Raw genomic sequence first — 57671 nt, 5'->3', positions numbered from 1 at the left:
GGTTTGGCACCTCGATGTCGGCTCGTCGCATCCTGGGGCTGTAGTCGGTCCCAAGGGTTGGGCTGTTCGCCCATTAAAGCGGTACGCGAGCTGGGTTTAGAACGTCGTGAGACAGTTCGGTCCCTATCCGCTGCGTGCGTAGGAAATTTGAGAAGGGCTGTCCTTAGTACGAGAGGACCGGGACGGACGAACCTCTGGTGTGCCAGTTGTACCGCCAGGTGCATGGCTGGTTGGCTACGTTCGGAAAGGATAACCGCTGAAAGCATCTAAGCGGGAAGCCTGCTTCAAGATGAGATTTCCATTGAGGCGCCCTACAGACTATGGGGTTGATAGGCCAGATGTGGAAGCGCAGCAATGCGTGGAGCTGACTGGTACTAATACGCCGATCACTCACCCACCACCCTTTTCCGGGTGTGTTCGGGTCGGGTAACACAAGCACACACAACACCGTGTTTGAATCCTTTTATGAGAGCACACTCCAACCGTCGGGTTGGTGAGTATGCTTCGCGTCCACTAGAACAATGACCATCCCGGCCGGCAGCGGTCCTGGGTGGTTCCGCAGAAACCGGACACGTGCGAGCGTGTTCGTCCCATGGTTTTGCGGTGGTCATAGCGGCAGGGAAACGCCCGGTCCCATTCCGAACCCGGAAGCTAAGCCTGCCAGCGCTGATGGTACTGCACTCGACAGGGTGTGGGAGAGTAAGTCACCGCCGCAATATTCTTCAACGAATGGCACACCCCGAACGGGGTGTGCCTTTCGTCATTCACCCACGAAGCACCGCCCACCGATAAGAGACCCCGAGCTCGGGGGCCTTGCCTCAGGCACACCCACGCCCGGGTGTGCCTTCTCTCATTCAATGGGGCCCTCGGGCTTCGCCCGCATCCTGCGCTGCACGCCTGGGCAGCGACCCTGGACTCGGGCGACAATGGAGACATGAGCACTCAACCGTTGATCACGTTCCTCACCGGCGCCGGGATCAGCACCGGAGCCGGCATTCCCGACTTCCGCGGGCCCCAGGGGGTGTGGACCAGGGACTCCGAGGCCGAGAAGACCTCCACTCTCTCCTGGTACCTGCGCGACCCGGAGATCCGGAAGCGCGCCTGGCAGCTGCGTGCCGCCTCGGCCGTCTGGGACGTCGAACCCACCCCGGCACACCGTGCGATCGCCGAGCTCGAGGGTTCCGGGCAGATCTCCGGCATCATCACGCAGAACATCGACGGCCTCCATCAGGCCGCCGGCTCGAGCCCCGAACTCGTCCACGAGGTCCACGGCAACGTGCGCCGGTGGCGCTGTGAGTACTGCCGGGCGGCCGGTCCGATGGCAGAGATGATCGATCGGGTCCGTGCGGGGGAGGAGGATCCGCCGTGCCCGATGTGCGGCGGCATCATCCGCGCCACGACGATCCTGTTCGAGGAGATGCTCGACGCAGACGTCATCGACGCCGCCACCTCCGCCGCGGAATCCTGCGACATCATGATCGCCGTCGGCACCAGCCTGTTCGTGCAACCGGTCGCTTCCCTGTTCCCGCTCGCACTCGAGTTCGGCGCCGCCGGAGTCATCGTCAACGCGGAGCCGACCCCGTTCGACTCCGCCGCCGACGAAGTCATCCGCGGCGACATCCAGGACGCACTCCCCGCCTACCTCGAAGGACTCCGCTCATGACATTCCGCCTCACCGACCTCACCCACCCGATCATCCAGGCGCCGATGGCCGGCGGACCCTCGACCCCGGCGCTCGTCGCCGCGGTGAGCCGCGCCGGCGGACTCGGTTCGCTCGCCGCCGGCTACCGCACCGCAGCGGACATGGTCGACGAGATCGCCGCGGTCCGCCGTCTCACTGACCGCCCCTTCGCGATGAACGTCTTCGTGCCGGAGGTGCACCCGTCTGCCCCGGGCGACCTCGACGCCTACGCCCGCGCGCTCCGCCCTTTCGCCGCAGAGCTCGGAGTCCCGGCCCCCGAGGTCCGACCCGCCGGCGACGACGAGTACGGCGCGAAGCTCGAGGAGCTCCTCGCCGACCCCGTCCCCGTCGTGTCCTTCACCTTCGGACTCCCCACCGCGGAGCACGTCCACGCGCTGCAGGAGGCCGGGAGTGCGGTCGTGCTCAACGCGACGACCGTCGCCGAGGCTCAGGCGGCCCTCGCGCTCGACCCCGACGCTCTCGTGCTCCAGGGACCGCTGGCCGGTGGGCACCGCGCCCAGCACGACCAGCGGGCCGAACCCTCCGAGCTGCCACTCGAGGCACTCTTCGATGCCGTGCGCGGTCTCACGTCCGTGCCGCTCATCGCCGCCGGAGGACTCGCGACGCGCGCTGACGTGGCTCGCGTGCTCGAGGCCGGCGCGCATGCGGCGCAGGCGGGCACCGCGTTCCTCCTCGCCGCGGAGGCCGGCACCAGACCGCTCCACCGGCAGGCGCTCGAAGCTGGGCGCTCCACCGAGACCGTCGTCACCCGGGTGTTCTCCGGCCGCCCGGCCCGCGGACTGCGCAACGCCTTCATCGAGCGGATGACCCGGCACTCCGTTATCGGTTACCCCGAGGTCCACTTCCTCACCAGCCCACTTCGGGCGGCGGCAACCGACCCCGACGGCATCAACGCCTGGGCGGGGACGGGATACGCGCACTGCAGGCGCGCCTCGGCCGCGGAGATCCTCGCCGACCTCGCTCCCTGAACCCGCGCGCCGCCCCCTCTTCCCATCCGATCGGGGAGGCAATGCTCCGCTCGGGCGGGCCGCGACCGTGCGGAGAACGGCGGATCCAGTGTCGGAAACCTGCTGGAATCGAGTGCTCACAGGTATTGCTAACAGTGTTAGCCGCACGCTAAGGTAACAGTGTTAGCTGCATTCGCATCCAGCCCAGGGGGCATCATGAATCCCGGACAGATCATTACCGTCATCGTCGCCACCATCGTCTGCATCGTCGCCGGGTCGTTCGTTCACGGGGCCCTGCGCCCCGTACGCGTCACCGCGACCACGGACCTCGCGGCATCTCCGGCAGAGGTGTGGGCCGTGCTCGCCGACACCTCTGCCTACCACGAGTGGAACCCTTCGATCATCGAGAGCAGCGGCACCGTCGCGGAGGGGGAGCGCCTCGACAACACCGTGGTGTTCGGTGACGGCACCATGCGCTTCACGCCGCGCGTCCTCGTCGCCGATCCCGGCCGCGAGCTCACGTGGCGCGGCAGCACGGCGGTCCCCGGGCTCGCCGACGGCACCCACTCCTTCGTCCTCTCACCGCTCCCCGACGGCGGCACCCGTCTGACGCAGGAGGAGACCTTCGTCGGCGCCCTCGTGCCGTGGACCACCGGCATGCTCAGGGCGATGGAGCCGGAGTTCGTCGCGGTCAACACCGCGATCGGCGAACGTGCCGCGCAGCTGCAGCAGTCCCGGCCGTGACCATGGATCCAGAGGAGGCCACCACGTCGGACGCTCCGGCCCCGTCCTCCGATCCGCCGGTCATTCCGGAGCGGACCGCGCGCGTCGATGCGATCGTCGCCCGCGCCCGGGTCCTCGTCGAGGACGCCGGGTGGGAGGCGCTGTCGACGCGCATCCTCGCCGACGACCTCGGGATCCGCGCGCCCTCGCTCTACAAGCATCTCTCCGGCAAGGAGGAGCTGCGCACCCTCCTCCTCACCGACGCCTTCATCGAGATCGGCACGCGCTGCTGGGAGGCGGTGCGCAGCGCCGCCGTGGAAGGCGAGGAGTCGGCGGTCGGTGCCCTGCTCACCGAGTACCGGAGCAGTGCGAGCGGCTCCGCCGAGCTCTACCGACTCGCCACCACCGGTCCGCTCGACCGCTCAGCACTCCCGCCCGGGCTCGAGGAGTGGGCGGGCACACCATTCTTCGAGGCCACGGGGGACCCGGTGCGGGCGCAGGCGCTGTGGGCGGCGGCCCACGGGCTCGCGATCCTCGAGGTCGACGGCCGGTTCCCGCCCGGCAGCGACCTCGACGCCGCCTGGCAAGCCCTCGCCCACGCCTTCGACGCCGGCTGACTGCAGGACCACACCCGACTGCGCGGTATCCCGAACCGAGCGCACAATTGCGCGCTCGGTTTCGGATACCGCGCAGTTCGCTGGAGGCGGTGCGCTCCTCGCCCCGTGCCCCGCTCTCAGGAACCTTCGGAAATCGAGGTCTGGGTCAGGAACGGGCGCGGCGGGTGAGCCAGACGGCTGCGGCGCCGATGGCTGCGAGGAGAGCGCCGATCCCGGCGAGGATCGCCGCGTCCGTGCCGGTGCGCGGCAGCGGTCCGCCGCCTGCCCGATCGTCGGAGTCGTCATCGGAACCGCCGTCGGGACCCGGAGCCGGGGCCTGCGTGCTCGTCGGCGTCGCAGTCGGCTCCGCGCCGTCCGTCGGGGAACCGGTCGGAGCCGGGTCGTCCGTCGGAGTAGGTCCGGTGCTCGGCTGCTCGGTCCCGGGGGCGCTCGGGTCGTCGCCGGGCCGATCCTCGGCGAGGTCGCTCTTCACGTGGTAGAAGGTCGTCGTGCCCGTCACCTCGTTGCCGATGACGAGCATGCCGGCCACGCCCTCGGCGGGGGTCTCCATCTGGGCGGCCGGGACGAAGACGATGCTCTCCGGCCCGGAATCGCCGGCCGCGTCGAGGTCGGCACCGAGGTCCTCAACCCCGAAGTTCCGGTTGTTGAAGTAGGTGACGAACTCCGCATCGTCGGGCCGGGTGATGTCGTAGACCATGACCCCGCCCACCCGCTCGAGACCGATGAAGGCGAAGGTCTTCTCACCGATGGACCCGACCTCGATCGCCTCGGGCTCGGGGCCCTTGTCGTCGGAGCGGTCGTCGAAGCTCGATTCGGTGTTGTCGGAGTTGAAGAAGTCCGGAACGGCCTCCGCGGTGATCTTCTCGAACTCGTCCCGGGAGTCGAACACCACGGCACCGTCGGTGTCGAGGATCGAGAACGAGCGGCCGCCGAAGCCGTGGATCTGCTCGTAGCACGAGCCGTCGGCGCTGAGCCCGTTCGCCGCGGTCGCCTTGAGCCGTCCGAGGTCCTCGTCCCGCTGGAGCTCCTCGATGCTCATCCCGGCCTCCGCCGCGACGGACTCGCACAGCGGGGCGACGCCGTCCGTGCCGAAATCCTTGACCCGGATCTCCTCGGAGTAGCCGTCCCAGTCGCGGGAATCGCCCTCGTTCGCGGTGAGCAGGTAGTCGCTGCCGCCGATCGACACCGACTTGAGCGTGTCGGGCATCATGAATGTCTGCACCGGCCAGGTGTCGAACCCGATCCCGCCGTCCCGATCGGAGACATCGGTGTCGACCGCGGAGAGGTCCTGGGTGCCGAGCGGGAGGAGACGCTCGACCGAGGCCGAGGCGAGGTCGACGACCGCGAGTGCGTTCGCCTCCTGCAGGGAGACGTAGGCGCGCTCACCGATCACCGTCGCGTACTCGGGCTCGAGGTTCTCCGCCACCGGGAACTCCGGGGTGCCGGTGCCGGCGTCCTCGCGACCGCCGAAGATCCGCACGCCCTCGGGCAGGGCATCGCCCTCGAACGCGCGGAACCCGGCGAGCCGCACATCGTCCTGCTCCGGGGCCGCGACGGAATCCGGCAGGGCGATGACGCCGACCGAGCCCTCCGGGTCGACGGAGTAATCCTCCGCCGGCTCGCCCTCGTTCGCCACCACGGCGAAGTCCCCGGCGGGGGAGAAGGTGATCGAATCGGGCAGGGCGCCGGTGCGCACCGCGCCGAGCGCCGCCGGCTTCGCACCGGAGAGGTCGAAGAAGGAGATCCACCCGGCCTCGGTCTTCGTCGGGTGCTCGACGGCGATCGCCGCGAGGCCGTCCTCGCGGACCGCAACCGAGTTCGCCACGCCGCCGGCCGGCACCGTCGAACCGTCGGCGGCGGCGATGCCGGCCGAATCGAGCTCGAACAGCTGCTGGGGATCGGCCGGGTCGCTCGAATCGAGGACGTTCACGGTGCCGGCCGCGGCGTTGACGACGAGAGTCTGCTGCTGGGCGGCGTAGTGGACGACGATCTCCGCGGCGCTCTCCTCGAACAGTCCGGTGCGGTGCACGCCGACCGGATCGAGGGTGAGTGCGGGATCCGCCGCCGAGTGCTCGATCGCGCCGGCGGCCCGAGCGGTTGCGGCATGGGCCGTCACGGCCGGGGCGAGGGCGGTGATGCCGACGAGAGCGGTGGTGAGCAGTCCGGAGACGAGAGCGCGGGGCATGGAGGCCTTTCGGTGGGTCGGTGCGGCCGGCGGCGGTGCGCGGGCCCGCCTCCGTGCCGGAGGCGACTCGTCCGAGATTAGGAAGGAGAGGCGGGTGTGAGGCGAGCGTCACGTGGACGGCTGGTGAATTCTCCGGCTGTCCGAGCACGGGTCTAGAATGGGGGTCGACAATCCCACCCCATATCCGCATAGGGAGAACCGTGCCGCATCCTGACGACAGCTCATACCGTTCCGAGCGCCGAGGCGCCGACGGGGACAAGGGAGGTCGCGGGGATCATCGAGGACGCGACTTCCGGCGGGACGAGCGAGGCGGGCAGCGCGGCGACGACCGGGGCGAGCAGCGCCCGCGCGGCGGTGACCGCGGGCGGGACTTCCGCGGCGACGGCCGCATGCAGCGCGGTGACGACCGTCGCCCCCGCCGCGATGGTGAGGGCCGGGACTTCCGGAAGGACGACCGGGGCGATTCCCGCGGCGGGTACCGCGGCGACGACCGCCGCCCCCGCCGTGACGGCGAGGGCAGGGACTTCCGTCGCGAAGACCGCGGTCGTGATTTCCGCCGCGACGACCGGGGTGACCGACGTCCCCGCCGTGACGGGGACGCGCGCGACTTCCGCGGCGGCGAGCGCCGCGACTTCCGGCGCGATGACCGCCGAGGCGACCGCCGGGACGGGCAGGGCCGCGACTTCCGACAGGACGACCGGGGTCCCCGCCGTGACGCCGGAGCCCGTGATCACCGGCGCGACGATCGCCGTGATGTCCGGAGGGACGACCGCCGAGGCGAGCGCCGGGACGCGCAGGGCCGGGACTTCCGCCGCGACGACCGCCGGGACGCGCAGGGCCGGGACTTCCGCCGCGACGACCGCCGGGACGGCCGCTCGGGCGGCTCCCGCCGCGATGACCGCTCCGGCGGCTACCGCGGCGGCGACCGCGACGACCGGCGTCCCCGCCGTGACGGCGACTCCCGCGACTTCCGCCGCGACGATCGCCGCGATGACCATCGTGACGACCGCCGGGGTGACCGGCGCGACGGGCCCCGCCGGAACGATCGCCGCGATGACCGCGGCCGCGACTTCCGGCGCGATGACCAGCGCGGCGGACCCCGGCACGGCGGACCGCGCCGCGATGACCGGCGTGATGATCGCCGTGACGACCGGCGTCCCCGCCGGGACGCCGAGCGTGACTTCCCGCGCCGCGAACGCATCCCGGAGCCCGCGCTGCCCGAGAACATCACCGGCCGCGAGCTCGCCGGCCCCGTCAGGTCCCAGCTGCGACCGCTCGAGAAGGACAACGCCGAGTCGGTGTCGAAGCACCTCGTCGCCGCCGGTCGGCTCCTCGACGTGGACCCCGAGGCCGCCTACCAGCACGCGAAGTTCGCGCTCAACCGAGCCGGCCGGATCGGTGCGGTCCGCGAGGCGATGGGACTCGTCGCCTACCAGCTCGAGAAGTACGACGAAGCCGTGCGCGAGCTGCGCACCCACCGCCGGATCACCGGCTCGACGGACAACCTCGCGCTCCTCGCCGACGCCGAGCGCGGCCGCGGCAAGCCGGACAAGGCCCTCGAGCTCATCGACGAGGTGGACCCGACCACGGTGGCGCCGGAGCTCTACACCGAGCTCATGATTGTCGCCGCGGGGGCCCACACCGACAAGGGACACGTCCGGGCGGCCCGTGCGCTGCTCGAGAAGCAGAGCTTCACCGGTAACGCCTCCGGAGCGACGGTCCGGCTCATGTCCGCCTACGCCGACATCCTGCGCATCGACGGCGACCCCGAGACCGCCGACAAGTACGAGGAGCTCGCCCGCCGCACCGCGAAGGCGACGAACACGTTCTTCGGCGACGAGGAGCCCGACCCGAACGCCGACGTCGAGATCTTCACCATCGAGGAGATCGAGGACGAGCCCGTGGTCCCCGACACCGCCGAGAGCACGGTCGCCGCTGAGAGCACGGACACCGCTGTGGACTCCGGGACCGCTGCGGATTCCGACACCGGCGCTGGTGCCGGCACCGCACAGATCACGGACCCGGACACCGAACCCGGCGCTGCCGCGGACACAGCCGAGTCCGCCACCGCGGCGACCGGGGACATCCCGGCGACCGGTGCCGTGCCATCGGTCGAGCCGACTGCGGAGGCCGTCGATCCCGAGCTCCCGAGCGGTGAGTTCGACCCGGACTCCGCACCGCGCAGCTTCCAGGAGGAGATCGAGGCCGAGATCGACGAGATCCTCGCCGAGGCCGGATTCGACGACGACGCAGCACCCGCCGGGACGGAGCCGATTCCCGCCGACAGCGAGGCCGAGGCACTCGCCGAGGACTCCGCACCGCACGAGACCGCGCCCGAGGCGCCTGCCGAGGTCGCTGTCGAAACCGCCGCGGGTTCCACCGACACCGGCACCGACACCGACACCGGCGCCTCCGCCTCCGCCGACGCTGTCAGCGAGAAGGACACTGACACCGTCACCCCCGCCGACACCGACAGCGAGAAGGACACCGACGGTGAGACAGACACCGACGAGGACCGTCGCCGCCGCACCGACGACGATGAAGAAATGACCGCGCCGCTGTTCGATCTCTGATGCCGATGGACCCCCGCGCCCTGTCCTTCGACTCCGTGCTCCTCGACCTCGACGGCGTCGTGTACGCCGGACCCCACGCGGTCCCCGGCGCGGTCGAGGCGCTCGCGGAGCTCGAATCCCGCGGCATCCCGTTCGGCTACGTTACGAACAACGCCTCCCGGGCCGCCGCGGAGATCGCCGATCACCTCCTCGAGCTCGGCCTGCCGGCCCGGCCCGAGGTCGTCACCACCTCCGCCGGGGTCGCCGCCCGGGCGATGGCGGACGAGCTCGGCGCCGGGTCCCGGGTGCTCGTCATCGGCAGCACCGCGCTCACCGAGCTCGTCCGCGAAGCCGGCTTCACCGTGGTCGAGTCCGCCGACGACGAGCCCGACGCCCTCGTCCAGGGCTTCTTCCGCGACATCACCTGGCACGACATCGCCGAGGCCTGCGTCGCCGTGGCCGCCGGCGTCGACTGGTGGGCGACGAACCGCGACCTCACGATGCCGACCGAGCGCGGACTGCTGCCCGGCAACGGCGCCTTCGTCCGCATCGTCGCCGACACCACCGGGCGCGAACCCCGCGTCACCGGCAAGCCGGCTGCGCTCATGCTGCAGACGGCCGCCGCGACGATCGGCGGCACCCACCCGATCATGGTCGGCGACCGGCTCGACACCGACATCGCCGGCGGGCGGGCGGCCGGGTACACCTCCGCACTCGTCCTCACCGGGATCCACGACATCCACGACGCGCTCACCGCACCCGCCGAGCACCGCCCCGACCGCATCATCGCCACCCTCGGTGATCTCCTCGCGCCCGCCCCCGCAGCGACGGTCGAGGCGCACACCGCACGCTGCGGGGACGCCGTCGTCACCCTGTCTGGCGGAGTGTTGAGCTCGACCGGCCCGGCGCTCGACGCGGCGGCCGCCGCCCTCGCACTGCTCGCCGAGCAGCCGGCGGACACCGCATGGGAGATCGACCCCGCATTCCCGCGGAGGGCCGATGGCTGACGATCCCCGCCCCGCTGGGTCGGATTCCCCCGCCCCGCTGGGTCGGATTCCCCCGCCCCGCTGGGTCGGATTCCCCCGCCCCACGGTGTCGGATTCCCCCGCCCCACCCCGGCGAGCGTCGCCGGTCGGCGTGACACCGCGGCCTGGGAAGCCGAGCTCACCCGCCTCCGCGCGCTCGACCCGGCCGAGTCCCTCGCCGCAGCCGAGGCACTGCTCAGCGACCTCGACGAGGGGCTGCGTTCCCAGTGAGCAGCCGCCCGCCCGGCGCGGATCCCGGCCCGCCCCGGCCGGATCCCGGCCAGTCGGATGCGGAAACCGGCAGGCCGACCCGCCTCGACCGCGCGCTCGTCGCCCGCGGCCTCGTCCGCTCCCGCACCCGCGCCGCCCGGGAGATCGCCGCCGGCCGCGTGTTCGTCGACGACCGGGCGGTGACCCGAGCATCCCACCCCACGCACCCGGGCTCCCGCCTCGAGGTCCGGGCCGCGGACCCCTGGGTCGCCCGGAGCGCCCACAAGCTCCTCGGCGCACTGACCGACCTCGACTGCGAGGACGCCCCGCGCGCGGCGGTGTGCCTCGACGCCGGGGCCTCGACCGGCGGTTTCACCCAGGTGCTGCTCGACCGCGGGGCCCGGCGCGTCCATGCCGTCGACGTCGGCCACGCGCAGCTCGACCCCGCACTCCGCTCCGACCCCCGCGTGCACTCCCTCGAGGGCCACAACCTCCGTGAGCTCGAGCCGTCCTGGCTCGCCCCCGACACCGCCGTCGACCTCGTCGTCGCCGACGTGTCCTTCATCTCCCTCACCCTCCTCCTCGACCGACTGCTCGCCGTCACCCGCCCCGGCGGGCTGCTCCTCCTCATGGTCAAGCCCCAGTTCGAGCTCAGCCGCGCCGCCCTCGACAAGCACGGGGTCGCCCACCGCGCGGACGACCGTGCAGCCGCCGTCGTCCGGGTCGTCGACGCGGCGACCCGCCTGGGCGGCGCGGTGCTCGGCTGGGCGCCCTCCCGCCTGCCCGGCCCCACCGGCAACCGGGAGTACTTCGTGTGTGTTCGCGCGCCCCGGTCGGTAGGATCGTCCTCAGTGCCGCCGGAGCCCCAGGTCACGGCGGCCGACATCAGCCGCCGGATCAGCGAGGAGGACACATGAGCCGCACCATCGTCGTCGTCCTCCACCCGCACCGCGGCGACGCCCGGTCCGCCGCCCTCGAGGTGTGCCGGACGCTCGACAGCGACGGCATCCGCCCGGTCATGCTCGAGACCGAGTACCGCGCGCTCGTCGCCTACACCGGGGTGCCCGACACGGAGATCCAGGTCGTCCCCGACGCCGAGCTCGACTGCCTCGCCGAAGGCTGCGAGCTCGTCATGGTGCTCGGCGGCGACGGCACCATCCTCAAGGCCGCCGAACGCTTCCACCGCTCCGGCGTGCCGATCATGGGGGTCAACCTCGGCCACGTCGGGTTCCTCGCCGAGAGCGAGCGGGAGGACCTCGCCGAGGCCGTCCACCGCGCCTCGGCCCGCGACTACATCGTCGAGGAGCGGATGGCCCTCGACATCACCGTCTACGACCGCGACGCCGTCATCCACCGCACCTGGGCGCTCAACGAGGCCACGATCGAGAAGAGCGAGGACTGCCGGATGATCGACCTCGTCCTCGGGGTCGACTCGCGCCCGGTGTCGAGCTTCGGCTGCGACGGCGTCATCCTCGCCACCCCCACCGGCTCCACCGCCTACGGCTTCTCCGCCGGTGGCCCCATCGTGTGGCCCGACGTCGAGGCCCTCCTCATGGTGCCGATCAGCGCCCACGCGCTCTTCGCCAAGCCGCTCGTCGTCTCACCGGCGGCGCGCCTCGGCGTCGAGTTCCTGCCCTCGGCCCCCGGGGTGGGCGCCGTGCTGTGGTGCGACGGTCGACGTGAGATCGACGTCCCGCCCGGCGCCCGCATCGAAGCCGCCCGCGCCCGCACCCCGGTCGCGCTCGCCCGTCTCAACACGAGTCCCTTCACCGACCGCCTGGTGGCGAAGTTCCACCTGCCCGTCACCGGCTGGAGGGGACCGGCGAGGAACCCGCAGTGATCGTCGCGCTCCAGCTGGAGAACCTCGGCGTCATCCCCGCCGCCCGCCTCGAGCTGTCCCCGGGGCTCACCGTCGTCTCCGGTGAGACCGGGGCCGGCAAGACGATGTTCGTCACCGCGCTCGACCTGCTCACCGGCGCCCGCGCGGAGTCCCACGTGGTGCGCGCCGGGGCCGAGCGCGCAGTCGTCGAGGGCGTGTTCGACCTCAACGGCGCCGACCCGTCGGTCGCCGAGCGGATCGTCGAGGCCGGGGGAGAGGCCGAGGACGAGGCGATCATCGCCCGCATCATCCCGCGTGCCGGCCGGGCCCGGGCCACCGCCGGTGGGCGCACCGTGCCGCTCGGCGTCCTCAAGGACGCCGGCCACGGACTGGTGAGCATGCACGGCCAGTCCGAGCAGATGACCCTGCGGCAGGCCGCCACCCAGCGCGAGCTCCTCGACACTGCCGGGGGAGAGCCGGTGGCCCGGGCGCTCGCGGACTACCGGGAGGTCTACACCCGCTGGCGCACGCTCTCCGCCGAGCACGAGCGCCTCCACGCCACCGCGGCCGAGCGCGCCGAGAGGATCGGCTACCTCACCGCGAGCCTCGAGACGATCGATCGGATCCGCCCGCAGGCCGGGGAGGACGTCGAGCTCACCGCGCTCGCCGCCCGCCTGGGCGCGGCGGAGGACCTCAAGTCCGCGGTGTCCGGCGCCCACGACCTGCTCGTCGGCAGCGACTGGGAGGAGACCGCGAACGCCGCCGACCTCATCAACCGCGCTGCCGCCGAGGTGTCCCGCGCCGCCGCGACGGACGACACCCTGAGCCCGCTCGCCGCCGCCGTCACCGACGCCGCCCTCCGCCTCGCCGACACCGCCGCCGAGCTCTCCGGCTACCTCCAGGAGTTCGACGACCTCGGTGCGATGTCGCTCGAGGACGCCGAGGCCCGCCGCGCCGAGCTCGGCTCGCTCGCCGCGTTCGGCCCCGACGTCGAGTCCGTCCTGGCGTTCGAGCAGCGCGCCGGGGCCGAGCTCCTCGAGCTGCAGAACTCCGAGAGCTCGCTCGGCGACATGGATGCCCGCGTCGAGGCCGCCGCCGCGGCGGTCGAGGCCGCCGGGGACACGCTGCGCACCGCGCGCGAGCACGCCGCCGCGGAGTTCGCCGCCGCCGTCGGCGCCGAGCTCGCCGCCCTGTCGATGCCGCGCGCCCGGCTGAGCTTCGAGATCGCCCCGGCCGCCCCGCACGCGCTCGGCGCCGACACCGTGCGGATGCTCTTCACCGCCCACGATGCCGTAGCCCCCGGCGACATCGGCAAGCTCGCCTCCGGCGGCGAGCTGTCCCGGGTGATGCTCGCGATCGAGGTCGTCAAGGCCGGGCACAGCGCATTCCCCACCTTCGTGTTCGACGAGGTCGACGCCGGGGTGGGCGGCCGCGCCGCGATCGAGATCGGCCGCCGCCTGGCGATCCTCGCCCAGCACTCGCAGGTCATCGTCGTCACCCACCTCGCGCAGGTCGCCGCCTGGGCCGACCAGCACCTGACGATCGTCAAGGACGACGCCGCCGACGGCGCGGTGTCCGGGGTCCGCTCGCTCGATCGTGAGGGACGCCTCACTGAGCTCGCCCGCATGCTCGGGGGGATGGCCGATTCCGAGAACGCCCTCGCCCACGCCGCCGAGCTGCTCGACACCTCGACCGCGGAGAAAGCCGGGTTCGCCGAGGACGGCGTGACAGAATGAGGGCACCATGAGACTGCGCAAGGGCCGAGAGACCATTCCCACCGACACCCTCGTCGGACCGGCCGTCGTGCGCGCAGACCCGCGCACCAAGGACCTCACCAAGCGCCTCCAGGCCGGGGAGATCGCCGTCATCGGCCACGCCGACATCGACCGGGTGTCCGCCGAGGCGCTCGTCGCCTGCCGGCCCGCCGCCGTCGTCAACGCCGCCCGCTCGATCTCCGGGCGGTACCCGAACATCGGGCCCCGGATCATCGTCGAGGCTGGCATCCCGCTCGTCGACGGGGTCGGCGAGGAGGTGCTCGCCGCGGTCGCCGAGGGCGAGGAGCTCACCCTCCACGACGGCGAGCTGCTCCGCGGTGAGGAGGTCGTCGCCGCCGGCCAGGTGCAGACGCTCAGCCGCATCGAGACCTCCATGCGGGAGGCCGAGGCGGGGATGAACACCGTGCTCGTCGACTTCGTCGAGAACACCATCGAATACATCCGCAAAGACTCGGACCTGCTCGACGAGGAGATCGTCGTCCCGCACGTCCGCACCGACTTCACCGACCGGCAGGCCCTCATCGTGGTGCGCGGCTACCACTACAAGGAGGATCTCGCGATGCTCCGGCCCTACATCCGCGAGTACCGCCCGGTGCTCATCGGGGTGGACGGCGGGGCCGACGCGATCCTCGAGGCCGGTCATACCCCGGACATGATCGTCGGCGACATGGACTCGGTGTCCGACGCCGCCCTGACCTCCGGCGCGGAGCTCGTCGTCCACGCCTACCGCGACGGCCGCGCGCCGGGCGTCGAACGGCTCCAGGAGCTCGATCTCGAGTGCGTGCTCTTCCCGGCCTCCGGCACGAGCGAGGACATTGCGATGCTCCTCGCCGACGACAAGGGCGCCCCGCTCATCGTCGCCGTCGGCACCCACGACACCGTCATCGAGTTCCTCGACAAGGGCCGCCGCGGCATGGCCTCGACGTTCCTCACCCGCCTCCGCGTGGGCTCGAAGCTCGTCGACGCGAAGGGCGTGTCGCTGCTCTACCGGCAGCGGATCTCCAACACCCAGCTGTGGGTGCTCGCCCTCGCCGGCCTGCTCGCGGTGTTCGTCGCGCTCTCCGCGACCGCCGCGGGGCAGACGGTGTTCGGGCTCATCGCCGCCCAGTTCGACGGCATCGCACGCTGGTTCCAGAGCCTGTTCGGACTGGGCTCGGCGACCGCGGACGTCGCGGCCGCCGGCCTCGCCCCCCTCATCCCAGGAAGACTCCCGCTGTGATCGATTTCCGCTACCACCTCGTCTCGCTGATCTCGATGTTCCTCGCGCTCGCGGTGGGCATCGTGCTCGGTGCCGGGCCCCTCAAGGAGCCGATCGGCGATTCCCTGCAGAGCCAGGTGGACGCACTGCGCACCGACCGGGACAACCTCCGCTCCGAGCTCGACGCGGAGCGTGCCTCCGCCGAGGAGCTCGACCAGTTCGTCGTCGCCTCCGCCCCGGAGCTGCTTGCCGACTCCCTCACCGACGCCGAGGTCGCGCTCGTCGGCTCCCCGGGGGCGGATGCCGACGCGCTCACCGCGCTCGACGAGCGGCTCACCGAGGCCGGCGCCGAGGTCGTCATGCAGGTGTCGCTCGCCGAGACCGCGCTCGACCCCGAGGGGGCCGGGGACCTCATCGAGACGCTGCGCGGCATCGACCCGAGCCTGCCGGACGGCGCGGCCGAGGCGCTCACCACCGCCCTGGCCCGTGCGCTCACCGCCGGTGCCGGGACGGCGGGCGGCAACGGCGAGGAACCCGCGGACGCGGCGCAGCCCGGATCCGGCACCGCGCCGCGCGGCGCGGAGCCCACCGCGGCGCCCGAGGACGCCGGGCCCACCGTCTACACCGCCGACCAGGCCGCCCAGGTCGTCACCGCGTTCTCCGACGACGGTCGGCTCACCGGCTCGGACTACGCCGCCGCGACCGCCGTGATGTTCGTCGCCCCGCCGGCCGCGGAGACCTCCGCGGAGGCCGAGGCGGCCGAGTCGACCGCCCCACCGCAGTCCGAACCGGATTCCACCGGCGCGACATTCGCCACCGCGCTCGCCTCCGGTGCACCCACCGTGGTCACCGGCACCCGTGCGTCGGCCGAGCGCGGCCTGCTCTCCGCACTGCGCTCCGACGACTCCGGCATCACCACCGCCGACGGCCTCGAGGTCACGGCCGGCCCCGTCATCGCCGCGCTCGCCCTCGAACAGGCGATCGCCGGCAACCCGGGCGCCTTCGGCTTCGCCGACAACGCGCAGTCCGTCGTGCCGGGGGCCGAGCAGTGATCCGCAGCCTCGTCCTCGCCGGAGTCGGCGCGGCCGCCGGGCTCGGCGTCGCCCGTGCGCTCACCGCCGCCCGCCCGCTGCTCGACCGAGCCGGTCGCCTCGACCGCCCCAACCACTCCGGGGCGAGCGTGTCCCTCATCGAGGGGCCTGCCGTCGCCGCCGGGCTCGCCGTCGCAGCGCTCGCCCTGCCGCGACCCGCCCACCGGTTCGCCGCCGTCACCGCGACCGCCGCGGCCGGCGTGCTCGGCGGGATCGACGACCTCATGGAGACCGGGTCCGCGAAGGGCCTGCGCGGCCACCTCAGCGCGCTCGCCCGCGGCGAGGTCACCACCGGCGGGCTCAAGGTCCTCGGCATCCCCGCCGCATCCCTGCTGGCCGCCGCGGTCGTCCGGGAGCCCCGCCCGCTCGCGGGTTCGGCGGTGTTCGGCCGCTGCGTGGACACCGTGCTCGCCGGCGGCGTCATCGCCGGCAGCGCGAACCTCGTCAACCTCCTCGACCTGCGACCCGGCCGCGCCCTCAAGGCTGCGGGACTCGTCACCGTCCTGGGGCCGCTGCACGGGCCGGCCGCGGTGCTCTCCGGCGGCGTGCTCGGCACCGCGGCGGCAGTGTGGGGCGAGGACCTCGCCGGACGCACGATGCTCGGCGACACCGGCGCCAACGCGCTCGGTGCCGCACTCGGCACCCGCACCGCCCTGCAGGGCTCCCGCGGGGAGCTCCTCGGCGTCCTCTCCCTGCTCGTCGCGCTCACCCTCGCGAGCGAGAAGGTCTCGTTCACCCGCGTCATCGAGGCCACCCCGGTCCTGCGCGAGCTCGATGCCTGGGGCCGGACGCCGGCCGCCCCCGCCGCTCCGTGACCTCCCGCTGGGTCCGGCTCCTCGCCAACGCCGCGCTCGCGGTCTCCGTCATCACCCTGCTCTCGCGCTTCGTCGGGTTCGCCCGCTGGCTCGTGTTCTCCCCGACGGTCGGCGCCGGCGCGGTGGGCACCGCCTACCAGACCGCCAACCAGGTGCCGAACATCCTCTACGAGGTCGTCGCCGGCGGCGCACTCGCCGGCGCGGTCGTGCCGCTGCTCGCCGCGCCGCTCGCCCGGGCGGACCCGCGCGCCGTGTCCCGCATCGCCTCGGCGCTGCTGACCTGGGCGATCACGCTCACCCTGCCGCTGGCCGTGCTCGTCGCGGTGTTCCACCGGCAGCTCGCCGGCGTGTTCGTCGAGGCGGAGTCCGACACCGGCCGGTTCGCCGGCCACTTCCTCCTCATGTTCGCCCCGCAGCTCGTGCTCTACGCGATCGGCGCGGTCCTCACCGGGGTGCTCCAGGCCCACCGGCGCTTCCTCTGGCCGGCCTTCATGCCGCTGCTCTCCAGCCTCGTCGTCATCGCCACCTACCTGGCCTACGGCGCGGTCGCCGGCGGGCCGGAGACCGCGGAGCCGAGTGCGCTCGCGCTGCTCGGCTGGGGCACCACCGCCGGGGTCGCGATGCTCGCCCTGCCGCTCGCCCTGCCGACCGCCCGCACCGGGGTGCGGCTGCGCCCCAGCTGGAGGTTCCCCGCCGGTGTCGCGAGCCGTGCGGCACGCCTCGCGACGGCGGGGATGACCGCCCTGCTCGCCCAGCAGGTGTCCGTGCTCATCACCCTCGTCGTGTCGAACACCGTCGGCGGCACCGGCGTGTTCGTCGTCTTCAGCTACATCCAGGCGGTGTACCTGCTGCCCTATGCGGTGCTCGCCGTGCCGATCGCCACCGTCGTGTTCCCCACCCTCAGCCGGCAGGTGGCCGAAGCCTCCGCGGAGGTCGCCGCGACGGTGGCGACGACCACCGGGATGATCATCCGCGTCGGCTTCGCCGGCTCGGTCGTCCTCGTCGCCGCCGCCGCACCGCTCGCCGCGTTCTTCTCCTCCTTCGACGCCGCCGCCCGCAACCCGGACGTGCCCTTCGGCACGATGGCCGCCGGGATCACGCTCATCGCGCTCGCCGTGCCCGGCTGGTGCATGGTCGCCTGGGCCTCGCGCGTGTTCTACTCCCTCGAGCACTCCCGGTACGCCGCGATCGGCACCACCACCGGCTGGCTCCTCGTCGCGGGCACCGTGGCGTTCGGCGGGCTGGTCCTGCCCGGGCTCGTCGCCGACGGGATCACGCTGCCGGGCCTCGCCGGCTCCCGTGCCGCGGCCGGCCCGGCCGGTGCCGGGGGAGCGCTGAGCGTGAGCGAGGCGACCCTCCTCCTCGTCTGCGCGGGCCACGCGCTCGGCATGATCGTCGCCGGTGTGCTCCTCGTCGTCCTGCTGCGCCGGGCGGCCGGGCCGGAAGCGGTGCGCGGCACCGTGGGCGGCACGCTGCGCACGCTCGTCCTCGCCGCGTTCGCCGCGGTCGGCGCCGCGTGGACCTCCCACCTCCTGCTCGCCGCGTTCGCCGGTCTGCCGCCCACCGTGGGAGCCGTGCTCGCCGGGGTCCTCGCCGCACTCGTCGGGCTCGCCGTCATGGGCGCCGGCCTGCTCGCGGTCGACCGCGGGCTGCTGCGTGCCGGGCTGCGTCTGGCGGCCGGCCGGGGCGAAGACCGGCCCGGCGGTGCGGCGGGCTCCGCGCGCCCGCACCCCGCCGATGCGGACCGTCCCGGGTCGGACCCGGCCGGGTCGGATTCCGCTCCCCGGATCGAATAGGCTGGAGACCGACGTCGACGAGGGGAGCGGTGGTGGCACGACACGGTGAGGCCCGCGCGCACAGCGCTGCCGGTGCAGCGGATGGAGGACCCCTGCGGATCCTGCTCGTGCTGGCCACCTCGACCGGCGGCGTCGGCACCCACGTCGCCGCCCTCGCCCGCGAGTACGCCGCGGCCGGGCACGCCGTCGGCGTCATCGGCCCCGCCGCCACCGAATCCCACTTCGGATTCACCGACCATCCCGGCGTCCGCTTCGCTCCGCTCGAGCTCGGCACCTCGGTGGGTCCGCGCGACACCGCCGCGCTCGGCCGCCTGTCCCGCCTCGTCACCGCCTTCCGCGCCGACATCGTCCACGCCCACGGCTTCCGCGCCGGCCTCGTCACGCTCGCCGCGCTCGGCCGGATCCGCCGCCGCGAGCGCCCCGTGTCGGTCGTCACCTGGCACAACCAGGCCGCCGGCACCGGCGCCCGGGGCCTGGCGGAGAAGGCCGTGGAGCGCTACGTCGCCCGCCGCGCCGACCTCACCGTCGGGGCGAGCGAGGACCTCGTGCTGCGCGCCCGCGCCTGCGGGGCGCAGACGGCCGTGTTCGCTCCCGTCGCCGCCCCGGACGCCGCCTTCACCGAGGACGTCAACATCGCGCTCCTGCGCTCGCAGAAGATCCGTGAGCTCGGCCTGCCGCGCGGCTCCGTGCTCGTGCTCGCCGTCGGCCGCATCGCCCCGCAGAAGAACTACCGACTGCTCCTCGACGCGTTCTCCCGGATCACCGCCGAGCACCCGGAGGCGCACCTGCTCATCGCCGGCAGCGCCGACGCCCACGAGCTCGCCGCCCTCGAGCAGACGGTCGCCGAGCAGCGGCTGCCGGTGCGCTTCCTCGGGCAGCGCTCCGACATCGCCGCCCTCAACCAGGCCGCCGACGTCTTCGTCCTCACGAGCGGCTGGGAGGCGCGCGCCCTCGTCATCCAGGAGGCGATGATGGCCGGCCGCGCGATCGTCGCCACCGCCGTCGGCGGCGTGCCCGGGCTGCTCGGCGACGCCGGCCTCCTCGTCCCGCCCGGGGACCCCGAGGCGCTCGCCGCCGCCCTCGGCACCCTGCTCGCCGATCCCGCGGAGCGGTCCCGGCTGGGCCGGCGCGCCGCGCTCGCCGCCGTCGACCTGCCGCGCGAGCCCGAGGTCGCCACCACCCTCCTCCACCACTACCGCGCCGTCCTCGGACGGTAGGCTGAACCGCAGACCCGACGACCGTGAGGATGACGATGAGCCCGACCGCGATGACCTCTGCCGACACGACCCCGGTAACCCCGGAGGAGTCGGCCGACCCCGCAGGCGTCCCCGCGCTGCCCGCCGACCTCCGCATCCTCCACGTGCTCACCGGCACCGACGGCGTCGTCGAGGAGGTCGCCGCACTCGCCGTGGCCCGGCACCTGCAGGCCGGCTACAAGGTCGCCGTCGCCTCCGACCGGCGCACCTTCTCAGCCCTCGACCTGCCCGTCGACGACCCGCGGCTCGTCCATCTCGACATCGACGTCAAGACCGGCCCCCGCCCCGGCGATCCGGGCCGCGCCTATGCGCTCCACCGCTACTACCGGCACATCGACGTCGTCCACGTCCACGGCCTCCATGCCTCCGCGATCGCCGGCCTCGCGATGACCGGCCTGCCGGAGTCCCTGCGCCCGGCCCTCGTCGCGACCGTCGGCCGCTTCCAGCCGCGCAGCCCCTTCGCCGCCGCCGATGCCCGGGTCGTGGCACGCACCGCCGCCGTCGTGCTCGGCACCACCGAGCCCGTCGTCGAGCACTTCGCCGAGGACGTGCCCGTGGTGTCCCGCGCCCGGCTGCTGAACCCGGACGTCCGCACCGTCTACGAGCCCGTCCGCAGCCGTGCGCAGATCCGTGAGGCGCTCGGCGTGCGCGCCGGCACCTTCCTCGTCGCCGTGCCGCTCGAGCTCGTCGACCACCCGGCACTCACCACCGCGCTCGAGGCGGCCGTCCGGCTGAGCGAGCACCGCCCCGACCGCCGCTGGGCGACCGTCTTCACCGGCGCCGGCCGGCTCCGCAGCGTCATCGCGAGCGAGTTCGTGCCCCGCCGCGAGGACATCATCCTCGCCGACGTCGTCGCCACCGTCGACGTCGTGGCCGGCTCCGACATCGTCGTCGCCGGCGACCGGATGTCCGCGATCGGTCCCGAGGGCGTCATGCAGCTCGCCCGCCCGGCCATCCACCTCGGTGCCCCGCGGGGTGCTCGCGCCTGGGGCGACTCCGCCGTGCACGTCGACACCGACGACACCGACGGCCTGCTCGCCGCGATCGCCCACCTGTCCGACAGCCCGGCCGCCCGCGGCGCCTCCGCGATCGCCGCCAAGCGGCGGGTCATCGATATCAGCGGCCACGGCTACCTCGCTGAGCGAGCTGCTCGACGTCTACGCCGCCGACGCGCTCCCGAACCGGCGCTGACCCCCACCCGCCCCTCCCAGCTGATAGGATCGAGTTCCGTGGTGAATCGATTGAGCACAAGCGGACAGCACGGTACCCGTCACATCTTCGTGACCGGCGGTGTCGCCTCATCTCTCGGCAAGGGGCTCACGGCCTCCTCCCTCGGGCATCTTCTCGCACAGCGCGGCCTCGCGGTCGCCATGCAGAAGCTCGACCCCTACCTCAACGTCGACCCGGGGACCATGAACCCGTTCCAGCACGGTGAGGTGTTCGTCACCGAGGACGGCGCGGAGACCGACCTCGACATCGGCCACTACGAGCGCTTCCTCGACACCGAGCTCGACGCGAGTGCGAACGTCACCACCGGCCAGGTGTACTCCAACGTCATCGCCAAGGAGCGCCGCGGCGCCTACCTCGGCGACACCGTGCAGGTCATCCCGCACATCACCGACGAGATCAAGACCCGGATGCGGGCGCAGGCCGAGCGCACCGACGGCGAGGCCCCCGACGTCATCATCACCGAGATCGGCGGCACGGTCGGCGACATCGAGTCCCAGCCGTTCCTCGAGGCCGCCCGCCAGATCCGCCACGACATCGGCCGCGAGAACGTGTTCTTCATCCACGTCTCGCTCGTGCCCTACCTGGGCCCCTCCGGCGAGCTCAAGACGAAGCCCACCCAGCACTCCGTGGCCGCGCTGCGCTCGATCGGCATCCAGCCCGACGCGATCGTGCTGCGCTCCGACCGCCCGCTGCCGGACTCGATCCGCAACAAGATCGCCTCCTCCTGCGACGTCGACTTCGAGGCCGTCGTGTCCTGCGTCGACGCCCCGAGCATCTACGACATCCCGCGCGTCCTCCACGACGGCGGGCTCGACGTCTACGTCATCCGCCGCCTCGACCTCGGCTTCCGCGACGTCGACTGGGACACCTGGGACCGGCTCCTCGAGCGCGTCCACCGGCCCAAGCACACCGTGGAGATCGGCCTCGTCGGCAAGTACATCGACCTGCCCGACGCCTACCTGTCGGTGACCGAGGCCTTGCGCCACGGCGGGTTCGCCAACGACGCGAAGGTCAACATCCACTGGATCGCCTCCGACGACTGCGAGACCCCCGCCGGGGCGGCCGAGCACCTCGGCGGCCTCGACGCGATCTGCGTGCCCGGCGGGTTCGGGATCCGCGGCATCGAGGGCAAGCTCGGCGCCCTGACCTACGCCCGCACCGAGGGGATCCCCCTGCTCGGCCTGTGCCTGGGCCTGCAGTGCATGGTCATCGAGTACGCGCGCAGCGTCACCGGCATCGCCGAGGCATCCTCGAGCGAATTCGACCCGGGCACCCCGGAGCCCGTCGTCGCGACGATGGCCGAGCAGCTCGACTTCGTCGAGGGCGAGGGCGACCTCGGCGGCACCATGCGCCTGGGCACCTATCACGCCAAGCTCCTGCCCGGCAGCGTCGTCGCCGAGACCTACGGCGCCGAGGAGATCTCCGAGCGCCACCGGCACCGCTACGAGGTCAACAACGCGTATCGGGAGCAGCTCGAGGCGAGCGGGCTCGTGGTGTCCGGCACCTCGCCCAACGGCCAGCTTGTCGAGTTCGTCGAGCTCCCCGCCGACGTCCACCCGTTCTACGTCTCCACGCAGGCGCACCCGGAGTTCAAGTCGCGGCCCACCGACCCGCACCCGCTGTTCGCCGGGCTCGTGCGCGCCGCGCTCGACCGCCAGCGGGACCTCTGAGCCGATGGCAGACGCCGAGCTCCGCGACGCATTCGGCGCTCCGGAGATCCTCAGCAGCGAGGTCGCGTACTCCGGCCTCGTGTGGGACGTCGTCCGCGAGACCTTCCGGCTCCCGGAGTCCGAGGAGCCGCTGACCCGCGACTTCGTCGCCCACCCCGGAGCCGTCGCGGTCGTCGCGCTCGACGCCGACGACCGGATCATGCTCATCCAGCAGTACCGCCACCCGATCCGCGCCCGCGACTGGGAGATCCCCGCCGGCCTGCTCGACGTGTCCGGCGAACCGCCGCACCTCACCGCCGCCCGCGAGCTCGCCGAGGAGGTCGACCTCGCGGCCACCGACTGGCACCTGCTCGCCGACCAGCTGTCCTCCCCGGGCGGCATCAGCGAGACGCTGCGGATCTACCTCGCCCGCGGCCTGTCCGCGACGGCCGAGGAGTTCGACCGCTCCGGCGAGGAGAGCGGGATCGTGCCCCGCTGGGTGCCGCTGAGCGAGGCGAAGGCCGCCGTCGTCGAGGGCCGCATCACCAACGCGACGGCCGTCATCGGGATCCTCCAGGCCGATCTCGCCCGGGAGTGCGGCTTCACCGGGCTCCGGCCCGCCGATTCCCCGTGGCCGGCGCGCGCCGTGCACTCCCGGGAGCCGTCCTGAGCGGACCCGGGGACCGCTGATGGCGCGCCGCGGGGCGGAGCTCCTGCCCGAGGCCGTCCCCGGCCTGCGCGGACCGGCCGCCGATTACCTCGCCCACCTCGAGCTCGAGCGCGGGCTCAGCCGCAACACGCTCGACGCCTACGCCCGCGACCTCGGCCGCTACCTCACCTGGCTCACCGCGCAGGACGCGCGCGACTACACCGCGGTCACCCCGGAGGACCTGCGGACCTTCGTCGCCGGGCTCGCCGACACCGGGCTCGCGGTGCGCAGCCGCTCCCGCATCACCGTCGCGGTGCGCCGCCTCCACGCCTTCCTCCACGCCGAGGGCCTCACCGGCACCGACCCCGGCGTCGACGTCCGCCCGCCTTCGGCCACCGAGCGGCTCCCCAAGGCGCTGAGCATCGCCGAGGTCGAATCCCTCCTCGCCACCGTCGTCGGGGACTCCGCCGCGGAGCTGCGCTCGCGTGCCCTGCTCGAGCTCCTCTACGCCACCGGGGCCCGGATCAGCGAGACCGTGGGCCTCGACATCGACGACCTCGACCTCGAGCACCGGATCGTGCGGCTCTACGGCAAGGGGAGCAAGGAGCGGCTGGTGCCGCTCGGCGCGCACGCCGCGCGGGCGCTGGACGCCTGGCTGGTGCGCGGTCGGCCGCAGATGAGCGCCGCCCGGGCCGCCGGCTCCGAGGGCGCGGCCCGGGGGAGGAGCGGGGACCCCGAGCGGCGGCAGCGCGCCGGTGCGGTGTTCCTCAACCAGCGCGGCGGCCGGCTGTCCCGGCAGTCGGCATGGCAGACCATCCGCACCGCCGCCGAGCGGGCCGGGCTCGCCGCCCACGCCTCCCCGCACACCTTCCGCCACTCCTTCGCGACCCACCTCCTCGAGGGCGGCGCGGACATCCGCGTCGTGCAGGAGCTCCTCGGCCACTCCTCGGTGACGACGACGCAGATCTACACCCGCGTGACCTCGGAGACCCTGCGCGAGGTGTATGCCACCTCCCACCCGCGGGCGCGATAGGGTGGACAGCAGCCGATCACGAGAAAGGTGACCATCCGCGTGGCCGATTCGCAGCAGAGACTCGACATCCCCGGGGCCGAGGACCGCCTCGGTCCCACCGGTCGTCCGACCCGGGAGTTCCCCGAACCCGCACCGCTGAGCGCGCACGGGCCGGCACGGATCGTCGCGATGGTCAACCAGAAGGGCGGGGTCGGCAAGACCACCTCCTCGATCAACCTCGGGGCGGCGCTCGCCGCCTACGGCCGCCGCGTGCTGCTCGTCGACTTCGACCCGCAGGGCGCCCTGTCGGTGGGCCTCGGCGTCAACCCCTACGACCTCGAGCTCAGCATCTACAACGTGCTCATGAGCTCCCGGGTCGACCCGCACGACGTCATCGTGGGCTCCAACGTCGAGGGCATCGACATCCTCCCGGCGAACATCGACCTGTCCGCCGCGGAGGTGCAGCTCGTCAACGAGGTCGCCCGCGAGCAGGTGCTCGCCCGGGCGCTCGCGAAGGTCGCCGGCGAGTACGACGTCATCCTCATCGACTGCCAGCCCTCGCTCGGCCTCCTCACCGTCAACGCGCTGACCGCCGCGCACGGCGTCATCATCCCGCTCGAGACCCAGTTCTTCGCGCTGCGCGGCGTCGCGCTGCTCGTCGAGACCATCGAGAAGGTGCAGGACCGGCTCAACCCGGGCCTCGAGATCGACGGCATCCTCGCCACGATGTTCGACGGCCGCACGCTGCATGCGCAGGAGGTCATCGCCCGCGTCGTCGAGGCGTTCGGCGACAAGGTGTTCGACACCGTGATCAACCGGACCGTGAAGTTCCCCGACGCCTCCGTCGCCGCCGAGCCGATCACCTCCTTCGCCCCCTCGCACACCGGGGCGGAGGCCTACCGCCGCCTGGCGCGCGAGCTCATCGCCCGCGGAGGCGCCCCCTGAGCACCGGCGGATTCGTCGTCGAGCTGGACAACTTCTCCGGCCCGTTCGACCTCCTGCTCGGCCTCATCGGCAAGCGCAAGCTCGACATCACCGAGGTCGCCCTGTCCGAGGTGACCGACGAGTTCCTCGCCTACGTCTCCGAGCTCAAGGGCCGGACCGGGCTCGAGGAGCTCTCGAGCTTCCTCCTCGTCGCCGCCACCCTGCTCGACCTCAAGACCGCCCGTCTGCTGCCGAGCGGGGAGGTCGAGGACGAGCTCGACCTCGAGCTCCTCGAGGCCCGCGACCTCCTCTTCGCCCGGCTCCTCCAGTACCGCGCATTCAAGGGCGTGTCCGCGGAGTTCGCGGTGCAGATGGCGACCGCCGCGACCCGCACGGCCCGCTCGGTGCCGCTCGAGCCGGAGTTCGCGAACATCCTGCCGCCGCTGCAGAGGACCGCCACCCCGCGCGTGCTCGCCGCGCTCTTCGCCACCGTCCTCCAGCGCGACCGCACGCCCCCGACGGTGTCGATCGACCACCTCCATCTGCCGCAGGTCAGCGTGCCGGAGCAGCGCTCGCTCATCCTCGCCCGCCTGCAGCCCGGCGTCACGCTCGACTTCGCGGAGCTCGTCGCCGATGCCGGGGACACCCTCGTCATCGTCGCCCGCTTCCTCGCGCTCCTCGAACTGTTCAAGGCCGGGCTGTGCGCCTTCGACCAGCCCGAACCGCTCGGCGCCCTGCGGATCAGCGGGGTGGAGCCGGAGGCGGGAGTCGCGGACGCCGGGGGAGGCACCGCGGGCGGGGCCGGGACGGCCGCACTCACCGACACCGACGAATGGGAGACCGCCGATGACTGACACCGGATCCGAGGCCGACCGCACGGGCGAGGGGACTGCGGTCGAGGGTGCCGGGACGGCGCCCGGAGCGGGGACACCGGCCGGGGAGGCCGAGGTCGATGAGGCCCTGCTCACCGCGCTCGAAGCCGTCCTCATGGTCGTCGACGAGCCGCTCGAACCGGTGCAGACCGCCGAGGCGCTCGGCACCAGCCCGGACGAGGCGCTCGCCGCGCTCACCGAGCTCGCCGCCGACTACGACGGCCACCGCGGCTCACGCCGCCGCGGCTTCGAGCTGCGCCGCGCCGCCGGCGGCTGGCGCATCTACTCCCGGGCGGACCACCACGGCACGGTCGCGGACTTCATCACCGCAGGCCAGTCCGCGAAGCTCTCCCAGGCCGCCCTCGAGACCCTCGCCGTCATCGCCTACCGGCAGCCGGTCACCCGCGCGCGGATCTCCGCGATCCGCGGCGTCAACGTCGACGGCGTCGTGCGCACCCTGCTCATGCGCGGACTCATCGTCGAATCCGGGGCGGATTCCACCTCGGGCGCGGTGCAGTTCGTCACCTCCCGGGTGTTCCTCGAGTCGATGGGCCTCGAGAGCCTCGACGAGCTGCCCGACATCGCCCCCTACCTGCCCGCCGGGGACGACGTCCCGACGGTCGACTGACGGGCCGACTGCGCGTCAGGGCTCGATCGAGTGCGGATCTCGGCCCGAAACCGCACTCGTTCGACACCTCAGCGCGCGATCGGGGCCTCGGTAGCGGGAGGCGAGGCGCGGGGGCGCGGGCGTGGTCGGCGGGAGGCGTGCGAGTTTGAGACAATGGACCCCATGAATGCCTCAGATCCCCGGTCGCCCGGTCACCGTTCCAAGCGCCCCAGCCGCAAGGAGCGCGGACGGCAGACCCCCGCTCCCGTCGTCGACGCCCACCGGCCCGACGGCGTGCGCCTGCAGAAGATCCTCGCCGAGGCCGGCCTCGGCTCCCGCCGCGCCTGCGAGCAGCTCATCACCGAGGGCCGTGTGACGGTCGACGGTCAGACGGTGCGCGAGCTCGGCACCCGGATCGACCCCGCCACCCAGACGGTGAGCGTCGACACCATGCCGATCACCGCCCACACCGACAAGGTGTACCTCGCGTTCAACAAGCCCGCCGGGGTGGTGACCGCGATGAGCGACCCCGAGGGCCGCCGCTGCCTCGCCGACTACCTGCGCGACCGCCCCGAGCGCCTGTTCCACGTCGGCCGCCTCGACTACGAGACCGAGGGCCTGCTCCTCATCACCAACGACGGCGAGCTCTCCAACCGGCTCACCCACCCCTCCTACGAGATCTCGAAGACCTACCTCGCCGAGGTCCGCGGTCCCGTCCCCAAGGACGCCGGCGCCCGCCTGCGCGAGGGGATCGAGCTCGAGGACGGGATCTCCCGCGTCGACTCCTTCAAGCTCGTCGACTCCACCCCCGGCTACGCGCTCGTCGAGGTCGTCCTCCACTCCGGGCGCAACCGGATCGTGCGCCGCCTGTTCGACGCCGTCGGCACCCCCGTGCAGCGCCTCGTGCGCACCCAGTTCGGGCCGATCCCGCTCGCCGAGCAGCGCCAGGGCAAGGTCCGCGACCTGCGCCCCGACGAGGTCGGCGCGCTCATGGAAACCGTCCGCCTGTGACCCTGCCCCACGTCCACATCATCGGCACCGGCCTGCTCGGCACCTCGCTCGGCCTCGCGCTGCGCCGGGCCGAGTACCCGGTGACGCTGTCCGACCAGTCTCCGACCGCGGTGCGGCTCGCCGCCGACATGGGCGCCGGCACCGCCGCGGAGCCCTCGACCGCGGACATCGTCGTCGTCGCCACCCCGCCGGACGTCGCCGCCCGCACCATCGTCGCCGCACTCGACACCTGGCCGGAAGCCACTGTCACCGACGTCGCGAGCGTGAAGACCGCGGTCCTCGCCGAGGCCCGCGCGCTCGCCGGGGACCCGGTGCTCGCCCGCTACATCGGCTGCCACCCGATGGCCGGCCGGGAGCGGTCCGGGGCGATCGCCGCCCGCGACGACCTCTTCCTCGCCCGCCCCTGGGTGGTGTGCTCCGACGAGGACACCCCGGCCGACCGCCTCGCCGCCGTCGTCGCGCTCGCCGAGGCCACCGGGGCCGCCGTCGTCCACCTCGACCCCGAGTTCCACGACTCCGCCGTGGCCCGCGTGTCCCATGCCCCGCAGGTGCTCGCCTCGCTCATGGCCGGCCGGCTCAAGGACATGCCCGCCGACGGGGTGGCGCTCGCCGGGCAGGGGCTGCGCGACGTCACCCGGATCGCCGCCTCGGATCCGGGGCTGTGGACGCAGATCCTCGCCGGCAACGCCGCCGAGGTGCGCACGGTGCTCGCCGATGTCCGCGCCGACCTCGATGCGCTCATCGGCGCCCTCGACCTGGAGCCGGGTGCGCTCGCCACGATCGCCGGGCTGTTCGCCGCCGGCAACGAGGGCCACGACCGGATCCCCGGCAAGCACGGGCAGGCCCCGGCCCGGTACTCCTCCGTCACGGTGTTCATCGACGACACCCCCGGCGCGCTCGCCCGCCTGTTCACCGACGTCGGCGAGCTCGGCGTCAACGTCGAGGACATCCGCATCGACCACGCCACCGGCATTAAGCTGGGCAGTGTGGATATCTCCGTCATCCCGTCCGCCCAGGTCACCCTCACCGAAGGACTGGCCGCGCGCGGCTGGTGGGTGCCGGAGGCGGCAATCGACACCGAAGGAAGAGAATGACAGTCATCGCCATCGACGGGCCCAGCGGCGTCGGCAAATCGAGCGTGTCCCGCGAGGTCGCCCGGCGCAGCGGCTACGGCTACCTCGACACCGGTGCGATGTACCGCGCCGTCGTGTGGCTGTGCCTCAACCGCGGGATCACCGACCCCGGCGACGTCGTCGAGCTCGTCCGCGGCGCCGACCTCGAGATCTCCACCGACCCCGACATCGCCGAGGTGACGATCGACGGCATCGACGTCACCACCGAGATCCGCGAACCCGAGGTGTCGGCGAACGCGCAGATCGTGTCCGCCGTGCCCGAGGCGCGCACCGAGCTCATCGAGCTCCAGCGGCGGATCATCGCCGCCGCCGCTGACGGGATCGTCGTCGAGGGCCGCGACATCACCACCGTCGTCGCCCCCGAGGCGGAGGTCCGGATCCTCATGACCGCCGACGAGTCCGTGCGCATCGCCCGCCGCTCGAAGGAGCTCCACGGCAGCGCCGACGCCGCGGCCGTGCAGGCCACCCGCTCCCAGATCGTCGACCGCGACGCGAAGGACGCACAGACCACGAGCTTCCTCACCGCCGCCGACGGCGTCCACGCCCTCGACACCACCGACATCGATTTCGAGCAGTCCGTGGCAGCCGTCATGGGTCTGGTCGAGAAGGCCGAACATGACTGAATCAGACCCCACCGGCGGCTCCGCCGGCACCTCTTCCGGCACCTCCTCCGCGGCCGAGGACTTCCTCGCCCGCCCCGACGAGGACCTCGCCGACCGCGTCGCCGGGATCGCCGACGACGAGGCCGAGCAGCGCGCCTCCTCGCTGCGCGCCGGCCTCGAATCCTATGAGCTCGAGGACGAGGATCGGGCGCTGCTGAGCGCCTACGAAGACGGCGACACCGGCCTCGAGGTCACCGGGCCCGCTCCCGTGCTCGCCGTCGTCGGCCGTCCCAACGTCGGCAAGTCCACCCTGATCAACCGCATCCTCGGCCGCCGCGAGGCCGTCGTCGAGGACGTCCCGGGCGTCACCCGCGACCGCGTGAGCTACTCCGCGGAGTGGAACGGACGCCCGCTCACCCTCGTCGACACCGGCGGCTGGGACATCGATGCCAAGGGCATGGCGTCCCGGATCGCCGAGCAGGCCGAGGTCGCCGTCGAGATGGCCGACGCCGTCGTGTTCGTCGTCGACGCCACCACCGGCCCGACCGCCACCGACGAGCACGTCGTGCGGATGCTGCGCCGGGCCGGGAAGCCCGTGGTGCTCGCGGCGAACAAGGTCGACGACGAGCGCGGCGAGCTCGCCGCAGCCGAGCTCTGGTCGCTCGGCCTCGGCGAGCCGCACCCGGTCTCCGCGATGCACGGGCGCGGGGTCGCCGACCTCCTCGACGTCCTCGTCGACGTGCTGCCAGAGGTGTCCGGCATCGACGCCCTCTCCGAGGTCGGGGGACCGCGCCGCGTCGCCCTCGTCGGCCGGCCCAACGTCGGCAAGTCCTCTCTGCTCAACCGGCTCGTCGGGAGCGAGCGGGTGCTCGTCGACAACGTCGCCGGCACCACCCGCGATCCGGTCGACGAGCTCGTCGAGCTCGGCGGGCGGCAGTGGCGCTTCGTCGACACCGCCGGCATCCGCAAGCGCGCCCGGCAGGCGAGCGGTGCCGACTTCTACGCCGCGCTGCGCACGCAGACCGCGCTCGAGCGCGCCGAGGTCGCCGTCGTCCTCCTCGAGGCCGACCAGACGCTGAGCGAGCAGGACGTCCGCATCATCAAGACGGTGACGGAGACCGGCCGCGCGCTCGTCCTCGCCTTCAACAAGTGGGATCTCATGGACGAGGACCGCCGGCACTTCCTCGAGCGCGAGATCGAGCAGGACCTCCAGCACGTCGAATGGGCGCCGCGGGTGAACATCTCCGCCAAGACCGGACGGCACGCCGACCGGCTCGTGCCGGCGATGGAGCGCGCGCTCGACAGCTGGGACACCCGGATCCCGACCGGCCGGCTCAACGCCTTCCTCGGTGAGCTCGTCGCGGCCAACCCGCACCCGGTGCGCGGCGGCAAGCAGCCGCGCATCCTGTTCGGCACGCAGGCCTCGAACCGGCCGCCCAAGTTCGTCCTCTTCACCACCGGGTTCCTCGAGCCCGGCTACCGCCGCTACATCACCCGGCGCCTGCGCGAGACCTTCGGCTTCGAGGGCACCCCGCTCGAGATCGGCATGCGCATCCGCGAGAAGCGGAAGCGGCGGTGAGCACCGCGTCCGGCAACCCGGCAGGGCACCTCGGGCCCGGCGGGGAGCCGCTCACCGCTCCGGCGAGCAGCGCGGAGGCAGCCGCGGGCGCGCTCTGGCCGCGCTACCTCGTCGTCGTGCTCGGGGTGGCCGGGCTCGCCTACGGCGTGCACTTCTTCCAGTCGCTGCAGTCGATCGTCGCCCCGGTGTTCCTCGCGATGAACCTCGTCATCGTCGCCTACCCGCTGCAGCGCTGGCTCGTGCGGGTCCGGGTGCCGCGGTTCCTCGCCGCGATGGTCACCGTCGTCGTCGTGCTCGTCGTGCTCCTCGGGTTCTTCGGCCTCACCGCCTGGTCGATCGCCGAGCTCGTCATGGTCATCCCCGAGTACACCGAGGAGATCACCGCGACCTACGGCGAGGCGCTCGCCTGGCTGTCGACGCTCGGGGTGACGAGCGGGTTCGTCGAGCAGCAGCTCGCCGCCTTCGACGTATCCACCCTGTTCTCCACCGTCGGCTCGCTGCTGTCGAACGTCAGCCTCGTCCTCACCGCGCTCATCACCGTGATCATGGCGGTGTTCTTCGTCGCGATGGACTCGATGTCCTTCCCGCGGCGCCTGCAGGTGACCTCGGCGATCCGTCCGCGGTTCGGCCGTGCGATGCAGATCTTCGCCGCCGGAGTGCGCCGGTACTGGGTCGTCGCGACGATCTTCGGCCTCATCGTCGCCGTGCTCGACCTCGTGGCGCTGTGGATCATCGGCGTGCCGCTCGCGCTCGTGTGGGGCGTGCTCGCGTTCCTCACCAACTACATCCCCAACATCGGCTTCGTCATCGGCCTCGTCCCGCCCGCGCTCATGGCGCTGGTGAGCGGCGGCTGGTGGGACGCGCTGTGGGTGGTCATCGCCTACTCGGTGCTCAACTTCGTCATCCAGTCGATCATCCAGCCCAAATTCACCGGCGAATCGGTGGGTGTCACCCCGTTCATGTCGTTCCTCTCCCTGCTGTTCTGGTACTGGGTGCTCGGCTGGATGGGCGCACTGCTCGCGCTGCCGGCGACCCTGCTCCTCAAGGCGCTCCTCGTTGATGCGGACCCGCGCGCCCGCTGGGTCAACAACCTCATCGCATCCGACCTGTCCACCGGGTCGAGCCTGCCGGTGCGCCCGATCCGCGCCGCCCAGGGGATCACCGGGCGCTCCGTCGTGGTGCCGGGCGATCCCGGCGAGTTCGACCGGATGCGGGCGGCCGCCGGTGCGAGTGCTGCGGGCGCCTCGGGCGCGGGGGCGGCGGCACCGGACAGCCAACCGGCGGAGCCCGCGCATGGGAACGTGGCCGACCGCGGCGCTGCGGGAAGCTCCGCGGAGAGCTCCGCGGTGGACGGTGCCGCGGCCACGGGGACGGGCGCCTCGGGCGCGTGGCCCGATGTCGAGGAGCCGGCGCCGGAGGAGCTCGTCATGCGCGCCCCCTTCCTCCGTCCGCCCGAACAGGTCGCCGACGAGTCCGTCGACCCCAACGATCCGGAGGGCGTGGAGAGCGCGGGATCCGGGGACGGAACCGGATCCACCCGGGGCGACCGGCGCGAGGGGTCCGACGGCGGAGACGGCCCGGCCGGGGGAGACCCGCGGACCCCCTGACGCGGGCGGCATCTGCGGTTACCATGACGTATGGCTGAAATACTCGAGATCCACCCCGACAACCCGCAGCCCCGCCTGATCCGCAAGGTCGCCGAGGTCATCGCCTCCGGAGGGCTCGTCGCCTATCCCACCGACTCGTGCTACGCGCTCGGCTGCGCGCTGGAGAACAAGCAGGGGATCGAGCGGATCACGCGGATCCGCAAGCTCGATTCGAAGCACCACTTCACGCTCATGTGCGACGACTTCGCCCAGCTCGGGCAGTTCGTCATCGTCGACAACTCCGCGTTCCGCACGATCAAGTCGCTCACTCCCGGGCCGTACACCTTCATCATGAAGGCCACGAAGGAGGTGCCGCGGCGGATGATGCACCCGAAGAAGCACTCGGTGGGCGCACGCATCCCGGAGAACCGCACCGCACTCGCGCTCGTCGGGGACGTCGGCGAACCGATCCTGTCCTCGACCCTGCTGCTGCCCGGAGCGGAGGACCCGCTCACCCACGCCGCGGACGTGCAGGACGAGATCGGCAACGAGGTCGACATCATCATCGACTCCGGCGTGCCCGGGGTCGTCCCGACGACCGTCGTCGACTTCACCGAGGGCGCCCCGGTGGTCCGCCGGGTCGGGGCCGGGAACGTCGACCGCTTCGACATCGACGAGACCTGACCACTCGATTTCAGGCGGTTCCTGTGAACGGATCCGCACGATTCTGCGATCTCGATCGGGTCGGTTGAGATTGCGGAGAACGGCGGAAATGCTCTCAGGAACCTCTTGAAATTGCGGTCTCAGGGGGTGATGTCGCGCTTGCGGATCTTCCCCGTGGGGCCCTTCGGCAGGGCGTCGACGAACCGGATGATCCGCGGGATCTTGTAGGCCGCGAGCTGCTCGCGGCAGAAGGCCTCGACCTCGGCCTCCGTCAGCGTCTGCCCGGGCATCGGGGTGATCACCGCGGTCACCGTCTGCCCGTAGTGCTCGTCGGGGCTCCCGATCACGGCGGCCTCGAGGACCTTCGGATGCTCGTAGAGCACCTCCTCGACCTCGCGCGGGTAGACGTTGTAGCCGCCGTGGATGATGAGGTCCTTGATCCGGTCGACGATGGAGAGGTAGCCGTCGGCATCGAGCCGGCCGAGGTCCCCGGTACGGAAGAAGCCGTGCTCGTCGAAGGCCGCCGCGGTCGCTTCGGGATTGTTCCAGTACCCGGCCATGACCATCGTGCCGCGCAGGTACACCTCGCCGACCTCGTCGACGGCGCAGTCCGCGCCGTCCGGGCCGACGACCCGCACCTCGAGCTGCGGCACCGGGATCCCGACCGAGCCGGGGACGATCCGCCCGTTCCACGGGTTGAAGGTGCCGAAGGCGCTCGTCTCGGTGAGCCCGTACCCTTCCGCGATCTGCGCCCCGAACCGGGTCTCGAACTGCCGCATGAGCTCCACGGCGATCGAGGCGCCGCCGGACAGGGCGAGCCGCAGCGTCGTGGGCACCCGGTCCGACTCGACGCGGAGGATCGCGTTCCACATCGTCGGCACCCCGGCGACCACGGTGAGCCGGTCGTCGATGATCGTGTCGTAGAGCTCGCGGGCGTCGAACCGCGGCAGCAGGGTGAGCGGCACGCCGCTGGTCAGCGACACCGTCGCGACCGAGGCGAGCCCGAACACGTGGAACAGCGGCAGCGCGGTGCCCGAGCGGTCCTCGGGCCCCATGCCGGAGATCTGCCGGCCGACCTCGGCGACGGCGAGCAGGTTGCCGACGGTGATCATCGCACCCTTGGGCCTGCCCGTGGTGCCCGAGGTGTAGAGCAGTGCGGCGAGATCGCCGGGGTCGCGCGGCAGCGGTGCGAAGTCCGCCGGATCGCTGACCGGCTCGGGGTCGCCGGCGAGCAGCTCGATGGTCTCGAAGCGGGTCCCCGTGGTCGAGGCGGATGCCCGTCCGGCCTCGGCGACGGCCGGGTGGGCGAGGACGAGCCGGGCGCCGGAGTCGGTGATGAAGAAGTCGAGCTCGCGCTGGGTGGACAGCGGGTTCACCGCGACGACGGCGATCCCGAGCGCCTGCGCGCCGAAGAACTCCGCGAGGAACTCCGGGCAGGTCGGGGCGATGAGGACGATCCGGTCCCCGGCGGCGAGACCGGCGGCGGAGAACCGCTCGGCGGCCCGGGCGATCGCGGTGACGAGGCCGGCGCGGGTGAGCTCCACCCGGTCGGCCCGCCGCGGCCCGCGCACCGCGACGGCGCTCGGGTCCGCTGCGGCATTGGCGATGAAGGCGTCGACGGGGTTCCGCGGCGCTGCGGAGGCGGTCGAGGGGGCGGGTGCGGTCATGAGACTCCTGTCGGGACGGTGATGTCTGTGGGACGGGTGTCGGCAGGTGCCGACGAGTCGGTGGGGCGGGTTCCGGTGGTGCAGATGCGGGCGTCGGCGTCCGGCTCGGCGCTGAGCCCGAGCGCGTTGACCCACAGCGTGGTGAGCGTGTCGACGAGCTCATCGATCCCCTGCGAGGTGCGGAAGCGGGGGTTCTCGCGATCATCGACGAAGATGTGGAAGCACATCCGGCTCACCATCGAGGACAGCGCCTGGGACACGAGCAGCGGGTCGAGGTGCGGGTCGACCGCCCCCGTCTCCTGGAGCTTCGCGATGCCCTGGGCGTTGCGTTCGACGAAGGCCCGCGCCCGGCGCAGCCGCACCTCGCGGATGCCGGCATCGACGTGCGCCACCTGGTCCATGAGCCCCATGAGGTCGGCGTTCTCCCGGTAGGACTCGATGTATTCGCGGTTGGCCCGCCGGATCCGCGACACCCGGTCGAGGACGACCTCACCGGAGTGGTCGGGGGAGAGGACCGGGGTGTAGGCGCTCTCGATGATCGCAGCGAGGATGTCCTCGCGGTTGCGGAAATACGTGTAGAGGGTGCCGGTCGAGCAGCCGGCGCGGTCGGTGATGTCGGAGAGCTTGGTGTCGAAGTACCCCTGTTCGGCGAAGACGGCGCGCGCGGCCTGCACGAGGTTCGCTCGGGTGCGCTCGGCTTTGGCGCCCATCCGGCCCTCCATTGGATCGGTGTCGATGAATTCGTGACGAACGAATGTTTGGTCAGGCTTGAAATTGAGGCCTGCCTCAACTATAGATAGATGGTGAGGTCGGTCACAAGGACGTCACCGTTTTCAATCGGAGAGGAACCACATGGATGTGAACTCGAAGACCGCAGTCGTCACGGGCGGCGCCGGCGGGATCGGGCGAGCCCTCGCGGAGGAGCTCATCCGCCGCGGCGCGCGCGTGCTCATCGCGGACATCGCCCCCACCGTCGGCCAGGTCGCCGAGGAGATCGGCGCCGCCTCCTGGCAGGGCGACGTCGCTGCCGCCGACGGGGTCACCGAGCTCCTCGCCGCCGCCGAGGCCGCCCACGGGCCCGTCGATCTCTACTTCGCCAACGCCGGCATCGTCGGCCCCACCGGGATCGGCGAGGACGAGGACGAGTGGGATCGCGTGTTCGACATCAACGTCCGCGCCCACATCCGTGCGGCCAAGGCCCTCATCCCCGGCTGGCAGGCCCGCGGCGAGGGCTACTTCGTGTCCACGTCATCGGCTGCGGGACTCCTCACCCAGATCGGCCAGGCCGGCTACTCGACCACCAAGCACGCGGCCGTCGGCTTCGCCGAGTGGCTCAACATCACCTACGGCGACGACGGCATCCGCGTCTCCTGCCTGTGCCCGATGGGCGTCAACACCCCGCTGCTCACCGGCGGGGAGCGCGCCGCGGACGCGGCGGACCGGACGGCGAACAGGGCCGTGACGTCTGCCGGGCGGGTGCTCGAGCCCGCCGAGGTCGCCGAGGTCGTGCTCGCCGCGGTCGAATCCGAGACCTTCCTCATCCTCCCGCACCCCGAGGTGCTCGACATGTACCGCATGAAGGGCTCCGACTACGACCGCTGGCTGCGCGGCATGCGCCGCTACCGCCGCACGCTCGCCGGCGGATCCACGAGCTGAGCAGCCCGCCGACGGGCGCCGTCCACCACGCACCCGACACCCATCACCCCAGCCGCTGACGCACCCGACACCCCACACAGGAGTGACCATGTTCGAAGAGACCGCACGCGCCAAGAAGTACCGCGAGGACCTGCTCGCCTTCATGGACGAGCACGTCTACCCGGCCGAATCCGTCTACGAGGAGCAGATGGCGGCCGCCGACAGTCCGCACACCCAGCCGCAGATCCTCGAGGACCTCAAGGTCGAGGCCCGCAAGCGCGGTCTGTGGAACCTGTTCCACCCGCACGAGGAGTGGGGCCCAGGCCTGACGAACCTCGAGTACGCCCCGCTCGCCGAGATCATGGGCCGCTCGATCCACCTCGCCCCGGAGGCGACGAACTGCAACGCCCCGGACACCGGCAACATGGAGGTGTTCACGCTCTTCGGCACCGAGGAGCACAAGGAGAAGTACCTGCGTCCGCTGCTCGACGGGAAGATCGCCTCCGGCTTCGCGATGACCGAGCCCGCCGTCGCGAGCGCGGACGCCACGAACATCGAGATGACGATGGAGAAGGACGGCGACGAGTACGTCCTCAACGGCCGCAAGTGGTTCACCTCGAACGGCTGCCACCCGTTCATCAAGGTCCTCATCGTCATGGGCAAGACCGACCCGAGCGCGGAGACCCACCGCCAGCAGTCGATGATGGTCGTGCCGATCGACGCCCCCGGCGTCACCGTCAAGCGCAACCTCACCGTGTTCGGCTACGACGACCGCGAGGGCCACGCCGAGGTGCTCTTCGAGAACGTCCGCGTGCCGTCCAAGGACGTCCTCAAGGGCGAGGGCGAGGGATTCGCGATCAGCCAGGCCCGCCTCGGCCCGGGCCGCATCCACCACTGCATGCGGGCCATCGGCATGGCCGAGCGCGCCCTCGAGTTCATGTGCCGCCGGGCGGAGTCCCGCGTGCTGTTCGGCACCAAGCTGTCGGAGAAGGCGAACATCCAGGACTGGATCGCCGAATCCCGGGTCGAGATCGACCAGGCCCGCCTGCTCACCCTCCACGCCGCGGACATGATGGACAAGGTCGGCAACAAGGAGGCGCGCACCCTGATCTCGGAGATCAAGGTCGCCGCCCCCAAGGCCGCCCTCAACGTCATCGACCGGGCCATCCAGGTGCACGGCGGCGGTGGTGTGACCGGGGACTTCCCGCTCGCGGAGATGTACGCCCACGCCCGCACCCTGCGGATCGTCGACGGACCCGATGAGGTCCACAAGATGACGATCGCCCGCAAGGAGCTCAAGAAGTACCGCTCCTGAGCACCGCCGCAGCCGCGGTCCCGGCCATCGTCGGGGCCGCGGCACCACCGACTTCCACCAGCATTCGAAGGAGAAACCCATGACCCAGCGCACAGCGATCGTCACCGGCGGAGCCCGCGGCATCGGTGCCGCCGTGAGCGAACGGCTCGCCGCGGACGGCATGAAGGTCGCCGTCCTCGACCTCAATGAGGCGGACGCCCAGCAGGTCGTCGACCGGATCGTCGCCGCCGGCGGCGAGGCGACGGCGATCGGCGCCGACATCACCGACGAGGCCGCCGTCGAGCAGGCCGTCGCCTCCGTCGCCTCGACCCTCGGCCCGCCGACCGTGCTCGTCAACAACGCCGGCATCATCAAGGACAACATGCTGTTCAAGATGACCCCGCAGGAGTTCCAGGTGGTGCTCGGCGTCCACCTCACCGGCAACTTCCTCATCACGAAGGCGTGCCAGAAGCACATGGTCGAGGAGAAGTTCGGGCGCATCATCTCGATGTCGTCGACCTCGGCGCTCGGCAACCGCGGTCAGGCGAACTACTCCGCGGCCAAGGCCGGCATCCAGGGCCTGACGAAGACCTACGCGATCGAGCTCGGCAAGTTCGGCGTGACCGCGAACGCGATCGCCCCCGGCTTCATCGAGACCGACATGACGAAGACCACCGCCGAGCGGGTCGGGATCTCCTTCGAGGACTTCACCGCGGGTGCGGCGAAGCAGATCCCGGTCGCCCGTACCGGCAAGCCCGAGGACATCGCCCACACCGCCTCCTTCCTCGCCAGCGAGGGCGCCGGCTTCGTGTCCGGCCAGGTCATCTACGTCGCAGGAGGGCCGAAGAATTGAGCACCGAACCCCTGAGCGCCCAGCAGCGGCGCATCGACGAGGCGGTCGCGGCGGCACAGGCCGCCACGACGGACGGGATGAGCGCCGGTGAGCGCTACGGAGTCCTCTACGACCACGGCCTGGCCTGGGTGAACTTCCCGGCCGGCGACGGGGGCCTCGGGGTGTCGACCAGCCTGCGCGAGTACGCCGCGCAGCAGGTCGCCGCCGCCGGGCTCGAGACGCCGCCGAGGGGCAGCAACACGATCGGCTTCGGCATGGCCGGCCCGACGATCGTCGCCTACGGCACGGCCGAGCAGAAGAAGATCCTGCGCGACATCTACACCCTCGACACGATCTTCTGCCAGCTCTTCAGCGAGCCCGGCGCGGGCTCCGACCTCGCCGCCGTCGCGACCCGTGCGGTCGCCGAGGGCGACGTCTACAAGGTCAGCGGCCAGAAGGTGTGGACCTCGGGCGCGCAGAACGCCGACATGGCGATCCTCGTCGCCCGCACCGACACCTCCGTGCCCAAGCACCAGGGCCTGAGCTACTTCCTCATCGACATGCACGCCCCCGGCGTGGAGGTCCGCGGGCTGCGCCAGATCACCGGCGAGGCCGAGTTCAACGAGGTGTTCCTCACCGACGTCGAGGTCCCTGCGGCGAACATGCTCGGCGAACCCGGGCAGGGCTGGAAGGTCGCCAACACCACGCTCAACAACGAGCGCGTGGCGATCGGCGGCGGGTCCCCGCGCGAGGGCGGGATGATCGGCGTCGTCGCCCAGGCGTGGCGCGATCACCCGGAGTACCGCGATCCGCTGCTCCAGGACCGCCTGCTCGAGCTGTGGGTCGAGGTCGAGGTCGCCCGCATGATGGGGGAGCGGCTGAGCCAGAAGCTCGCCGCCGGTCAGCCCGGACCGGAGGGCTCGGGCGCCAAGCTCTCCTTCGCCCTGAACAACCAGGAGCTGTCGAGCCTCGACATCACCTTGCGCGGCGTCGACGGCCTGCGCTACGACACCTACGAGATGCGCCGCCCGAGCGAGTACTCGATGACCGGCCGGATCCCCGGCTACCGGTACCTGCGTGCCAAGGGCAACTCGATCGAGGGCGGCACGAGCGAGATCATCCGCAACATCATCTCCGAACGAGTCCTCGGTCTGCCCGGTGAGCACCGGGTCGACAAGGACGTGGCATTCAAGGACCTTCCGAAATGACCGATATCGATCTCCTGCCCAGCGAAGTCGAAGAGGATCTGCGGTCCAGCGTCCGCAAGCTCTTCACCGACCGCAGCGACGCCGAGTCCGTCGCGAAGCTCTACGACGACCCGCACACCGACACCTCCGGACTCGACCGGGCCTGGGCCCAGGAGCTCGGCCTCGCGGCCCTGCTCGTGCCCGAGGACCTCGGGGGAGCGGGAGCGAGCGCGGCCGAGGCTGCAGTCGTCGCCGAGGAGATCGGCCGGGCCGTCGCGCCCGTGCGGTTCCTCAGCTCCGGCGTGCTCGCGACCACCCTGGCCGTCGGCGTCCGCGCCGGCGACCTCGCCGGTCGGCTCGCCGCCGGCGAATCGTTCGCCGCGATCGCATTCACGGCGTCCTCCCCGCAGATCCGTGCCGAGCTCACCGTGGACGGCGACGGGGACTCCGCCACCGTGTCCGGGACCGTCGCCGGGGTGATGGACGGTGCGGGTGCCGACGAGTACCTCGTCGTCGCCGGCACCGGTTCCGACACCGTCGTCGCGCTCGTCGCGGCCGAGCACGTGCGCACCGAGGCGTTCCTCAGCTTCGACCAGACCCGCCGCCTCGCCGACGTGACCTTCGAGTCCGCACCGGCCACGGTGCTCGGACGCGGCGAGCAGGCCGCGCAGGCCGTGAGGACCGCCGAGATCCTCGGTCGCATCATCCTCGCCGCCGAGCAGTACGGTGTGGCCCAGCGGGCCTTCGACCTCACGCTCGAGTACATCAAGGGACGCCGCCAGTTCGGCCGTGCGATCGGCTCCTACCAGGCGATCAAGCACCGGATGGCCGATCTCTGGCTCGAGGTCTCGCAGACCGGGGCGGCCACGATCTACGCCGCCCGCGTCGCCGCCGCCTGGCAGGCCGGGGAACAGACGGAGGACGAGGTCGAGCTGTGCTCGCTCGTCGCCGGCTCCTACGCCTCGACCTCCGCGGTCCACGCCGCGGAGGAGGCCGTCCAGCTCCACGGCGGCAACGGCATGACCTGGGAGTACCCGCTGCACCTCTACCTCAAGCGGGCCAAGGCCGACGAGCTCATCCTCGGACACGCCGCCGCCCAGCGGCGCGCGCTCGCTCCGCTCATCGATCTGACAGCATGACCCATAGGCGGCTCCGGCCGCCGCCGGCCGGCGGGCGCTCCGCCGGTCCGACCAACGAGAGGACCTCTCATGACTGATGCAGTCATCGTCTCCACCGCCCGCACGCCGATCGGCAAGGCCTACCGCGGCGCATTCAACAACACCCAGTCCCAGGAGCTCGCCGGCCACGCGATCAAGCACGCCGTGCAGCGCGCCGGGCTCGAGGGCGGCGAGGTCGAGGACGTCATCCTCGGCGCCGCTCTCCAGCAGGGCGCGCAGGGCGGCAACGTCGCCCGCCAGGCGCTCCTGCGCGCGGGCCTGCCCGTGACCGTCTCCGGCATGACGCTCGACCGCCAGTGCTCCTCCGGCCTCATGGCGATCGCCACCGCGGCCAAGCAGATCGTCCACGACGGCATGGACATCGCCGTCGGCGGCGGCGTCGAGTCGATCTCGCTCGTCCAGAACGACAAGCAGAATACCTTCCGCGCCAAGGACCCGTGGCTCGTGGAGAACCTGCCGGAGATCTACCTCCCCATGCTCAACACCGCGGAGATCGTCGCCGAGCGCTACGGCGTGTCGCGCGAGGCGCAGGACGAGTACGCCCTGTCCTCCCAGCAGCGCACCGCCGCCGCGCAGGAGGCCGGCCGCTTCGACGCCGAGATCGTCCCGCTCGAGTCGACGCAGATCGTCGTCGACAAGGAGACGAAGGAGACCTCGGAGAAGCAGGTCACCCTGAGCAAGGACGAGGGCAACCGCCCGCAGACCGACCTCGCCAGCCTCGCCAAGCTCCAGCCGGTGCTCGCCCCGGGCGTGGCCTCGCAGAACCCGACCGTCACCGCCGGCAACGCCTCGCAGCTGTCCGACGGCGCGTCGGCCTCCGTGCTCATGTCCGACGCCGAGGCCTCCCGCCGCGGCCTCGAGCCGCTCGGCATCTACCGCGGCATCGCGGTCGCCGGCTGCGGCCCGGACGAGATGGGCATCGGCCCGGTGTTCGCGATCCCGAAGCTGCTCGAGCGCCACGGCCTCACCGTCGACGACATCGGCCTGTGGGAGCTCAACGAGGCCTTCGCCGTGCAGGCGCTGTACTGCCGCGACAAGCTCGGGATCGACCCGGAGAAGTACAACGTCGACGGCGGCGGCATCTCCGTGGGCCACCCCTACGGCATGACCGGAGCACGGCTCGTCGGCCACGCCCTCATCGAGGGCAAGCGCCGCGGCGTCAAGTACGTCGTCGTGACGATGTGCATCGGCGGCGGCATGGGAGCCGCCGGCCTGTTCGAGGTCGCCTGATCCACCCTCACCGGGGCGGGTGCGTCGACGCACCCGCCCCGGGCCTCCCTCGGCCCCTGCCCACTGCACCACCACGATCCCCATCGCTGCGTCCCAGGCGCGCGCCGGTCGATCCCGGTCGTCCGCCCTCCCCGCCCCAACCGCTGATCCGATCACATCGACGTGAAGGAATGACCACCATGAGCTTCTTCGAAACCCGCCCCTGGCTGAAGACCGTCGCCGACGACGAGCGGCTGAACAAGCAGATCGAGGAGACGACCACCCTCGCGCTCTTCGACCGCGCGGTGGAGAGCTTCCCCGACCGACCCGCGATCAAGTACTACGGCTACGAGCCCACCTGGGCCGAGCTCGACCGGATGGTCGATGCCTTCGCCGCCTACCTCGTCGACCAGGGCTTCGAGCCCGGCGACCGGCTGGGCGTCTACCTCCAGAACGTCCCCCACTACTACGTCGCGGTGTACGGCGCGTGGAAGGCCGGCGGCGTCGTCGTGCCGCTCAACCCGATGTACCGCGACGAGCTCGCCCACGTGTTCTCCGACGCCGGGGTCAAGGCGCTCGTCGTGTCCGCCGCGGCCTACCTCGACCGCGTCAAGCCCTACGCCGAGGGCATGCCGATCGTCGTCACCTGCAACGAGAAGGACTACCAGCGCACGGACGACGAGCGGATCTTCGGGATGTTCGCCGACTCCTACGACACCGGGAAGCCCGATTTCGCCACCGTCGTCGCAGAGCACGACGGGAAGTCCGTGCCGGACCCCGTGCTCACCCCCGACTCGGTCGGCATCATCGGCTACACCTCGGGCACCTCGGGCCGTTCGAAGGGCGCGGCGGTCACCCACCGCGGCCTGTCCGTCAACGCCCAGATGCTGCGCGACTACCAGGGCTTCGACGAGACCGCGACGATCTTCACCCTCGCCCCCGTCTTCCACATCACCGGGTTCGTGTGCCAGTTCCTCGCCGCCGCGGCCTGCGGTGCTGCCCTGTCGATGAACTACCGCTTCGACCCCGCGGCCGCGCTCCAGACGTTCCGCACCGACAAGCCGCAGTACATGGCCGGCCCGGCGACGGCCTACATGGCGCTGCTCGCGCACCCGGACTTCACCTCCGACGCCTTCGACTCCTTCACCGCGATCATGTCCGGCGGCGCCCCGCTGCCCGAGGCGATCGTCAAGAAGTTCGAGGACCGCACCGGGCACTACATCGGGCAGGGCTACGGACTCACCGAGACCACCGCCCAGTGCGTCGTCGTGCCCCGCCACCTGCGTGCCCCCGTCGACCCCGAATCGGGCAACCTGTCCTGCGGCCTGCCGTTGGCGAGCGTGATGCTGCGGATCCTCGACGAGAACGGCCAGGAGGTCGGCCCGAACGAGGTCGGCGAGATCTGCGTGCGCGGCCCCATGGTGTCCCTGGAGTACATCAACAACCCGGAGGCCACCGCGGAGAACATCCCCGACGGGGAGCTGCGCACCGGCGACGTCGGCTTCATGGACCCCGACGGCTGGGTGTTCATCGTCGACCGCAAGAAGGACATGATCAACGCCTCGGGCTTCAAGGTGTGGCCGCGCGAGGTCGAGGACGTCCTCTACACCCACCCGGCGATCCTCGAGGCCGCTGTCGTCGGCGTCCCCGACGAGTACCGCGGTGAGAACGTCGTCGCGTTCATCAGCCTGCAGCCGGGCGCGGAGATCACCGAGGACGAGATCGTCGCGTTCTGCCGCGAGCACCTCGCCTCCTACAAGGCACCGCGCCAGATCAACTTCATCGACGCGCTGCCCAAGACCGCATCGGGCAAGATCCTGCGCCGCGAGATGCGCAAGGTCGGTGCCGAGCAGGCGGAGAACGGCTGAGATGACCCGGACACCGATGCATGAGCAGTGGGAGGCGGCGGCCGAGGAGCTCGCCGGGATGCGCGACCTGTGGCCGGCCGAGGTCCCCCGGGAGTACAGCGAGCCGCTGCCCGGTGCGGTGCTCGCCGACTACACGCAGAAGTGGGCGGTGGAGCGGCCGGACACCGTCGCCATCCACTTCTACGGGCGCGATGTGTCCTATGCGGAGCTCGAGCGCTCGGCCGCCGCGTTCGCCGGGTGGCTCAGGTCCCAGGGCGTGCGCGCCGGCGACCGGGTGGGGGCGTACCTCGTCAACTGCCCGCAGCTGACGATCGCGTTCCTCGGGATCCTCCGCCTCGGCGCCGTGTACGTGCCGATCAACCCGCTGTTCAAGGCCGGCGAGCTCGCCTACGAGCTCGCCGACGCCGGGGTCGGCGTGGTGCTCGCGCACCCGGAGTTCGCCCCGCTCCTCGACGCGGTGCGCGGTGCGGACGGGGTCGATCCCGACCTCACCGTCGCCTACACCCGGATGGCGGACATGATCGACGGCGAACCGGTGCCGCGCGCCCCGTTCGGTGCGATCGACCCGGAGCAGCCCTCGGACTGGCAGGCGATCATCGACAGCCCGCCGGCCGACCCGGTGCCGGCGGACCGGGACGCGCTCGCCGCGCTCAACTACACCGGCGGCACCACCGGCATGCCCAAGGGTTGCGAGCACACGCAGGGCCACATGGTCTACACCGCGGTGAGCGCGCTCCTGGGCCAGGGGCGCACCCCCGGGGCCGGTGGAGACGTGGCACTCGGCTTCCTCCCGATGTTCTGGATCGCCGGGGAGGACATGTGCATGCTCAACCCGCTCGTCGACGGGTCCACCGTCGTGCTCATGACCCGCTGGCACCCCGAGGTCGCGCTCGAGCTCATCGCCTCCCAGCAGGTCACCTCGATCGTGGCGCCGGCGGACAACTACGTCGAGCTCATGGAGCTGCCCGGGTTCGCCGGCGCCGACACGTCCTCGCTGCGCAACTGCACTGCGGTGAGCTTCGTGCGCAAACTCGACCCGGAGCTGCGCGGACAGTGGCGGGAGGCGACCGGCGTGCTGCTGCGCGAGGCGTCCTACGGGATGACGGAGACGCACACCGCCGACACCTTCACCCTCGGCCTCGATGCGGATGACCAGGACCTGCGTGCCGAGCCGATCTACTGCGGCTACCCGGTGCCCGGCACCCGGATCGTCGTCGTCGATGCCGACCTCGCGCCGGTGCCGGTCGGGGAGACCGGGCAGATCCTCGTGCACTCGCCTTCCGTCCTCACCCGCTACTACCACCGGCCCGAGGCGAGCCGCGACACGCTCGTCGACGGCTGGCTGCTCACCGGGGACACCGGCCGGTTCGACGCGCACGGGGCGCTGACGTACCTCGCCCGGACCAAGGAGATGATCAAGGTCAAGGGGATGAGCGTGTTCCCCGCCGAGGTCGAATCCTTCCTCAAGGGCCACCCCGACGTCGTGCGGGTCGCCGTCGCCCCGCGCGAGGACCCGGAGACCGGGCAGCGGCCCGTCGCCTTCGTCGAGCTCACGGAGGGCTCCGCGGCGACGCCGGAGAGCATCCGGGACTGGGCGCGGGAGCAGATGGCGTCGTACAAGGTGCCCGAGGTCGTCGTCGTCGACACGATGCCGATGACCGCGACCGGCAAGATCCGCAAGGTCGACCTGCTCAAGGAGCTGCCCACCGCATGATCACGCTGCTCGTCGCGAACCGGGGCGAGATCGCCGCCCGCATCATCCGCACCGCGCAGGACCAGGGGCTGCGCACGCTCGCCGTCCACCCCGCCGACGACGCCGACAGCCTCCACGTCCGGCTCGCCGATTCGGCCCGGCAGCTCGAGGGGATCGGTCCGCGCGCCTATCTCGACATCGCGCAGCTCATCCGGATCGCCGTCGACGAGGGGGCCGAGCTCGTCCACCCCGGCTACGGGTTCCTCGCCGAATCCGCCGCGTTCGCCCACGCCTGCCACGAGGCGGGACTGACCTTCCTCGGCCCGTCCGCCGACGTCCTCGAGATCGCCGGGACGAAGACCTCGACGAAGGACCGGGCGGCCGCCCTCGACATCCCCGTCGCCGAGGCGACCGGGGTCCTCGAGACCGCGGCGCCGGCCCTCGAGCTCCTCGAGCGGCACCCGGCGGGCATCGCGATCAAGGCGCTCGCCGGCGGGGGCGGGCGCGGCATCGCCGTCGTCACCTCCCCGGAGGACGTCGAACCGGCGATCGCGCGCTGTGCGGCGGAGGCCGAGCACGGGTTCGGGGACGCGCGCGTGTTCGCCGAGACCTGGTTCCCCGCAGCCCGCCACATCGAGGTCCAGTGCATCGGCACCCCCGACGGCGTGTACGCGCTCGGCGACCGCGACTGCTCGCTGCAGCGCCGCCGGCAGAAGCTCGTCGAGCTCGCCCCGGCCCCCGGACTGTCCGCAGACCTGCGTGCGGACCTCCACCGGGCGGCGGAGAAGCTCCTCGACTCGCTCCACTACCTGTCGCTCGCCACCGTCGAGTTCCTCGTCGCCGACGACGACTGGGTGCTCCTCGAGGTCAACCCGCGGATCCAGGTCGAGCACACCGTCACCGAGGCGGTGACCGGGCTCGACCTCGTCGCCTGCCAGATCGCGCTCGGTCTGGGTGAGGACCTCGCCGTCCACGGCGTGGCCGAGGACATGACGTGGGAGCCTGCCGGCAGCGCGATCGAGGTGCGGGTGGCCGCGGAGACCCTCGCCGCCGAGGGCACCGTGCACCCGGCGACCGGCACGATCGAGCGCTTCGACCTGCCGAGCGGGCCCGGGATCCGCGTCGACACCTGGGTGCGCGGCGGCACCCGTGTGGGCGCCCTCTACGACACCGTCATCGCCAAGGTCATCGCCCACGGGCCGGGTCTCGAGGCCGCCGAGCGCCGGACCGCCGGCGCGCTCGCCGAGCTCGGCTGCACCGGGCTGGACACGAACACCGCGTTCCTCCGCGCCGTCCTCGAGCGCGCGCCGCTCGGCCAGGCGCACACGACGTGGATCGACGAGCACATGGGAGCGCTCGTCGCCCGGGCCGCGGAGCTCGCGGCGGAGGACGGTGGTGCGGGCGGCGCCGGCACCGGTTCCGGTGGTGCGCCGGGAGGTGCGGGCGCCTCGTCGGCCGAGGGCGCCTCGGGAACGGCTCGCACCGCGCCCGCACCCGGGCCGGGGGAGGAGCTCGTCGCCGCCCCGCTCAGCGGCACGATCGTGTCCCTCGAGGCGCGGCCCGGTGAGCTCGGGCTCATCGAGGCGATGAAGATGCACCACCCGATCCCGGCACCGGCCCATGCGGAGGCGCGCGCTCTCGTCGCAGTCGGGGACACCGTCGCAGCCGGTGACCCGGTGTTCCTCGTGCGGACCTCCGACGACCCCGCCGCCCAGGCGGAGGCCGCCGGTGACGAGGCGCACCCGCTCGTCGACGAGGTCGTGCAGAGGCATGCCGACGTGCTCGACGAGGCGAAGCCGGAAGCGGTGGAGAAGATCCACGCCCGGCAGCGGCGGACGGCCAGGGAGAACCTCGACGACCTGCTCGTGCCCGGCTCGTTCGTCGAGTACGGGCCGCTCGTCATCGCCGCCCAGATGGCCAGGCGCTCGCTGGAGGACCTCATCGCGCGCACGAGCGGCGACGGACTGATCGGCGGGATCGGACTCGTCGACACGCCCAGCGGGCCGCTCGAGGCCGTCGTCATGAGCTACGACTACATGGTGCTCGCCGGCACCCAGGGCTCGCGCAACCACGCGAAGACCGACCGGCTCATCCAGGTCGCGGCGTCCAAGTGGCTGCCGGTGGTGCTGTTCGCCGAGGGCGGCGGCGGGAGGCCCGGCGACACCGACCGGGCCCCGGGCGCCCACCTCAACGTCCACACCTTCGCCGCCCTCGCCGGGCTCAAGGGCCGGGTGCCGCTCGTCGCGATCGTGTCCGGGCGGTGCTTCGCCGGCAACGCTGCGCTCGCCGGGGTGTGCGACGTCATCATCGCCACCGAGGACGCGAACCTCGGGATGGGCGGACCCGCGATGGTCGAGGGCGGCGGCCTGGGACGCTACCGGCCGGAAGACATCGGACCCGTCGGCGTGCACACCGTGAGCGGTGTCATCGACGTGCTCGTCGCCGGCGACGCGGAGGCGGTCGCCGCCACCCAGCAGTACCTCCGCTACTTCGTGCCGGCGGGGGACGGCGGTGCCGGGCCGGGTGCCGTGTCCCCGGATACCCAGGAGGGCGCCTCGGCCGCGGACTCCGGTGCCCCGGATCCCGAGCGCGCGCGGGCCGTGGTCCCCGGGGACCGGCTGCGCGCCTACGAGATGCGCGAGGTGATCCGCAGCGTCGTCGATGCGGACACGTTCCTCGAGCTGCGCCCGGATCATGCACCGGGCGCGATCACCGGTTTCGCGCTCGTCGCCGGCCGGCCGATCGCAATCATCGCCAACGACAACCACCACCTCGGCGGGGCGGTCGACGTCGATGCCGCGAACTCCTTCGTGCGGCTGCTCGAGACCGCGCAGGCGCACGGGATCCCTGTCGTGTCCTTCGTCGACACCCCCGGGTTCATGGTCGGCCCGGAGGCCGAGCACGAGCCGGGCGTCACCGCGTTCGGTCGGTTCTTCACCACGGGGGCGGGGCTGAGCGTGCCGTTCGGGGCGGTCGTCGTGCGCAAGGGCTACGGGCTCGGCGCGATGGCGATGGCCGCCGGCTCCTTCCACGCCACCCGCTTCACCGTGGCCTGGCCGAGCGGGGAGATGGGGCCGATGGGCCTGGAGGGCGCGGTGCGCCTGGGCTATTCGAAGGAGCTCGCCGCGGTCGAGGACCCGGCCGAGCGCGAGGCGCTCTACGAGAAGCTCGTCGCGGAGTCCTACGAGCAGGGCCGGGCGATGACCGCGGCGATGTTCTTCGACGTCGACGACGTCATCGATCCCGCCGACACCCGCCGCTGGATCAGCACCCTGTTCTGAGCGCTGGCCCGCCTGCCGACCGGACTGTAGGGCTTTCGACGGAGGGTGGTGGCATCAACGCCACCACCCTCCGCCGGAAGTCCTACACTCCTCGTGCGCCCGGTCTCAGCGGATCGCCTCGGCGATCGGGGTGGACCCGTCGAAGAAGTTGACGGTCTCCCGGACTCCGGCACCGTCACGCAGGACGTGGGTGATGACGGCTGCGACGTTGTCGCGGGAGGTGACCTTCTCCTCGTCGGTGAGCGTGCGGCCCTCGGCCTCGCCGTGGGAGTCGACGACCTGGATCTGCTCGCTCGCCGGGTCGAGGGTGAGGCGGCCGGGGCCGAGGATCGTGTAGTCGAGCTCGGTCTCGCGCAGGTGGGCGTCGGCGTCGTGCTTGGCCTTGGCGTAGGGGAAGAAGGAGTTGTCCTCCTCGAGCCGGTCGACGTCGATCCCCGCGGTGACGTAGGAGACGATGACGAACCGCTGCACGCCGGCCTGCTGCGCGGTCTTCATCGCGCGCACGGCCGCTTCGTAGTCGACCGCGTGCGTGCGCTGCGGGTCGGCCCCGCCGGCGCCGGCGGAGAACACCACGGCCTTCGCCCCCGTGAACTGCTTGGCGAGGTCCTCCTCGGTCGCGGTCTCGATGTCGAGGACGACGGGATTCGCGCCGGCCTCCCTGACGTCATCGCGCTGGTCCTCCTTGCGGATGACGGAGTCGACGGTGAACCCGGCCGCGGTGAGCCTGGGGGCGGCGAGCAGGGCGATCTTGCCGTGTCCGCCGAGGATGACGATGCGATCAGTGTCGGTCATGGGGTTCTCCTTCCGCGCCGGACCCGGCGCCGAGATGTCCCGCAGCGGACCGGTCCGTCACCCGTGATCTGGCCGGGGCTCCGCGGACCATGAGGCTGCGGCTTCCACTGGGCACAACACCGCGCGGAGCGAGATATTCCGAACGGCCCCCTCCGGGCGGGCCGGCTCACACGAGGGAGCCGAACGCCGCGAACCACCCGCGCCGGCGGTGGAGGAGCAGCGGGATGACGACGAGGAGGGCCGCCGAGGTGCCCGCGACGAGGTCGACCATCGTGTCCGTGTTGTTCCGTTGCGCGTTCGTCCCGACGACGATGTCCGCGGTGAACTCGGACATCTCCCACAGGAGCGCGACGAGGCCGCTCACGGCGATGACGACGACGGCCTCGAACCATGGTGGGGTGATGAGATCGGTCCGCCGGTAGGCGATGCCGAGCGCGTAGACCGTGCCGAGCGCGATGAGGATGCCGGAGTAGAAGTGGACCACGGTGTCCCACAGTCCCCACACCGCATAGAAGTGGAGGTGGCTGCCGAGGAACGGGCCGGAGAGCAGCAGCGCCGCGTAGAGCCCCTGGAGCCACGCGGGGATCGGGGTGCGCGCCCAGTGCTCGAGGAGGAGCGGCACCAGACCGGCGGGAATCAGCAGCGCCGGGATGATGATGTCGGACCACTGCCGGGTGAGCACGGAGACCACGACCGCGGCGAGGCAGATGACCTCGGTGGCGAGGAGGGGCAGGTGCCGCTGGAAGGCACCGGCCCGGGTGTCGGTGGTGCGTGCGTTGTCGACCGTTCTCACGGGGGCGACCCTACCAGCCCGGCCTGACGTGCCCGTCCAGGCATCCCGGTCCTACGATGGTGGTCATGCGTGCACTCGACCGGGACATCCTCAGGCTCGCCGTCCCGGCACTCGGGGCGCTCGCCGCCGAACCCCTGTTCCTCCTCGCCGACACCGCGATGGTCGGGCACCTGGGGCCCGAGGCGCTCGGCTCGCTCGCGATCGCGAGCACGATCCTCCAGACCGTCCTCGGCCTCATGATCTTCCTCGCCTACGCGACGACCCCGCGCGTGGCCCGCCGGCTCGGCGCCGGTGACAACCCGGGCGCGATCGGCGCCGGCTTCGACGGGATCTGGCTCGCGCTCATCACCTCGGGCGTCCTGCTCGTCATCGGGCTGCCGCTCATCGACACGGCGATCGGCTGGTTCGATCCCACGCCCGAGGTGGCCGCCGGCGCCTCGGCGTACCTCACGATCTCCTGGTGGGGGCTGCCCTTCATGCTCACCGTCGTCGCCGCGACCGGGCTGCTGCGCGGGCTGCAGGACACGCGCACCCCGCTCTACGTCGCCGCCGGCGGCTTCCTCTCCAACATCGGGCTCAACGCGCTCTTCATCTACGGTCTCGACATGGGCGTGGCCGGGTCCGCGCTCGGCACGCTCATCGCCCACCTCGGGATGTGCGCGATCTACCTCGTCATCGCCGTCCGCGCCGCCCGCCGCACCGGGGCCTCGCTGCGCCCGGACTGGGCGGGCGTCATCCGGGCGGCCCGCACCTCGGGCTGGCTGCTCGTGCGCAACGGTTCGCTGCGCGCTGCGATGATCCTCCTCATCGTGCTCGCCACCGGTCTGGGCACCGTGCAGCTCGCCGCGATCCAGGTCATCCAGACGCTGTTCAACGCGCTCGCCCTCGTCCTCGACTCGCTCGCGATCGCCGGGCAGGCGCTCATCGGCCTCGAGCTCGGGCACCGCCGGCGGGAGCGGGTGGCGGCGATCAACCGGCGGCTCATCCAGTGGGGGATCGGCTTCGGGGTGGTCGTCGGCGTGCTGCTCGCCGCCGCCTCCCCGGTCCTCGGTGCGGTGTTCACCGGCGATCCCGAGGTCGCCGCCCTCATCGGCACGCTCGCTCTCATCCTCGCCGCCGGGATGCCGATCGCCGGGTACGTCTTCACCCTCGACGGTGTGCTCATGGGAGCCGAGGACGCCCGATACCTGGCGCTCGCCCAGTTCGGGGCGCTGCTCGGGTACGCAGTCCTGCTCCTCCTCGTGTTCACGCAGTGGCCGACGGTCCACGTGCTGTGGGCGTGCTTCGGGATCGGCTTCGTCGCGTTCCGCGCGGTCAGCCTGGGCTGGCGGGTCCGCGACGACGGCTGGATCCGTCGCGCCGAAGCCCGCAGCTGAGAGCGAGCGCGGCCCGCTCGCACGGACCTCGGTCCCGGGCGCGGATACGATGATGGGCGTACTCGCACCCAGTCCCGAGGAGTCCCCGCATGCGCATCGTTCCGGTCCCGTCCGACGGCGAGCACATCCTCCTGCCGTTCCTCGAGCTCTGCTGCAGCTGGTCGATGGACCGCCCGCCCGTCGACGCCGAGGCGATCCGCGCCGACGATCACCTCAACCGCTACATCGAGGGCTGGGGTAGGGTCGGTGACCTCGGCGTCATGGCGCTGGCGGCAGAGCCCGGGGCAGGAGCCGACGGCGACCACGCGCCCGCACCCGGAGCGGAGCCGCGGGCGCTCGGAGCGATCTGGATCCGCACGATGGGGGAGAAGCCCGGCTTCGGCTGGGTCGCTGACGACATCCCCGAGCTCTCGATCGCGGTCCTGCCCGAGGCGCAGGGCGAGGGGCTCGGCCGCCGCCTCCTGCAGACGCTCATCCAGATGGCCGGGCTCACCGGTGTCCGGGCGATCAGCCTCGCCGTCGAGGACGGCAACGGGTCCCGCCACCTGTACGAGGAGCTCGGCTTCGCGGTCATCGGCCGCAACGGGAGCTCCGACGTCATGCTGCTCGACCTCGCGGCGCGCGAGGGCTGAGACCGTGCGGGTCCGCAACCGGCAATCCCGCGACCTCGACCGGCCCGCCGCCGAGGTCGCGGCGCTGCTGTCGACGCTCGGAACCCGGGACGACGGGCTGTGGCCTGTGCACCTGTGGTTCCCCATGCGCCTCGACGGCCCGCCCCTCGTCGGTGCGGCGGGCGGGCACGGCCCGGTGCGCTACCACTGCACGGAGCGTTCACCGGATGCGGTGACCTTCGCCTTCGACTCGATCCTCGGCTCGCGGCACTGGCGCGGCTTCCACCGGTTCGTCGTCGTCCCCTCCGCCCGCGGCAGCCGCCTCGTGCACGACCTCGAGCTCCGCATCGGCCCGTGGCGGCGTCTGCAATGGGCGGTGCTCGTCGGTCCGCTGCACGACGCCGTGCTCGAGGACCTCCTCGATCGCGCAGCTGGGGTCACCGGCCCGCCCCGCTGGTCGCCGTGGGTCCGGCTCCTCCGCCGGGTGTACCCGCGGATCCGGGCGCGCGGGTCCGCCGCGTAGGCGGAGATCCTCCGGCGCGTGCGGCACGGGGGCGCGCGGGGCCGGTCGGTGTGCGAACGATCAGTGTCCGAACGCACGCCGATAGGCGGCGGGGGTGACGCCCATCGCCCGGCGGAGCCGCCGGCATCGCGAACGCACGGGGACGGCGATCCGGTCCGGGTGGGGAGGCCCGCTGCGACGTCCCCGTGGGGACGTCTCAGCGGGGACGTCTCGGCTCACGGCGGACGGTCAGCTCGGCAGGGTCCCGAGCCATCGCCGGAGGTCGAGAGCGAGTTCGGTCGGCGCCTCGAGCTGCACGAGGTGGCCGGTCCCCTGGAAGGTCGTGACGCCGGGCTGCCCGGGGAACCGGCCGGCGAGCTCGGCCGCCTGGGCGACGGGGATCCAGGAATCGTCCGCGCCCCAGCCGATGTGCACCGGGCATCGGGTCTCAGCGAGTCGGGCGACTATGGGCGCGGTGTGGTCCGGAGTGAGTGCGGCGATCTGCCGGTAGAAGGCGACCTGTCCGCGCGGCGAGCACCACGGTCGGGCGAGCTCCTCGACTCGCGCGGGGGTGAGGGTGTCGCCGCCGGCGCCGGAGATGTACTCCCGGACGAGGGCGGCGTGCAGATTCTCCGGAAGTGCGGCGAGCACCTCGTGGTGCTCGGAGACGAGTCGGAAGAACGGCGAGCCCCACGGGTCGAGTGCGACGACATCGAGGAGATAGAGCGAGGCGAAGGCGGCGCCGTCGAGCAGATGGGATCCGAGAGCGACCGCACCGCCGATGTCGTGCGCGACGACGTGGGGTCGATCGAGATCCCAGTGATCGATGAGCGCAGTGAGACGGTGGCGCTGATGGACGAGGTCGACCGGCGGATCGGATCCGCGGATCGACCTCCCGTACCCCGGCATGTCCCACAGGAAGACCCGGAACGACCGTGCGAGCGCTCGGGCCACCGGCAGCCAGGTCTCCGCCGACCACGGTGTCCCGTGGCAGAGCACGACGTCACCGGCGGGGTTGCCGGTCTCGGGCTCGAGCACGGAGGTCGCGATCTCGGTGCCGAGGATCGGGATGCGCTCGGGCGGGGCGGGGAGGTCGGTCATGCGCGCTACGCTAGACCTTCATGTCGACATGAAGGCAAGAGGTGCGGGAACGTGAGGAGCACGGTGTCATGAGGATCGGGGAGGCCGCAGGGCGCCTCGGCGTCGCGACCCACGTCCTGCGTCATTGGGAGGACGCGTGCGGCATCACGCCGGACCGGACCCCTGCAGGGTATCGCGACTATACCGAGGAGCATGTGCGCCGACTGCAGGTCGTCCGATCCTGCCGGTCCGTCGGGCTGGGTCTCGAGGAGATCCGCCTCATCCTGCACCGCGACGAGCAGGGGCGCGACGGCGTCATCGCCGCTCGTCTCGAGGCGATCCGCAGGCAGCGGGCGGAGCTCGACGCCGCGGAAGCGTTCCTCGAGCACGTCCGAGAGTGCCGGCACAACTTCATCACACGGTGCGAGAGCTGTTCCGCCTATGCACTGGCGGACCCCTCTCGTCCCGCGGAACCGACGTCCCCGCTGTGACGTCCGACGCCGTTCGGCAATGGACCAGGACGTCACAGAGGCGACGCCTCAGCTCACGGTGGGCCGGCCGGTCTCAGCCGACCGGCCGCACGCGACCCATCCGCTCGACGGCCTCGGTGAGGATCGCCGGTGAGGTGGCGAAGTTCAGCCGGACGTGTTGGGCACCGCCCGTGCCGAACACGTGACCGGAGCTCAGCGCCACCCGGGCCTCGTCGAGGAACAGCTGCGCCGGTCCCGCGAGATCGGACACGACGGCGAGTCCGTCCCGCGCGGCGGGTGCCCCGGCGCCGAGGTAGCTGCAGTCGAGCCATGCGAGGTAGGTGCCCTCGGGCACGCGGAAGCCGGCCTCGGGCAGGTGCTCGGCGACGAGCCGGCGCAGCAGCGTCCGGTTCGCGTCGAGACCCCGCAGCAGCGCGCCGAGCCACTCCTGTCCCTCCCGGAGCGCGACGGTGTGGGCGATGAGGCCGAGGTGGCTCGGGCCGTGGCTGACCTCCTCGGGCATGCGGGCGAGATCCGCGGCGGCCTCCTCCCCGGCGATCGCGAGCGCGGCCTTGAGACCGGCGAGGTTCCAGGCCTTCGACGCCGACATCAGCGCGAAGGCGTCCTCCGACCCCGGCACGCTGAGATAGGGGGTGAAGCGGGCCCCGGGCAGGACGAGCGGGGCGTGGATCTCATCGGCGACCACCCGGACCCCGTGGGTGCGGGCGAGCTCCGCGATCCGCGCGAGCTCCTCCGGGGTGTGCACCGTTCCGGTGGGGTTGTGCGGGTTGCAGAGCAGGTAGGCGGCCCCACGCCCGCCCTGCCTGATCCGGCGGAACGTGTCCTCGAGGACGCCGAGGTCCACCCGGCCGTCCGCACCGAGGGGCGCCTCGACGATCTGCCGGCCGTCATGGGTGACGAAGGCGTAGAACGGCGCGTAGACGGGGGAGTTGACGACGACGGCGTCACCGAGCTCCGTCACCAGCCGGAGCACCTCGACGACTCCCATCATGACGTCGGGGACGATCGCGGTCCGCTCCACGGCCAGGTCGTTCCACGCCCAGTTCTCCGCTGCGAACGCGGAGAACGCCTCGGCGTACGCGGTGCCGACGGGATACCCGGTGTCCCCGGCATCGATGGTGCGGTGGAGGGCCTCGGCGATGGGCGGGGCGAGTCGGACATCCATCTCCGCGACCCACAGCGGCAGCACGTCAGCGGGGTGAGCGCGCCACTTCATGCTCGTCCGCTGCCGGAGCTCATCGAGCCCGAGCTCCTCGAGCGGGTTGGCGACCTGCTGCGCGCGCGACGGATCCATCATTCGAACTGCCACCTCGTTCATCGGAACCGAGCCGCGCGGCTCGCGTGCTCGGACGGAGTCTTCAGCATCGCACTGCCCGCGGGCCGAATCCACTCCGCCGAGTGCAGCGCTCAGTGCGTGATCGTCGTCTGCTGGTAGAAGGTGAGTCGCACCTCGTCGTCGACCAGCCGGTAGTGGCTCGCCATGAGGGCCTCGAACGGGGCAGGGTCCGCGGCGCGCCGTGCGCTCGCCCGGTACACGAGTGCCGCGGAGTCCTCACCGGTCGGCACCACGCGGGCGTCGGTGAGGGTGTAGGAGTCCCAGGCGGGGGAGTCGTCGAGACCGGCGACGATCGTCTCACGGTCGAGCACCATCCCGTTGACGAGGACCATGACCGCCTCCGGCGTCATGAGAGCGCCGTAGAACGCGCCGCCCCGGTGGCTGGACAGGGCGTCCCACCCGCGGTGCTCGAGGGCGAGCAGGGATTCGAGCGCGAGGGGGTCAAAGTGAGTCGGGTCGGTCATGCTCTCATGGTAACGGTCGCACCGCCTCACCGCTGCACGACGCGTCCCCCGGGGACGGCACAGCAGGTGGCGGTTGCGCGTTCGCAGAAGCTGCTCTCGGTTCCTTGCGCTGGAAACTTCGATCGGTCGTTGACAGCACCAGCTTCACTTTCGACGCGATATCTTATTGCGATGACTCTTACCATCTGGGTGAGCGTCTTCTTGCTGAGTTGCATTGGGTGCATAGTGGTGCGTAAGACGGGAGCTGTACGAGACGTGCCAGGGCGGTTGGCGAGCCAACGGCGATCGGGAGCAGCCTCACTGGATTGGAAACTGTACCTGTTTGAAGCGGGGCCAGGTATTTGCAGGTTCGCAATTCTGATAACGCCCTAACCGAAGCCCTAGTTCTGCCCATAGCACCGGTCCGAGGCTTATTACATGTGTCCGTCAACTGCCTCGAATCTAAGCGTCCGTTGAGTGACGCTTGCCGATCTCTAGTATCGTTGGACTTATGAGTTTGACTGTGGTTCTAGGCGCTGGTTTCTCTATCGCTGCATCGGATGGCGTGTTTCCAGCGACCGATGACCTTGGGGTTCGGGTGATGCGCAGGATCCGCGAATCTGGTCGATCCGAGGACGCGGTAAGACCGTTCAGAGGACGCCGTTTCGAATCTTGGTTGTCGCGCTTGGCAGAGCAACAGCCGGATCTGTCGGAATCGGAGAATCTTCGCAATCGAGAGATGTTCTCACTTGTCACATCCGCGATTAGAGAAGTGATTCGTGAATGTCAGGATGAAGTGCTCAAGGGGCAACCATCGTGGTGGCTGCAGCGTCTCATCGGAATTTTGCATTTTCGACAGGCGAATGTCGTTACCTTCAACTACGACGTGATTCCGGAGTTGGTGCTTAAGTATTGCCGACTCTACGACGATCTCGAGCACGAAGCTCAAGCCGAGGATGCGTTGAAGAACATGCCTCTTCCGCCTGAAACGCCGAATCGAGGTCTGGTATTCGGGTTGCCGGCAGCTAAGACGTTTCGATTGATCAAGTTGCATGGGTCGATTGATAACTATTGGGTGCCCGGAGATCTAACGGGGACTACTATTCGGCGGTGGAATGATAATGGACGATTCGGCGCTCCGGGAGTGCCACGTGTGGTGGATCGGAATCAGCTTC

General features: G+C 71.8%; 49 protein-coding genes and 2 rRNA genes (2 of these 51 running past the window's edge). 42 read left to right on the top strand and 9 right to left on the bottom strand.

What is annotated here, in order from left to right; translation table 11 throughout:
• The 6 genes from FDF13_RS13095 to FDF13_RS13070 all read left to right on the top strand — a co-directional run.
• Positions 1-398 (top strand): 23S ribosomal RNA (locus tag FDF13_RS13095) (it extends 2712 nt beyond the left edge of the window).
• 201 nt (positions 399-599) lie between these two features.
• Positions 600-716 (top strand): 5S ribosomal RNA (gene rrf, locus FDF13_RS13090).
• Positions 717-934: 218 nt separating this feature from the next.
• The gene (locus tag FDF13_RS13085) at positions 935-1663 is read left to right on the top strand and encodes a Sir2 family NAD-dependent protein deacetylase (protein ID WP_101649554.1); all 729 of its coding nucleotides are present in this window, start codon (positions 935-937) and stop codon (positions 1661-1663) included.
• Positions 1660-2670, top strand: coding sequence for a nitronate monooxygenase family protein (locus FDF13_RS13080; RefSeq protein WP_137320026.1), 1011 nt, complete (start codon positions 1660-1662; stop codon positions 2668-2670). The genes FDF13_RS13085 and FDF13_RS13080 overlap by 4 nt, the downstream gene beginning before the upstream one ends.
• 195 nt (positions 2671-2865) lie before the next feature.
• A complete protein-coding gene (locus FDF13_RS13075; RefSeq protein WP_137320025.1) occupies positions 2866-3393 on the top strand; it encodes an SRPBCC domain-containing protein in 528 nt (175 codons plus the stop codon).
• A 2-nt stretch (positions 3394-3395) separates the two neighbouring features.
• Complete coding sequence (locus tag FDF13_RS13070; protein WP_101649560.1) at positions 3396-3989, top strand: TetR/AcrR family transcriptional regulator; 594 nt, start codon at positions 3396-3398, stop codon at positions 3987-3989.
• 145 nt (positions 3990-4134) lie between these two features.
• Here the strand turns inward: FDF13_RS13070 and FDF13_RS14865 are convergent, their stop codons facing one another.
• Together FDF13_RS14865 and FDF13_RS13060 are read right to left on the bottom strand one after the other, a co-directional pair.
• Complete coding sequence (locus FDF13_RS14865) at positions 4135-6174, bottom strand: choice-of-anchor I family protein (protein WP_175406979.1); 2040 nt, start codon at positions 6172-6174, stop codon at positions 4135-4137.
• A 221-nt stretch (positions 6175-6395) separates the two neighbouring features.
• A complete protein-coding gene (locus FDF13_RS13060) occupies positions 6396-7652 on the bottom strand; it encodes a hypothetical protein (RefSeq protein ID WP_137320024.1) in 1257 nt (418 codons plus the stop codon).
• Between FDF13_RS13060 and FDF13_RS13055 the strand changes: the two genes are divergently transcribed.
• The 22 genes from FDF13_RS13055 to FDF13_RS12950 all read left to right on the top strand — a co-directional run bounded on the left by FDF13_RS13055 (position 7590) and on the right by FDF13_RS12950 (position 33249).
• A complete protein-coding gene (locus FDF13_RS13055) occupies positions 7590-8747 on the top strand; it encodes a hypothetical protein (RefSeq protein ID WP_175406978.1) in 1158 nt (385 codons plus the stop codon). The two genes, FDF13_RS13060 and FDF13_RS13055, sit on opposite strands and share 63 nt — an antisense overlap.
• Positions 8747-9733 (top strand): HAD-IIA family hydrolase, encoded by a 987-nt coding sequence (locus FDF13_RS13050; RefSeq protein ID WP_254668811.1) that lies wholly within the window; start codon positions 8747-8749, stop codon positions 9731-9733. Before FDF13_RS13055 ends, FDF13_RS13050 begins: the two co-directional genes overlap by 1 nt.
• Before the next feature lie 245 nt (positions 9734-9978).
• Positions 9979-10878: a TlyA family RNA methyltransferase gene (locus FDF13_RS13045; RefSeq protein WP_137320023.1), complete on the top strand. Its 900-nt coding sequence runs from the start codon at positions 9979-9981 to the stop codon at positions 10876-10878.
• The gene (locus FDF13_RS13040) at positions 10875-11801 is read left to right on the top strand and encodes an NAD kinase (protein ID WP_137320022.1); all 927 of its coding nucleotides are present in this window, start codon (positions 10875-10877) and stop codon (positions 11799-11801) included. Before FDF13_RS13045 ends, FDF13_RS13040 begins: the two co-directional genes overlap by 4 nt.
• Positions 11798-13516, top strand: coding sequence for a DNA repair protein RecN (gene recN, locus FDF13_RS13035; protein ID WP_137320021.1), 1719 nt, complete (start codon positions 11798-11800; stop codon positions 13514-13516). Before FDF13_RS13040 ends, recN begins: the two co-directional genes overlap by 4 nt.
• Positions 13517-13523: 7 nt before the next feature.
• Positions 13524-14774 carry a putative cytokinetic ring protein SteA gene (gene steA / locus FDF13_RS13030; protein WP_137320020.1) on the top strand — a complete coding sequence of 417 codons (1251 nt, stop codon included), beginning with the start codon at positions 13524-13526 and terminating at the stop codon, positions 14772-14774.
• The gene (locus tag FDF13_RS13025) at positions 14771-15805 is read left to right on the top strand and encodes a copper transporter (protein ID WP_137320019.1); all 1035 of its coding nucleotides are present in this window, start codon (positions 14771-14773) and stop codon (positions 15803-15805) included. Before steA ends, FDF13_RS13025 begins: the two co-directional genes overlap by 4 nt.
• Positions 15802-16659, top strand: a complete 858-nt coding sequence (locus FDF13_RS13020; protein WP_137320018.1) for a hypothetical protein — start codon at positions 15802-15804, stop codon at positions 16657-16659. Before FDF13_RS13025 ends, FDF13_RS13020 begins: the two co-directional genes overlap by 4 nt.
• On the top strand, positions 16656-18455 hold the full coding sequence (gene murJ, locus FDF13_RS13015) for a murein biosynthesis integral membrane protein MurJ (protein ID WP_175406977.1): 1800 nt from the start codon (positions 16656-16658) through the stop codon (positions 18453-18455). The genes FDF13_RS13020 and murJ overlap by 4 nt, the downstream gene beginning before the upstream one ends.
• A 32-nt stretch (positions 18456-18487) precedes the next feature.
• A complete protein-coding gene (locus tag FDF13_RS13010; protein WP_254668810.1) occupies positions 18488-19672 on the top strand; it encodes a glycosyltransferase family 4 protein in 1185 nt (394 codons plus the stop codon).
• Positions 19673-20940: 1268 nt separating this feature from the next.
• Positions 20941-22611 carry a CTP synthase gene (locus FDF13_RS13005; RefSeq protein WP_137320509.1) on the top strand — a complete coding sequence of 557 codons (1671 nt, stop codon included), beginning with the start codon at positions 20941-20943 and terminating at the stop codon, positions 22609-22611.
• Positions 22612-22615: 4 nt separating this feature from the next.
• On the top strand, positions 22616-23260 hold the full coding sequence (locus tag FDF13_RS13000) for an NUDIX hydrolase (RefSeq protein WP_137320016.1): 645 nt from the start codon (positions 22616-22618) through the stop codon (positions 23258-23260).
• A gap of 19 nt (positions 23261-23279) precedes the next feature.
• A complete protein-coding gene (xerD, locus tag FDF13_RS12995) occupies positions 23280-24272 on the top strand; it encodes a site-specific tyrosine recombinase XerD (RefSeq protein WP_137320015.1) in 993 nt (330 codons plus the stop codon).
• 39 nt (positions 24273-24311) lie between these two features.
• Positions 24312-25196 (top strand): ParA family protein, encoded by an 885-nt coding sequence (locus tag FDF13_RS12990; protein WP_254668809.1) that lies wholly within the window; start codon positions 24312-24314, stop codon positions 25194-25196.
• 110 nt (positions 25197-25306) lie between these two features.
• Positions 25307-26029, top strand: a complete 723-nt coding sequence (locus tag FDF13_RS12985; RefSeq protein ID WP_247619007.1) for a ScpA family protein — start codon at positions 25307-25309, stop codon at positions 26027-26029.
• Positions 26022-26675 (top strand): SMC-Scp complex subunit ScpB, encoded by a 654-nt coding sequence (gene scpB, locus FDF13_RS12980; RefSeq protein WP_137320013.1) that lies wholly within the window; start codon positions 26022-26024, stop codon positions 26673-26675. Before FDF13_RS12985 ends, scpB begins: the two co-directional genes overlap by 8 nt.
• A 162-nt stretch (positions 26676-26837) precedes the next feature.
• The gene (locus tag FDF13_RS12975; protein WP_137320012.1) at positions 26838-27665 is read left to right on the top strand and encodes a pseudouridine synthase; all 828 of its coding nucleotides are present in this window, start codon (positions 26838-26840) and stop codon (positions 27663-27665) included.
• The gene (locus tag FDF13_RS12970) at positions 27662-28759 is read left to right on the top strand and encodes a prephenate dehydrogenase (RefSeq protein WP_137320011.1); all 1098 of its coding nucleotides are present in this window, start codon (positions 27662-27664) and stop codon (positions 28757-28759) included. The genes FDF13_RS12975 and FDF13_RS12970 overlap by 4 nt, the downstream gene beginning before the upstream one ends.
• On the top strand, positions 28756-29421 hold the full coding sequence (gene cmk / locus FDF13_RS12965; RefSeq protein WP_137320010.1) for a (d)CMP kinase: 666 nt from the start codon (positions 28756-28758) through the stop codon (positions 29419-29421). The genes FDF13_RS12970 and cmk overlap by 4 nt, the downstream gene beginning before the upstream one ends.
• Positions 29414-30979 (top strand): ribosome biogenesis GTPase Der, encoded by a 1566-nt coding sequence (gene der / locus FDF13_RS12960; RefSeq protein ID WP_137320009.1) that lies wholly within the window; start codon positions 29414-29416, stop codon positions 30977-30979. Before cmk ends, der begins: the two co-directional genes overlap by 8 nt.
• Positions 30976-32586: an AI-2E family transporter gene (locus FDF13_RS12955; RefSeq protein WP_137320008.1), complete on the top strand. Its 1611-nt coding sequence runs from the start codon at positions 30976-30978 to the stop codon at positions 32584-32586. Before der ends, FDF13_RS12955 begins: the two co-directional genes overlap by 4 nt.
• Positions 32587-32616: 30 nt before the next feature.
• A complete protein-coding gene (locus tag FDF13_RS12950; RefSeq protein ID WP_137320007.1) occupies positions 32617-33249 on the top strand; it encodes an L-threonylcarbamoyladenylate synthase in 633 nt (210 codons plus the stop codon).
• Between the two features lie 119 nt (positions 33250-33368).
• On the opposite strand, the gene FDF13_RS12945 is transcribed toward FDF13_RS12950, so the two are convergent.
• Positions 33369-34895: an AMP-binding protein gene (locus FDF13_RS12945; RefSeq protein ID WP_137320006.1), complete on the bottom strand. Its 1527-nt coding sequence runs from the start codon at positions 34893-34895 to the stop codon at positions 33369-33371.
• Positions 34892-35605, bottom strand: a complete 714-nt coding sequence (locus tag FDF13_RS12940; protein ID WP_217494865.1) for a TetR/AcrR family transcriptional regulator — start codon at positions 35603-35605, stop codon at positions 34892-34894. Before FDF13_RS12940 ends, FDF13_RS12945 begins: the two co-directional genes overlap by 4 nt.
• A 142-nt stretch (positions 35606-35747) precedes the next feature.
• On the opposite strand from FDF13_RS12940, the gene FDF13_RS12935 reads away from it, so the two are divergent.
• From FDF13_RS12935 to FDF13_RS12895, 9 genes are all read left to right on the top strand, one after another.
• Positions 35748-36551 (top strand): SDR family oxidoreductase, encoded by an 804-nt coding sequence (locus FDF13_RS12935; protein ID WP_137320004.1) that lies wholly within the window; start codon positions 35748-35750, stop codon positions 36549-36551.
• 88 nt (positions 36552-36639) lie between these two features.
• Positions 36640-37845, top strand: coding sequence for an acyl-CoA dehydrogenase family protein (locus FDF13_RS12930; RefSeq protein WP_217494864.1), 1206 nt, complete (start codon positions 36640-36642; stop codon positions 37843-37845).
• Positions 37846-37924: 79 nt separating this feature from the next.
• Complete coding sequence (locus FDF13_RS12925) at positions 37925-38677, top strand: SDR family NAD(P)-dependent oxidoreductase (RefSeq protein ID WP_137320002.1); 753 nt, start codon at positions 37925-37927, stop codon at positions 38675-38677.
• A complete protein-coding gene (locus tag FDF13_RS12920) occupies positions 38674-39864 on the top strand; it encodes an acyl-CoA dehydrogenase family protein (protein WP_137320001.1) in 1191 nt (396 codons plus the stop codon). The genes FDF13_RS12925 and FDF13_RS12920 overlap by 4 nt, the downstream gene beginning before the upstream one ends.
• On the top strand, positions 39861-40982 hold the full coding sequence (locus FDF13_RS12915) for an acyl-CoA dehydrogenase family protein (RefSeq protein ID WP_137320000.1): 1122 nt from the start codon (positions 39861-39863) through the stop codon (positions 40980-40982). The genes FDF13_RS12920 and FDF13_RS12915 overlap by 4 nt, the downstream gene beginning before the upstream one ends.
• Before the next feature lie 69 nt (positions 40983-41051).
• Positions 41052-42251, top strand: coding sequence for an acetyl-CoA C-acyltransferase (locus FDF13_RS12910; RefSeq protein ID WP_137319999.1), 1200 nt, complete (start codon positions 41052-41054; stop codon positions 42249-42251).
• A 179-nt stretch (positions 42252-42430) separates the two neighbouring features.
• Positions 42431-44098: a class I adenylate-forming enzyme family protein gene (locus FDF13_RS12905; RefSeq protein WP_137319998.1), complete on the top strand. Its 1668-nt coding sequence runs from the start codon at positions 42431-42433 to the stop codon at positions 44096-44098.
• Between the two features lies 1 nt (position 44099).
• Positions 44100-45812, top strand: a complete 1713-nt coding sequence (locus FDF13_RS12900) for an AMP-binding protein (RefSeq protein ID WP_217494863.1) — start codon at positions 44100-44102, stop codon at positions 45810-45812.
• The gene (locus FDF13_RS12895) at positions 45809-49072 is read left to right on the top strand and encodes a carboxyl transferase domain-containing protein (RefSeq protein WP_137319997.1); all 3264 of its coding nucleotides are present in this window, start codon (positions 45809-45811) and stop codon (positions 49070-49072) included. Before FDF13_RS12900 ends, FDF13_RS12895 begins: the two co-directional genes overlap by 4 nt.
• 105 nt (positions 49073-49177) lie before the next feature.
• Here FDF13_RS12895 and FDF13_RS12890 read toward each other — a convergent pair whose 3' ends face one another.
• Together FDF13_RS12890 and FDF13_RS12885 are read right to left on the bottom strand one after the other, a co-directional pair.
• Complete coding sequence (locus FDF13_RS12890) at positions 49178-49864, bottom strand: NAD(P)H-binding protein (protein ID WP_137319996.1); 687 nt, start codon at positions 49862-49864, stop codon at positions 49178-49180.
• A gap of 166 nt (positions 49865-50030) precedes the next feature.
• Positions 50031-50657 carry a hypothetical protein gene (locus tag FDF13_RS12885; protein ID WP_137319995.1) on the bottom strand — a complete coding sequence of 209 codons (627 nt, stop codon included), beginning with the start codon at positions 50655-50657 and terminating at the stop codon, positions 50031-50033.
• Positions 50658-50722: 65 nt separating this feature from the next.
• Here FDF13_RS12885 and FDF13_RS12880 point away from each other — a divergent pair, with 65 nt between their 5' ends.
• From FDF13_RS12880 to FDF13_RS12870, 3 genes are all read left to right on the top strand, one after another.
• On the top strand, positions 50723-52033 hold the full coding sequence (locus FDF13_RS12880) for an MATE family efflux transporter (protein ID WP_137319994.1): 1311 nt from the start codon (positions 50723-50725) through the stop codon (positions 52031-52033).
• An 89-nt stretch (positions 52034-52122) separates the two neighbouring features.
• A complete protein-coding gene (locus FDF13_RS12875) occupies positions 52123-52665 on the top strand; it encodes a GNAT family N-acetyltransferase (RefSeq protein ID WP_137319993.1) in 543 nt (180 codons plus the stop codon).
• A gap of 4 nt (positions 52666-52669) precedes the next feature.
• Complete coding sequence (locus FDF13_RS12870) at positions 52670-53167, top strand: SRPBCC family protein (RefSeq protein WP_137319992.1); 498 nt, start codon at positions 52670-52672, stop codon at positions 53165-53167.
• 228 nt (positions 53168-53395) lie between these two features.
• On the opposite strand, the gene FDF13_RS12865 is transcribed toward FDF13_RS12870, so the two are convergent.
• Positions 53396-54247: an alpha/beta fold hydrolase gene (locus tag FDF13_RS12865; protein WP_137319991.1), complete on the bottom strand. Its 852-nt coding sequence runs from the start codon at positions 54245-54247 to the stop codon at positions 53396-53398.
• Between the two features lie 68 nt (positions 54248-54315).
• Here FDF13_RS12865 and FDF13_RS12860 point away from each other — a divergent pair, with 68 nt between their 5' ends.
• A complete protein-coding gene (locus FDF13_RS12860) occupies positions 54316-54717 on the top strand; it encodes a MerR family transcriptional regulator (protein ID WP_137319990.1) in 402 nt (133 codons plus the stop codon).
• 73 nt (positions 54718-54790) lie between these two features.
• Here FDF13_RS12860 and FDF13_RS12855 read toward each other — a convergent pair whose 3' ends face one another.
• Together FDF13_RS12855 and FDF13_RS12850 are read right to left on the bottom strand one after the other, a co-directional pair.
• Complete coding sequence (locus tag FDF13_RS12855) at positions 54791-56014, bottom strand: MalY/PatB family protein (protein WP_254668808.1); 1224 nt, start codon at positions 56012-56014, stop codon at positions 54791-54793.
• Between the two features lie 110 nt (positions 56015-56124).
• Positions 56125-56517 carry a nuclear transport factor 2 family protein gene (locus FDF13_RS12850; RefSeq protein WP_137319989.1) on the bottom strand — a complete coding sequence of 131 codons (393 nt, stop codon included), beginning with the start codon at positions 56515-56517 and terminating at the stop codon, positions 56125-56127.
• A gap of 490 nt (positions 56518-57007) precedes the next feature.
• Between FDF13_RS12850 and FDF13_RS12845 the strand changes: the two genes are divergently transcribed.
• A protein-coding gene (locus tag FDF13_RS12845) for a hypothetical protein (protein ID WP_137319988.1) crosses the window boundary here: on the top strand, positions 57008-57671 show its start. 689 nt of this gene lie beyond the right edge of the window; the window shows 664 of its 1353 coding nt (coding positions 1-664); the start codon lies at positions 57008-57010; the stop codon falls past the right edge of the window.

The sequence above is a fragment of the Brevibacterium sp. CS2 genome, from assembly GCF_005280295.1.
GTDB classification, from domain to species: Bacteria; Actinomycetota; Actinomycetes; order Actinomycetales; family Brevibacteriaceae; genus Brevibacterium; species Brevibacterium pityocampae.
The sequence above is the reverse complement of the archived record's forward strand: the minus strand, read 5'-3'. Positions and strand labels throughout refer to the sequence as shown.

Bases quoted from the DNA above. Each gene is read 5' to 3' on its own strand.
- FDF13_RS13080 (WP_137320026.1), top strand. From the start codon at position 1,660: ATGACATTCCGCCTCACCGACCTCACCCACCCGATCATCCAGGCGCCG.
- FDF13_RS13085 (WP_101649554.1), top strand. From the start codon at position 935: ATGAGCACTCAACCGTTGATCACGTTCCTCACCGGCGCCGGGATCAGC.
- FDF13_RS12940 (WP_217494865.1), bottom strand. From the start codon at position 35,605: ATGGGCGCCAAAGCCGAGCGCACCCGAGCGAACCTCGTGCAGGCCGCG.
- FDF13_RS13075 (WP_137320025.1), top strand. From the start codon at position 2,866: ATGAATCCCGGACAGATCATTACCGTCATCGTCGCCACCATCGTCTGC.
- FDF13_RS12865 (WP_137319991.1), bottom strand. From the start codon at position 54,247: ATGACCGACCTCCCCGCCCCGCCCGAGCGCATCCCGATCCTCGGCACC.
- FDF13_RS12890 (WP_137319996.1), bottom strand. From the start codon at position 49,864: ATGACCGACACTGATCGCATCGTCATCCTCGGCGGACACGGCAAGATC.
- FDF13_RS13000 (WP_137320016.1), top strand. From the start codon at position 22,616: ATGGCAGACGCCGAGCTCCGCGACGCATTCGGCGCTCCGGAGATCCTC.
- FDF13_RS12935 (WP_137320004.1), top strand. From the start codon at position 35,748: ATGGATGTGAACTCGAAGACCGCAGTCGTCACGGGCGGCGCCGGCGGG.
- der (WP_137320009.1), top strand. From the start codon at position 29,414: ATGACTGAATCAGACCCCACCGGCGGCTCCGCCGGCACCTCTTCCGGC.
- xerD (WP_137320015.1), top strand. From the start codon at position 23,280: ATGGCGCGCCGCGGGGCGGAGCTCCTGCCCGAGGCCGTCCCCGGCCTG.
- FDF13_RS14865 (WP_175406979.1), bottom strand. From the start codon at position 6,174: ATGCCCCGCGCTCTCGTCTCCGGACTGCTCACCACCGCTCTCGTCGGC.
- scpB (WP_137320013.1), top strand. From the start codon at position 26,022: ATGACTGACACCGGATCCGAGGCCGACCGCACGGGCGAGGGGACTGCG.
- FDF13_RS12910 (WP_137319999.1), top strand. From the start codon at position 41,052: ATGACTGATGCAGTCATCGTCTCCACCGCCCGCACGCCGATCGGCAAG.
- FDF13_RS12945 (WP_137320006.1), bottom strand. From the start codon at position 34,895: ATGACCGCACCCGCCCCCTCGACCGCCTCCGCAGCGCCGCGGAACCCC.
- cmk (WP_137320010.1), top strand. From the start codon at position 28,756: ATGACAGTCATCGCCATCGACGGGCCCAGCGGCGTCGGCAAATCGAGC.
- FDF13_RS12850 (WP_137319989.1), bottom strand. From the start codon at position 56,517: ATGACCGACCCGACTCACTTTGACCCCCTCGCGCTCGAATCCCTGCTC.
- FDF13_RS12950 (WP_137320007.1), top strand. From the start codon at position 32,617: ATGGCTGAAATACTCGAGATCCACCCCGACAACCCGCAGCCCCGCCTG.
- FDF13_RS12975 (WP_137320012.1), top strand. From the start codon at position 26,838: ATGAATGCCTCAGATCCCCGGTCGCCCGGTCACCGTTCCAAGCGCCCC.
- FDF13_RS13055 (WP_175406978.1), top strand. From the start codon at position 7,590: ATGGGACTCGTCGCCTACCAGCTCGAGAAGTACGACGAAGCCGTGCGC.
- FDF13_RS12925 (WP_137320002.1), top strand. From the start codon at position 37,925: ATGACCCAGCGCACAGCGATCGTCACCGGCGGAGCCCGCGGCATCGGT.
- FDF13_RS12875 (WP_137319993.1), top strand. From the start codon at position 52,123: ATGCGCATCGTTCCGGTCCCGTCCGACGGCGAGCACATCCTCCTGCCG.
- FDF13_RS12915 (WP_137320000.1), top strand. From the start codon at position 39,861: ATGACCGATATCGATCTCCTGCCCAGCGAAGTCGAAGAGGATCTGCGG.
- FDF13_RS12895 (WP_137319997.1), top strand. From the start codon at position 45,809: ATGATCACGCTGCTCGTCGCGAACCGGGGCGAGATCGCCGCCCGCATC.
- FDF13_RS12860 (WP_137319990.1), top strand. From the start codon at position 54,316: ATGAGGATCGGGGAGGCCGCAGGGCGCCTCGGCGTCGCGACCCACGTC.
- FDF13_RS12930 (WP_217494864.1), top strand. From the start codon at position 36,640: ATGTTCGAAGAGACCGCACGCGCCAAGAAGTACCGCGAGGACCTGCTC.
- FDF13_RS13070 (WP_101649560.1), top strand. From the start codon at position 3,396: ATGGATCCAGAGGAGGCCACCACGTCGGACGCTCCGGCCCCGTCCTCC.
- FDF13_RS12900 (WP_217494863.1), top strand. From the start codon at position 44,100: ATGACCCGGACACCGATGCATGAGCAGTGGGAGGCGGCGGCCGAGGAG.
- FDF13_RS12905 (WP_137319998.1), top strand. From the start codon at position 42,431: ATGAGCTTCTTCGAAACCCGCCCCTGGCTGAAGACCGTCGCCGACGAC.
- FDF13_RS12855 (WP_254668808.1), bottom strand. From the start codon at position 56,014: ATGATGGATCCGTCGCGCGCGCAGCAGGTCGCCAACCCGCTCGAGGAG.
- FDF13_RS12880 (WP_137319994.1), top strand. From the start codon at position 50,723: ATGCGTGCACTCGACCGGGACATCCTCAGGCTCGCCGTCCCGGCACTC.
- steA (WP_137320020.1), top strand. From the start codon at position 13,524: ATGAGACTGCGCAAGGGCCGAGAGACCATTCCCACCGACACCCTCGTC.
- FDF13_RS13050 (WP_254668811.1), top strand. From the start codon at position 8,747: ATGCCGATGGACCCCCGCGCCCTGTCCTTCGACTCCGTGCTCCTCGAC.
- FDF13_RS13040 (WP_137320022.1), top strand. From the start codon at position 10,875: ATGAGCCGCACCATCGTCGTCGTCCTCCACCCGCACCGCGGCGACGCC.